The 53,805-nt window shown below is 62.0% G+C and carries 45 protein-coding genes; 23 read left to right on the top strand and 22 right to left on the bottom strand.

What is annotated here, in order from left to right; translation table 11 throughout:
• Window positions 1–288: isocitrate/isopropylmalate family dehydrogenase (locus ASD01_RS18920; protein WP_244495261.1), on the top strand; the 288-nt coding region annotated here is incomplete at its 5' end.
• Between the two features lie 231 nt (window positions 289–519).
• Window positions 520–1,209, top strand: a complete 690-nt coding sequence (locus ASD01_RS18915; RefSeq protein ID WP_034800174.1) for a phosphatase PAP2 family protein — start codon at window positions 520–522, stop codon at window positions 1,207–1,209.
• A 101-nt stretch (window positions 1,210–1,310) separates the two neighbouring features.
• On the opposite strand, the gene ASD01_RS18910 is transcribed toward ASD01_RS18915, so the two are convergent.
• Window positions 1,311–3,200 (bottom strand): MFS transporter, encoded by a 1,890-nt coding sequence (locus ASD01_RS18910; RefSeq protein WP_060644238.1) that lies wholly within the window; start codon window positions 3,198–3,200, stop codon window positions 1,311–1,313.
• Window positions 3,201–3,685: 485 nt separating this feature from the next.
• Between ASD01_RS18910 and ASD01_RS18900 the strand changes: the two genes are divergently transcribed.
• Together ASD01_RS18900 and ASD01_RS18895 are read left to right on the top strand one after the other, a co-directional pair.
• A complete protein-coding gene (locus ASD01_RS18900; protein ID WP_034800169.1) occupies window positions 3,686–4,720 on the top strand; it encodes an aspartate-semialdehyde dehydrogenase in 1,035 nt (344 codons plus the stop codon).
• Between the two features lie 193 nt (window positions 4,721–4,913).
• Entirely contained in the window at window positions 4,914–5,735 is an 822-nt protein-coding gene (locus tag ASD01_RS18895; protein WP_034800180.1) for a lytic murein transglycosylase, read from the top strand.
• A 79-nt stretch (window positions 5,736–5,814) separates the two neighbouring features.
• On the opposite strand, the gene ASD01_RS18890 is transcribed toward ASD01_RS18895, so the two are convergent.
• Both ASD01_RS18890 and pdxY read right to left on the bottom strand, forming a co-directional pair.
• A complete protein-coding gene (locus tag ASD01_RS18890; protein WP_034800167.1) occupies window positions 5,815–6,468 on the bottom strand; it encodes a carbonic anhydrase in 654 nt (217 codons plus the stop codon).
• Between the two features lie 129 nt (window positions 6,469–6,597).
• Entirely contained in the window at window positions 6,598–7,479 is an 882-nt protein-coding gene (gene pdxY / locus ASD01_RS18885; protein ID WP_034800179.1) for a pyridoxal kinase PdxY, read from the bottom strand.
• 285 nt (window positions 7,480–7,764) lie between these two features.
• Here pdxY and ASD01_RS18880 point away from each other — a divergent pair, with 285 nt between their 5' ends.
• The gene (locus ASD01_RS18880; RefSeq protein WP_034800165.1) at window positions 7,765–12,558 is read left to right on the top strand and encodes an NAD-glutamate dehydrogenase; all 4,794 of its coding nucleotides are present in this window, start codon (window positions 7,765–7,767) and stop codon (window positions 12,556–12,558) included.
• A 132-nt stretch (window positions 12,559–12,690) separates the two neighbouring features.
• Window positions 12,691–14,118, top strand: a complete 1,428-nt coding sequence (locus ASD01_RS18875; protein WP_034800163.1) for an MFS transporter — start codon at window positions 12,691–12,693, stop codon at window positions 14,116–14,118.
• Window positions 14,119–14,173: 55 nt separating this feature from the next.
• On the opposite strand, the gene purH is transcribed toward ASD01_RS18875, so the two are convergent.
• From purH to htpX, 4 genes are all read right to left on the bottom strand, one after another.
• Window positions 14,174–15,784, bottom strand: coding sequence for a bifunctional phosphoribosylaminoimidazolecarboxamide formyltransferase/IMP cyclohydrolase (gene purH, locus ASD01_RS18870; RefSeq protein ID WP_034800161.1), 1,611 nt, complete (start codon window positions 15,782–15,784; stop codon window positions 14,174–14,176).
• 223 nt (window positions 15,785–16,007) lie between these two features.
• Window positions 16,008–17,693, bottom strand: a complete 1,686-nt coding sequence (locus ASD01_RS18865) for a heparinase II/III family protein (RefSeq protein WP_034800159.1) — start codon at window positions 17,691–17,693, stop codon at window positions 16,008–16,010.
• A gap of 213 nt (window positions 17,694–17,906) precedes the next feature.
• Window positions 17,907–19,319, bottom strand: coding sequence for an RsmB/NOP family class I SAM-dependent RNA methyltransferase (locus ASD01_RS18860; RefSeq protein ID WP_034800158.1), 1,413 nt, complete (start codon window positions 19,317–19,319; stop codon window positions 17,907–17,909).
• Window positions 19,319–20,278, bottom strand: a complete 960-nt coding sequence (htpX, locus tag ASD01_RS18855; RefSeq protein WP_034800156.1) for a zinc metalloprotease HtpX — start codon at window positions 20,276–20,278, stop codon at window positions 19,319–19,321. The genes ASD01_RS18860 and htpX overlap by 1 nt, the downstream gene beginning before the upstream one ends.
• Before the next feature lie 125 nt (window positions 20,279–20,403).
• Here htpX and ASD01_RS18850 point away from each other — a divergent pair, with 125 nt between their 5' ends.
• Window positions 20,404–20,604 (top strand): DUF1674 domain-containing protein, encoded by a 201-nt coding sequence (locus ASD01_RS18850; protein ID WP_034800155.1) that lies wholly within the window; start codon window positions 20,404–20,406, stop codon window positions 20,602–20,604.
• 124 nt (window positions 20,605–20,728) lie between these two features.
• On the opposite strand, the gene acs is transcribed toward ASD01_RS18850, so the two are convergent.
• Window positions 20,729–22,678, bottom strand: a complete 1,950-nt coding sequence (gene acs, locus ASD01_RS18845; protein ID WP_034800154.1) for an acetate--CoA ligase — start codon at window positions 22,676–22,678, stop codon at window positions 20,729–20,731.
• 227 nt (window positions 22,679–22,905) lie between these two features.
• Between acs and ASD01_RS18840 the strand changes: the two genes are divergently transcribed.
• Window positions 22,906–23,607, top strand: coding sequence for a DUF1013 domain-containing protein (locus tag ASD01_RS18840; protein WP_034800153.1), 702 nt, complete (start codon window positions 22,906–22,908; stop codon window positions 23,605–23,607).
• Between the two features lie 75 nt (window positions 23,608–23,682).
• Here the strand turns inward: ASD01_RS18840 and ASD01_RS18835 are convergent, their stop codons facing one another.
• A complete protein-coding gene (locus ASD01_RS18835; protein WP_034800152.1) occupies window positions 23,683–24,069 on the bottom strand; it encodes an ectoine synthase in 387 nt (128 codons plus the stop codon).
• A gap of 140 nt (window positions 24,070–24,209) precedes the next feature.
• Here ASD01_RS18835 and ASD01_RS18830 point away from each other — a divergent pair, with 140 nt between their 5' ends.
• The gene (locus ASD01_RS18830) at window positions 24,210–25,079 is read left to right on the top strand and encodes a LysR substrate-binding domain-containing protein (RefSeq protein ID WP_418235957.1); all 870 of its coding nucleotides are present in this window, start codon (window positions 24,210–24,212) and stop codon (window positions 25,077–25,079) included.
• 43 nt (window positions 25,080–25,122) lie between these two features.
• Here ASD01_RS18830 and ASD01_RS18825 read toward each other — a convergent pair whose 3' ends face one another.
• On the bottom strand, window positions 25,123–27,030 hold the full coding sequence (locus tag ASD01_RS18825; protein WP_034800151.1) for a propionyl-CoA synthetase: 1,908 nt from the start codon (window positions 27,028–27,030) through the stop codon (window positions 25,123–25,125).
• Window positions 27,031–27,142: 112 nt separating this feature from the next.
• Window positions 27,143–27,802: a YggS family pyridoxal phosphate-dependent enzyme gene (locus ASD01_RS18820; RefSeq protein ID WP_034800150.1), complete on the bottom strand. Its 660-nt coding sequence runs from the start codon at window positions 27,800–27,802 to the stop codon at window positions 27,143–27,145.
• A 223-nt stretch (window positions 27,803–28,025) separates the two neighbouring features.
• Between ASD01_RS18820 and leuS the strand changes: the two genes are divergently transcribed.
• Genes leuS through holA form a run of 3 tightly spaced genes read left to right on the top strand, consistent with a single transcriptional unit; the run spans window position 28,026 to window position 32,210 of the window.
• Entirely contained in the window at window positions 28,026–30,653 is a 2,628-nt protein-coding gene (leuS, locus tag ASD01_RS18815; RefSeq protein ID WP_034800149.1) for a leucine--tRNA ligase, read from the top strand.
• The gene (gene lptE, locus ASD01_RS18810) at window positions 30,640–31,164 is read left to right on the top strand and encodes an LPS assembly lipoprotein LptE (protein WP_034800148.1); all 525 of its coding nucleotides are present in this window, start codon (window positions 30,640–30,642) and stop codon (window positions 31,162–31,164) included. Before leuS ends, lptE begins: the two co-directional genes overlap by 14 nt.
• An 11-nt stretch (window positions 31,165–31,175) precedes the next feature.
• A complete protein-coding gene (gene holA, locus ASD01_RS18805; protein WP_034800147.1) occupies window positions 31,176–32,210 on the top strand; it encodes a DNA polymerase III subunit delta in 1,035 nt (344 codons plus the stop codon).
• A 208-nt stretch (window positions 32,211–32,418) separates the two neighbouring features.
• Here holA and ASD01_RS18800 read toward each other — a convergent pair whose 3' ends face one another.
• The 8 genes from ASD01_RS18800 to hemE form a co-directional block, all read right to left on the bottom strand.
• On the bottom strand, window positions 32,419–33,309 hold the full coding sequence (locus ASD01_RS18800; protein WP_034800146.1) for a ParB/RepB/Spo0J family partition protein: 891 nt from the start codon (window positions 33,307–33,309) through the stop codon (window positions 32,419–32,421).
• 35 nt (window positions 33,310–33,344) lie between these two features.
• Window positions 33,345–34,139, bottom strand: coding sequence for a ParA family protein (locus ASD01_RS18795; RefSeq protein ID WP_060521519.1), 795 nt, complete (start codon window positions 34,137–34,139; stop codon window positions 33,345–33,347).
• A gap of 14 nt (window positions 34,140–34,153) precedes the next feature.
• Window positions 34,154–34,795, bottom strand: coding sequence for a 16S rRNA (guanine(527)-N(7))-methyltransferase RsmG (rsmG, locus tag ASD01_RS18790; protein ID WP_034800144.1), 642 nt, complete (start codon window positions 34,793–34,795; stop codon window positions 34,154–34,156).
• Window positions 34,792–36,675, bottom strand: coding sequence for a tRNA uridine-5-carboxymethylaminomethyl(34) synthesis enzyme MnmG (gene mnmG / locus ASD01_RS18785; protein ID WP_034800143.1), 1,884 nt, complete (start codon window positions 36,673–36,675; stop codon window positions 34,792–34,794). The genes rsmG and mnmG overlap by 4 nt, the downstream gene beginning before the upstream one ends.
• Before the next feature lie 90 nt (window positions 36,676–36,765).
• A complete protein-coding gene (mnmE, locus tag ASD01_RS18780; protein WP_034800142.1) occupies window positions 36,766–38,094 on the bottom strand; it encodes a tRNA uridine-5-carboxymethylaminomethyl(34) synthesis GTPase MnmE in 1,329 nt (442 codons plus the stop codon).
• A gap of 369 nt (window positions 38,095–38,463) precedes the next feature.
• Window positions 38,464–39,729 (bottom strand): transcription termination factor Rho, encoded by a 1,266-nt coding sequence (gene rho / locus ASD01_RS18775; protein WP_089044254.1) that lies wholly within the window; start codon window positions 39,727–39,729, stop codon window positions 38,464–38,466.
• Between the two features lie 194 nt (window positions 39,730–39,923).
• Complete coding sequence (gene hemJ, locus ASD01_RS18770) at window positions 39,924–40,466, bottom strand: protoporphyrinogen oxidase HemJ (RefSeq protein ID WP_090426326.1); 543 nt, start codon at window positions 40,464–40,466, stop codon at window positions 39,924–39,926.
• Window positions 40,463–41,494: a uroporphyrinogen decarboxylase gene (gene hemE, locus ASD01_RS18765; protein ID WP_034800139.1), complete on the bottom strand. Its 1,032-nt coding sequence runs from the start codon at window positions 41,492–41,494 to the stop codon at window positions 40,463–40,465. Before hemE ends, hemJ begins: the two co-directional genes overlap by 4 nt.
• A 407-nt stretch (window positions 41,495–41,901) precedes the next feature.
• Here hemE and ASD01_RS18760 point away from each other — a divergent pair, with 407 nt between their 5' ends.
• From ASD01_RS18760 to dnaQ, 5 genes are read left to right on the top strand one after another with little or no spacing between them, the layout of a single operon-like run.
• Entirely contained in the window at window positions 41,902–42,723 is an 822-nt protein-coding gene (locus ASD01_RS18760; RefSeq protein WP_034800138.1) for a pyruvate, water dikinase regulatory protein, read from the top strand.
• A gap of 31 nt (window positions 42,724–42,754) precedes the next feature.
• Complete coding sequence (locus ASD01_RS18755; RefSeq protein WP_034800176.1) at window positions 42,755–43,354, top strand: Maf-like protein; 600 nt, start codon at window positions 42,755–42,757, stop codon at window positions 43,352–43,354.
• The gene (locus tag ASD01_RS18750) at window positions 43,347–44,204 is read left to right on the top strand and encodes a shikimate dehydrogenase (protein ID WP_034800137.1); all 858 of its coding nucleotides are present in this window, start codon (window positions 43,347–43,349) and stop codon (window positions 44,202–44,204) included. The genes ASD01_RS18755 and ASD01_RS18750 overlap by 8 nt, the downstream gene beginning before the upstream one ends.
• Window positions 44,204–44,806 (top strand): dephospho-CoA kinase, encoded by a 603-nt coding sequence (gene coaE / locus ASD01_RS18745; RefSeq protein ID WP_034800136.1) that lies wholly within the window; start codon window positions 44,204–44,206, stop codon window positions 44,804–44,806. Before ASD01_RS18750 ends, coaE begins: the two co-directional genes overlap by 1 nt.
• Window positions 44,799–45,503 (top strand): DNA polymerase III subunit epsilon, encoded by a 705-nt coding sequence (gene dnaQ, locus ASD01_RS18740; RefSeq protein ID WP_034800135.1) that lies wholly within the window; start codon window positions 44,799–44,801, stop codon window positions 45,501–45,503. The genes coaE and dnaQ overlap by 8 nt, the downstream gene beginning before the upstream one ends.
• 62 nt (window positions 45,504–45,565) lie before the next feature.
• Here dnaQ and secB read toward each other — a convergent pair whose 3' ends face one another.
• The gene (secB, locus tag ASD01_RS18735) at window positions 45,566–46,063 is read right to left on the bottom strand and encodes a protein-export chaperone SecB (protein ID WP_060521526.1); all 498 of its coding nucleotides are present in this window, start codon (window positions 46,061–46,063) and stop codon (window positions 45,566–45,568) included.
• Window positions 46,064–46,244: 181 nt separating this feature from the next.
• Window positions 46,245–46,742: an FxsA family protein gene (locus tag ASD01_RS18730; protein ID WP_034800132.1), complete on the bottom strand. Its 498-nt coding sequence runs from the start codon at window positions 46,740–46,742 to the stop codon at window positions 46,245–46,247.
• Window positions 46,743–46,872: 130 nt separating this feature from the next.
• Here ASD01_RS18730 and ASD01_RS18725 point away from each other — a divergent pair, with 130 nt between their 5' ends.
• The 5 genes from ASD01_RS18725 to gyrB all read left to right on the top strand — a co-directional run bounded on the left by ASD01_RS18725 (window position 46,873) and on the right by gyrB (window position 52,203).
• Window positions 46,873–47,577, top strand: a complete 705-nt coding sequence (locus tag ASD01_RS18725) for a Tim44/TimA family putative adaptor protein (protein ID WP_034800130.1) — start codon at window positions 46,873–46,875, stop codon at window positions 47,575–47,577.
• A gap of 15 nt (window positions 47,578–47,592) precedes the next feature.
• Window positions 47,593–48,696 (top strand): murein transglycosylase A, encoded by a 1,104-nt coding sequence (gene mltA, locus ASD01_RS18720; protein WP_034800125.1) that lies wholly within the window; start codon window positions 47,593–47,595, stop codon window positions 48,694–48,696.
• Window positions 48,689–49,258 carry a Smr/MutS family protein gene (locus ASD01_RS18715; protein WP_034800123.1) on the top strand — a complete coding sequence of 190 codons (570 nt, stop codon included), beginning with the start codon at window positions 48,689–48,691 and terminating at the stop codon, window positions 49,256–49,258. The genes mltA and ASD01_RS18715 overlap by 8 nt, the downstream gene beginning before the upstream one ends.
• Window positions 49,255–49,632, top strand: a complete 378-nt coding sequence (locus ASD01_RS18710) for a helix-turn-helix domain-containing protein (RefSeq protein WP_034800122.1) — start codon at window positions 49,255–49,257, stop codon at window positions 49,630–49,632. The genes ASD01_RS18715 and ASD01_RS18710 overlap by 4 nt, the downstream gene beginning before the upstream one ends.
• Before the next feature lie 135 nt (window positions 49,633–49,767).
• Complete coding sequence (gene gyrB, locus ASD01_RS18705) at window positions 49,768–52,203, top strand: DNA topoisomerase (ATP-hydrolyzing) subunit B (RefSeq protein ID WP_034800121.1); 2,436 nt, start codon at window positions 49,768–49,770, stop codon at window positions 52,201–52,203.
• 64 nt (window positions 52,204–52,267) lie between these two features.
• Here gyrB and ASD01_RS18700 read toward each other — a convergent pair whose 3' ends face one another.
• Complete coding sequence (locus ASD01_RS18700; protein ID WP_034800120.1) at window positions 52,268–52,864, bottom strand: nitroreductase family protein; 597 nt, start codon at window positions 52,862–52,864, stop codon at window positions 52,268–52,270.
• A gap of 246 nt (window positions 52,865–53,110) precedes the next feature.
• Between ASD01_RS18700 and ASD01_RS18695 the strand changes: the two genes are divergently transcribed.
• On the top strand, window positions 53,111–53,805 hold a 695-nt coding region (locus ASD01_RS18695; protein WP_156623666.1), incomplete at its 3' end, for an aldehyde dehydrogenase family protein.

Raw genomic sequence — 53,805 nt, 5'->3', positions numbered from 1 at the left:
GGTGTCAGCGGCAAGCGCAAGGCGCTCTATGAGCCGGTGCATGGCTCGGCACCCGACATTGCCGGCCAGGGCATTGCCAACCCGATCGCGATGATCGCCTCCTTCGCCATGTGCCTGCGCTATTCCTTCAACCTGGTGACGGAAGCCGACAATCTGGAGAAGGCGATCGCCAACGTGCTCGACCAGGGCATCCGCACCGGCGACATCATGGCCGAAGGCGCACGGAAGGTCGGAACCGTCGAAATGGGCGAAGCCATCCTTGCCGAGTTCAAGGCGCTGTCGGCGTAAGCGACAACCGATCCCGGATCGGCGTCACGCCGACGCCAACAGGCCTACGAAAACCAACACCTCCGGAGCGCATCCGGAGGTGTTTTGCATTCCACGGCCTTGAATTTGCCAAAAGAACCGACACATCGGAAAAAGACGGACCGGGGCCGCCTGGCGCGGGAAGCGCCCTGCATCGTGCCCCGACAGGAACAGACAATTGCCGCGCGATCTGGGTGGCAGGATGGGAGAACCATGAACCGACCACTTGCGGCCACCGGATGGATCGTGCTGACAACAGCCATCCTCGTGTTCGCGCTCATCCCGCTCGATCCGTTCCTGTCACAGCGCGCGCAAGGCCTGCCGGACAACATCGTCACCTTCAATGAAAGGATCACCGATTTCGGTACCTTTGGCTGGATGATCTATCTTTCCGGTATCCTGCTTGCGGGGGCCTTCGTGCTGCGCCGGGCGGCAAGCCAGGGGCCGCTTCAAAACAAGGCGCGCACTGCCCGCGACCTCGCCGCCTATTTCCTTTTGACGATCGGCACCGCCAGCGCGTTGGTGCATACGCTGAAGCTCCTGATCGGCCGGGCACGACCGGAACTCTTTGCCGAGCTCGGCGCCTACAGCCTGACGCCGTTCGCCGCCAGTGATCTCTATGAGAGCTTTCCGTCCGGGCACTCGACTGCGGCCGGTGCGTTTTTCGGCGTCTTCGCCATGCTGCTGCCGAGACTGAGGCCACTCTTTCTGGTCCTGGCGCTGACGATCGGTGTTTCCCGCGTCATCGTTGGCGCACACTATCCGAGCGACGTCGCCGCCGGGCTGCTGCTCGGCCTTTGGACATCGGTGATGATGGCGTTTGTCTTTGCCAAATACGGTCGCCTGTTTCGCCTCGGCCCGGGCGGTTGGCCGCTTGCCGGACGCAGCGAGCCGACCCAATAAAAAAGCCGGCGCGGAAGACCGCGCCGGAGTCAGGAGAGCCATAATAGCTCGGGGAAGATTTGAGGTGCTCCCGGGATTTGTTCTCTCCGGGAGCGCCGGGCTTAATCCATCGCGTGGATGTCGCGATCCTTCGTTTCCGGCAGGAAGAGGAGGCCGATGACCAGCGTGATCCCTGCAAAGACGATCGGGTACCAGAGGCCGTAGTAGATATCGCCCTGGGCAGCACTCATCGCGAAGGCCGTTGCCGGAAGCAGACCGCCGAACCAGCCGTTGCCGATGTGGTAGGGCAGCGACATGCCGGTGTAGCGGATGCGGGTCGGGAAGAGTTCGACCAGCAGGGCTGCGATCGGGCCGTAGACCATCGTCACGTAGATGACGAGCACGGTGAGCACCGCGATGATCGTCGTCCAGTTGACGTTGGCAGGATCCGCGACCATCGCGTAGGTGCCGCCGCCGGCGATCGTGTAGACGGCCATTTCGGTGGCAGCGCCCACTTCATCCTTGGTCAGCAGCTTGTCGGCGATGAGCTTTTCGGCCGGAACCATGGTCTTTTCGCCGCCGCGGACAGCGGCTGCGTCAAGCGACAGTTCCGGGTTGGCGGTGATAAAACCGTCAAGCTTGGCGTCCGGAACCTTTGCCGCGCCACGAACCAGCGGGTAGCCGGCATTGTGGAGCGCCATGTTGGTCTGCTTTTCGAAGGCGGCGTTGGCGGCCTTGGCACCATCGCCAGCAGCGACTGCGTCGTAGCTGTTGATCGTGGTGTCGCCGACCTTGACCGTCGCCGCCGTGCCCGCTGCTGCCGTCGTGACGACGTCGTAGGGAACGGAGTTCTTGGTGAGGAACGCGGTTGCGATGTCGCACGAGGTGGTGAACTTCGCCGTGCCCGTCGGGTTGAACTGGAATTTGCAGTCGCCGGGAGCCGCGGTCACCGTTGCGCGAACGGTTGCCTGGGCTTCAGCGAGTGCAGGGTTACCGGCCCAGGTCAGCGCCTTGAACAGCGGGAAGTAGGTGAGCATCGCAAGCAGCAGACCGGCCATGATGATCGGCTTGCGGCCGATCTTGTCGGAGAGCCAGCCGAAGAGCACGAAGAAGCCGGTGCCAATCAAAAGCGAGGCGGCGACCATGATGTTGGCCGACTGACCGTCTACTTTCAGGACACCGGTCAGGAAGAACAGCGCGTAGAACTGACCGGAGTACCAGACCACGGCTTGTCCGACGACGGCACCGAACAGCGCCAGAAGCGCGATCTTGGCGTTCTTCCACTGGCCGAAGGCTTCCCGAAGCGGCGCCTTGGAGCCCTTGCCCTCTTCCTTCATCTTCTTGAAGGCCGGGGATTCGTTCATCTTCAGACGGATCCAGACGGAAATGCCGAGAAGCACGCAGGACAGCAGGAACGGAATGCGCCAGCCCCAGGCGGCGAAGGCTTCCTTGCCGAGCGCGAACTGCACGAGCAGGATCACCACCAGCGACAGGAACAGACCGAGCGTCGCCGTGGTCTGGATCCAGGACGTGAAGTAGCCGCGACGCCCATGCGGCGCGTGTTCGGCCACGTAGGTTGCCGCACCGCCATATTCGCCGCCGAGCGCCAGGCCCTGCAGCATGCGCAGCACGATGAGCAGGATCGGCGCGGCAATGCCGATCGAGGCAGCGCCGGGCAGGATGCCGACCAGGAAGGTCGACAGACCCATGATCAGGATCGTCACGAGGAAGGTGTATTTGCGGCCGACGAGGTCACCCAGGCGACCGAAGACGAGCGCGCCGAACGGGCGAACCAGGAAGCCCGCGGCAAAGGCCAGAAGCGCGAAGATGTTACGCGTCGTTTCCGGGTAGGAACTGAAGAAGGTCGCGCCGATGTAGACGGCGAGCGAACCGTAGAGATAGAAATCGTACCATTCGAAGACGGTACCGAGCGACGAGGCGAAGATGACCTTCTTCTCCTCGCCGGTCATCGGACGCGTTTTTGCGTCGTCCGCTGTCGCGACATTTGCCATTTTGATAATCCTCCACTCCAAAGGAGCGCCCATTGGCTGGTCCAGCATTCCTCCCTCGAACGTCCGGACGTGGTGCGCCTGAAATGAGGATGTCAGAAAAGTGTCATCACAGGCAGAGATGCTTTCGGCTTATGACTTTCGTCTAATGCGGCGATCGATCGCGGGCAGGGCGGGGGCGTGCCGGCGCGCGGCAATGTCTTGACTCTTCCCCAAAACCGCGTAAGAGCAGCGACGAACGAGGAAATCACCACCATGCGACCGATCGGTCCAGCCATCGCTGCTTTGATCCTGCCGGCTCTTGCCGCGGGGCAGGATGTCGATTTTTCGTTCGCTTGCAAAACAACGGCCAAAACGACGACGAAAACCGTCTGACGTCTCTGGCCCTCCGCTCTCTCCCCGGTTTGGCCGGGGACAGGAACCCTCGCGGCAGGTCGCGCGGTTTCCCCCTCACCCGACGAGGAGAGACAGAAAAGAGAGCTTAGATCATGGGTTTCAAGATTGCAGTCGCAGGCGCCACCGGCAATGTCGGCCGGGAGATGCTGAACATCCTTTCCGAACGCGGCTTTCCCGCGGATGAAGTGGTCGCCCTCGCTTCCGCCCGCTCCCAGGGCACCGAAGTTTCCTTCGGCGACAAGACCCTCAAGGTCAAGAACCTCGAAAACTACGACTTCTCCGACACCGATATCTGCCTGATGTCGGCTGGCGGCGCCGTATCGCTGAAGTATTCGCCGAAGATCGGCCAGCAGGGCTGCGTCGTCATCGACAACTCCTCGGCCTGGCGCTACGACGCCGAAGTGCCGCTGATCGTTCCGGAAGTGAACCCGGACGCGATCGCGCAGTTCACCAAGAAGAACATCATCGCCAATCCGAATTGCTCGACCGCCCAGCTCGTCGTCGCGCTGAAGCCGCTGCACGACCACGCCAAGATCAAGCGCGTCGTCGTCTCGACCTACCAGTCGGTTTCCGGCGCCGGCAAGGACGGCATGGACGAACTCTTCAACCAGACCCGCGCCGTCTTCGTTGCCGATCCGATCGAATCGAAGAAGTTCACCAAGCGCATCGCCTTCAACGTCATTCCGCACATCGACGTGTTCATGGAAGACGGCTACACGAAGGAAGAGTGGAAGGTTCTCGCCGAGACCAAGAAGATGCTCGACCCGAAGATCAAGGTGACCTGCACTGCCGTGCGCGTTCCCGTCTTCATCGGCCATTCGGAATCGGTGAACATCGAGTTCGAAAACGAGATCACCGCTGACGAAGCGCGCGACATCCTGCGCGAAGCGCCGGGTTGCCTCGTCGTCGACAAGCACGAGAACGGCGGCTACGTCACGCCTTATGAGTGCGCCGGCGAAGATGCGACCTACATCTCGCGCATCCGCGAAGACGCAACCGTCGAGAACGGCCTCAACCTGTGGGTCGTTTCCGACAACCTGCGCAAGGGTGCCGCTCTGAACGCGATCCAGATTGCCGAGCTGCTGGTCAATCGTGGCCTCATCAAGCCGCGCAAGCAGGCTGCCTGAAAACGGCATTAGAACCATTCACTCCCGCCAGGCTCTTTCGAGCCTGGCGGGTTTCCTGTTTCACGAGGGGCCGATCCTTCCCGGATTCACGTGAAACCACGATAAAGTTACCTGCCGCTTGCGGTAGGTGACACGGCCGGCGAAGGCTGGCATTTTTAAGAGCAACGAGATTCGGGCTATGACGGGGTATTTCATGCACAGGGCGAAGTGCGCAGCAGTGGGGCTTGCCGCCCTGATTTCGACTGCAGTTTTTCCGGCGGTGGCATCTGCCGCCCAATGCGGCAATGACGGAAGCGGCTTTGAAGCCTGGGTGCAGAACTTCAAGCAGCAGGCCTCCGGCAACGGCATCAGCCCGCAGGTGCTCGACCGTGCACTCTCCGGCGTCTCCTACAACAAGGCGACGATCCGCGCCGACCGCGGCCAGAAGAGCTTCAAGCTGTCGCTCGAGCAGTTCATGCAGAAGCGCGGCGGCCAGGTGATCATTTCCCGCGGCAAGAAGATGAAGCAGCAGAACGCCGCACTCTTTACCAGCATCGAGCGGCGCTACGGCGTGCCGGCTGGCCCGCTGATTGCCATCTGGGGCATGGAAACCGGCTTCGGCGGTTTCATGGGCAAGGAGCACACGCTCTCGGCCGTTTCGACGCTGGCCTATGACTGCCGTCGCTCGGACTACTTCACCAACCAGCTCTATGCGGCCCTGCAGCTCGTGCAGCGCGGCGATCTGAGCCCGGATGCGCGTGGCGCCGCCCACGGCGAGATCGGCCAGACCCAGTTCCTGCCCGCCAACGTCCTGAAATACGGCGTCGATGGCGATGGCAACGGCCATGTCGACATGGTTCGCTCCAAGGCCGACGCGCTGGCATCCACCGCCAATTTCCTGCGCGGCCATGGCTGGCAGCCGGGCGCCGGCTATCAGCAGGGTCAGGCGAACTTCGCTGCGATCCAGGGCTGGAACGCCGCAAGCGTCTACCAGCAGGCGATCGCCATCATCGGCGCCGAGATCGACGGTCTCTAGGATTTTCGTCCTTCGGAACGCATAACCAACCAGACAAAGGGCCCGGTTCGAAAGAGCCGGGCCTTTTTTTGCTGACCGATTACATTCCCGGGCGGGAGAAGTCGCCCGTCACCGGGTCCATCACCCAGAGTTCGCCGGTCGAGATGTCGAACCAGGCGCCGTGCAGGTGGAGCTTGCCCTTGGCCTCGAGGATCTGGACGCACGGGAAAGTGCGCAGATTGGCAAGCGAGTTGCGGATCGAAACCCGCTCGAGCGCACGCTGGCGCTCCGCCTGCGTCATCACGTCGTTGCTCTGGATCTGCTCAGCCGCGGGCCTCAGCAGATGCATCCAGCGACCGATGAAATCGCCCGGTGACAGAGGCTCCGCATCGGGATCGAGTGCCGCTTTGATACCACCGCAGCGGCCATGGCCCATGACGACGATGTCGCTGACGCGCAGTGACTGCACGGCGAACTCGAGGGCTGCCGAAGTGGAGTGGTAGTGACCATCCGGCTCGTAGGGCGGCATGAGATTGGCGACGTTGCGCACGACGAAGAGTTCGCCCGGGCCGCTGTCGAAGATCGTTTCCGGCGCAGCGCGCGAGTCGCAACAGGCAATCACCATCGTCTTCGGCTTTTGACCGGTTTCCGCCAGCGCCTTGTAGCGTTTCTGCTGCTCGCTGAAGCGACCGTTCATGAAGTTGTGGTAGCCGTTCAGAAGATAGTCCGGAAAACGCTGCTGCTGCTTGTCCATCGATTGCTCCGCTCGTGCTTCAAGGCGGCATGGCCGGCTTTCGCCCACCTGCGCCTCCGTCATGAAAATGATCGCGATCTAAAATTCAATCCACGATGCCATAGGGGTGGCGGTCCGTGAACAGCTTCTTCACTTGCGCCGCATCTGATTCGGATGAACCAGTCGGCGCATCTGCACCATCGCCATTGGCGTCGATAGGCTCGACGCGTCCTGCTCGATGGTCAGTTCATCCGCGCCGCGCTTGACGCTCCGCGCGATGATCTCAAATACGCTCGCAGTCGCCATCTGCAAGGCACGTTCCTCTGAAAGTCCTTCAAGGATCCGGGCGAGAAACACCGCCGCCAACAGGTCGCCCGTACCATTCGGCGGGTTTTCGACCAAACGATGTTCGGCAAGCAGGGCGTGGTTGCCCGAGAGAAAGAGATTACCGGTCCCGCCGCTCATCATCGGCACGGCAGACGTCACCAAGACGCGGGCCGGACCGAGGCCGAGCGCTGCGTCAAGGATCGCCGTGTTCGTCTCCAACGTCGCCCCGGCAAGCCAGGCAAGCTCGTAACGGTTCGGGGTCGCGAGATTTGCAAGCGGCAGCAACCGGTCGCGAATGGCAACCGCCGTGACTTCCGGCACATAGAGACCGCCAGCATCGCCGATCACGGGGTCGCAGGCGTAGATCAGTTTGGGATTGCGCTCCTTCAGCGCCGTCACCAGCCGGGCCACGCTTTCGGCCTGTCCGGCCGAGCCGAGGTAGCCCGAAAGCACGGCACGCACCTCTCCGGCCCAGGGTGCTGCCATGAGGTCATCGATCACCGACCCGAAATCCTGATCGGAAATGGTGACCCGCGTCGAGCGGCCGTGGCCCGGATGCCAGGGGAGGATGACGGTCGGGAGGGCCCAGACTGGATGCCCCAGAGTTTCAAGCGCGAAGACCACGGCCCTGTTGCCCACCTTGCCGCGCACGACATGGCTAGAGATGACGATGACGGCGCCGGGCAGGGAAGGCATTTCGGGCATCGACCAGTCCAATCCTACGATCTCGAAACTCTGTTCACCCGACTGTCACCCCCCTGTCAACAGCCGATGGCAGATAGGCTCCGGAGAAGCCTCTGGCGTTTTCGTGCTTTTTCTTCGATTTTCGAGCAATTTTCGCGAAATTACCTTCGATTTAAATGGATTTAAGCTGTTTTCACGTGAAATTCTCCGATTTTGGGCTCGATTTTGCCGAAATCAGCGTAAAAAGCGGTCGCCATTAGCCATGGTTCTGATAGGGTTTGGCCTATCATGAATGGGAGAGACTTCATGGGCGTGAAATACAATCCGAAGCGGGACAGACACATCGACGCAGCGAAGGCGGCCGCCATCAAACTGGGCGTCGAGGCGCTGGCGCCGGAGATCCTCTTCGGTGGGGCCAGCAACGATGACCTCGATCTCTATTCGGCGGACATGCTGGCGCTGACGGCCGCCCATGCCTATCAGGAACTCGCCCGCTGGGATGGCGGCAAGCCGCAGGTTTCCGTCGAATCCGTCGCCGGTGTAGCACCTGGCGGCACCGAGGTGTCGATCATCGCGGTCACCGAACGCAACATGCCGTTCCTCTATGATTCGGTCATGGGGGAAATCACCAGCACGCACCGTGACATTCACCTCGCGATCCACCCCATCCTGGTCAAGGAACCGGGCAAGCCGGCAAAGCTCTTCGATCCCGAAGAGGAAAGCGATCCGTCGCACCGCGTCAGCCATATCCAGATCCATCTGACGAAGCTCGCGCCGGTCGAGGCCGAACAGCTCAGCAACCGCATTCGCGACGTGCTGGAGCAGGTGCACCAGGCTGTGCACGACTGGCCAGCGATGACCGCGCTGCTCGATCATGCGATGCAGGAGCTGGAGGCCTATAACGCCTCGCGCAAGAAGAGCGACCGCGACGAGGCGCTCGCCTTCCTCCGCTGGCTGCGTGACAACAACTTCACCTTCCTCGGCATGCGCGAATACACCTATTCCGGCAAGGGCGGAAAGGCGATGGTCGAGCGCGGCAAGGGCAGGGGCCTCGGCATGCTCTCCAATCCCGATGTGCGCGTGCTGCGCCAGGGCAAGGACGCGGTGCTGACTACGCCTGAAATTCTCGCCTTCCTCGAAAGCCCGGATTTCCTGATCGTCACCAAGGCCAACGTCAAATCGGTCGTCCATCGCCGCGCCTATATGGATTATATCGGTGTCAAGCGCTTCGACGCCGACGGCAATGTCGCCGGAGAACTGCGCATCGTCGGCCTCTTCACCTCCTCGGCCTATACCCGCCAGGCGGCCGAGATCCCGCTGCTGCGCCACAAGATCGAAAAGATCGTCGATCACTTCGGCTACGATCCGCAGAGCCATTCCGGCAAGATGCTCGACAACACGCTCGAATCCTATCCGCGCGACGATCTCTTCCAGATCGATGTCGGCCTGCTCGCCGCTTTCTGCGAACAGATCAACGAACTCGGCGACCGGCCGCGCATCCGCGTGCTGCCACGCATCGACCATTTCGACCGCTTCGTCTCGGTGATCGTCTTCGTGCCGCGCGAACAGTACGATTCGGATGTGCGCGAAAAGATCGGCGACTACCTGAAGACGGTCTATGACGGTCGCGTCTCCGCCTACTACCCGGCCTTCCCGGAAGGGGGCCTTGCCCGCGTCCACTTCATCATCGGCCGCTCCGCCGGCAAGACGCCGCGCATTCCGCAGGCCAAGCTCGAAGAAGCCGTTCGCGGCATCGTCACCCGCTGGATCGACCGGTTCGACCTGCTTGCCCGCAAGGACGGCATCGAGCTCGATGTCGACAATGCCTACCAGTCGTTCTTCACGCCGGCTGAAGCCTATGCCGATCTGGCCGACATCGCCGCCTGCAAGGGCCCGGATCCGATCCGCATCGAGTTCTACCACTATCCCCGCGCCGTCTCGCGGCCGGACACGGCCGAGCTCAAGATCTTCCACGCCAGCGAACCAGTGTCGCTTTCGCGCCGCGTACCTTTGCTTGAAAACCTGGGCTTCCGGGTCATCAGCGAACAGACCTACGACATCGGCGTCAATGCCCATGGCGAAGAGAAGCGCAAGGTCGTGCTGCACGACATGGAGCTGATCCATCGCGATGGCCTTGCGCTGAATCTCGAAAAATCCGGCCCGGCGCTGGAAGAGGCGTTCCTGGCCGCCTGGAACGGCGCGATCGAGGACGACAACTTCAACCGGCTGATCCTGCTTGCGGGCCTCAACGCCCGCGAAGTGACGGTGCTGCGCGCCTATGCCCGCTATCTGCGACAGGCCGGCATCACCTACTCTCAGGGCTATATCGCCGACACGCTGAACAAGTATCCGGCGATTGCCGCCGATATCTTCAAGCTGTTCGTGACCCGCATGGATCCGAAGCTCGAGGAAAAGCCGCGCGCCAAGAAGTGCAACGCGCTGCTGTCGGCGATCGAGGACGCGCTCTCGGCCGTTCCGAGCCTCGACGAGGACCGGATTCTGCGACGCTACGTCAACGCGATCGAAGCGACGCTCCGGACCAACTACTTCCAGCATGACGCCGACGGAAAACCGCGCGCAGTCCTCGCCTTCAAGCTGGACCCGAAGCAGCTCGACGGTCTGCCGGAACCGCATCCGTTCCGCGAAATCTTCGTCTACGGCACCGAGGTCGAAGGCGTGCACCTGCGCTTCGGCAAGGTCGCCCGCGGCGGCCTTCGCTGGTCGGACCGCGCCCAGGACTACCGCACGGAAGTGCTCGGTCTGGTGAAGGCGCAGCAGGTCAAGAACGCCGTTATCGTGCCCGTCGGCGCCAAGGGCGGCTTCTATCCGAAGCTGCTTCCGGTGGGCGGCACCCGCGACGAAATCTTCAAGGCCGGCACCGAAGCTTACAAGACCTTCATCCGCACGCTGCTGTCGGTCACCGACAACATCGTCGGCCAGGATGTCGTACCGCCGGCCGACACGCAGCGCCATGACGGCGACGACCCTTACTTCGTCGTTGCTGCCGACAAGGGCACCGCGACCTTCTCCGACACGGCCAACGGCCTTGCACAGGAAGCGGGCTTCTGGCTCGACGACGCCTTCGCATCGGGCGGTTCCGCCGGCTACGACCACAAGAAGATGGGCATCACCGCCCGCGGCGCCTGGGAGACCGTCAAGCGGCACTTCCGTGAGATGGACACCGACATCCAGACGACGCCCTTCACCGTTGCTGGCGTTGGCGACATGTCGGGCGACGTCTTCGGCAACGGCATGCTTCTGTCCGAGAAGATCCGCCTCATCGCAGCCTTCGATCATCGCGATATCTTCATCGATCCGAATCCGGATATCGATGGGTCCTTTGCCGAGCGCAAGCGCATGTTCGACCTGCCGCGTTCGAGCTGGCAGGACTATGACCGCAAGACGCTTTCGAACGGCGCGATGATCATCTCGCGTGCCGAGAAGTCGGTGACGTTGACGCCTGAGGCGATGGCCGCCATCGGCCTCGACAAGCAGAAGGCAACGCCCTTCGAGATCATGAACGCGATCCTGAAGAGCCAGGTCGACCTGCTCTGGTTCGGCGGTATCGGCACCTATGTGCGCGGCAGCAACGAAACGGACGCCGAAGTTGGCGATCGCGCCAACGACGCCATTCGCGTGGCAGCCGAAGAGGTCCGCGCCCGCGTCATCGGCGAGGGCGCCAACCTCGGCGTCACCCAGAAGGGCCGCATCGGCTTCGGCCTCAATGGCGGCCGCTGCAACTCGGATGCCATCGACAATTCGGCGGGCGTCAACTCCTCCGACGTCGAGGTCAACATCAAGATCGCGCTGGCTTCCGCCATGCGCGATGGTCGCCTGACCCGTCCGAAGCGCAACACGCTGCTCGCCTCGATGACCGAGGAAGTGGGCCACCTAGTGCTGCGCAACAACTACGAGCAGTCGCTGGCGATCTCTCTGACCGCCATGCAAGGGCTCGGCAACCGCACGACGCTCGGCCGGCTCATGACCCGGCTGGAGGCCGACGGCCATCTCAACCGCAAGGTCGAGACGCTGCCGACCGACCAGGCCATGACCGAGCGTTACCAGGCGGGCAAGCCATTGACCCGCCCGGAGATCGGCGTGCTGCTCTCCTACTCCAAGCTCGTTCTCTTCGATGAGCTGATTGCGAGCGAGCTGCCCGACGATCCGTACTTCACGGCGACGCTCGAGCGTTACTTCCCGGGCAAGATGCGCAAGGCCTATGCCGGCGATATCCACGGTCACCGCCTGCGCCGCGAAATCATCGCGACGATCCTCGCCAACGAGGTCATCAACCGCGGTGGTCCGGCCTTTGTCTCGACCCTGACGGACGCCACCGGCTTCCTCTCGGCCGACGTCGTCAAGGCGGCGGTGCTGGCGCTCGACGGCTTCGACCTGCCGCGGATCTATGACGAGATCGACGCGCTCGACAACAAGATCAGCGGCGGCCTGCAGAACATCCTCTACCAGGAAGTCGGCCGCATCTTCACGCTCGTCACCGAGCGGGCGCTGCGCACCCATGCGGCGACCGGCTCGGTCTCCGAGGCCGTATCGCGCCTCGGCGACGGCCTGCAGAAGCTGCGTGCGACCATGCGCACTGCAGTGTCCGGCGAGAGCGCCGAAGAAGCCCGGTTGAAGACGGCAGCCTTCGTCGAGGGTGGCGTTCCCGCCAAGCTCGCCGAGGAAATCTCGGAACTGGCGCTGATGACGCTGGTGCCCGAGATCATGCAGATTGCCGCAGAAACCGGCGAGACGCTGAGCCGCACGGCGCAAGGTTATTTCGCCGTCACCGACACGCTTCGCATCAACCGTCTGCTGGCGGCATCCGATCGCGTTCCGGCAACCGAGCAGTTCGAGGCCATGGCTCTGTCACGCGCCGTATCCGATATCGCGGCGGCACGCCGGGATATCACCGCGGCAGCCCTGCGCGAGCAGAAGAAGGAGCGCAACCCGGTTGCGGCCTGGGAAGAAAGCGAGCGCGTCCGTGTCGCCCAGGCGACTGGCCAGCTGCGCCTTCTGACCGAGAAGGGTGAAACGACGCTTGCCAAGATCACCGTCGCTGCAGGTCTCCTCAACGACCTGGCACGCGGAAGGGCCAAGTAACGGTACCAAAGAGGATGCGGGCAGTTTTTTCGCCCGCGTCCGGTTCCAGACCTTTTGGAATCGGTTCAATTGAAGATAGGCTGCGCCGCGCGTTCGAGGGGACGCGTGGCGCAGTCGTTTCGGGAGGGGACTTTGCAGATTTCGGCCGGGGGGACTGAAGACCAGCCACGCACGTCCCGTGCGGGCATCGGCGGCTGGATGCTGTTCGACTGGGCCGCGCAGCCCTTCTTCACCGTCATCACGACCTTCATCTTCGGCCCCTATTTCGTATCGCGGCTGACGGAGGACCATGCGGTCGGCCAGGCGATGTGGGGCTACACGCTCACGGTTTCGGGCATCATCATCGCGGTTCTTTCGCCGGTGCTCGGCTCGATCGCCGACGCCACCGGGCCGCGCAAACCCTGGATCGCCTTCTTCGCCGTCATCAAGATCGCATCGCTGGCTATGCTCTGGTTCGCAGCCCCCGGCTCGCCGATCCTCTATCCGGCGATCTTCATGATCCTCGCGACGGTCGCGGCCGAGTTCTCGATCGTCTTCAACGATTCGATGATGCCCCGTCTGGCGCCGGAGAAGGACGTGGGGCGCATTTCCAACATCGCCTGGGGGCTCGGCTATCTCGGCGGCATGATCGTGCTGGTCGCCGTCGTGGCCTTGCTTGCCGGAAGTCCTGAGACCGGCAAGACGGCGCTTGGCATCGACCCTCTGTTTGGCCTGGATCCGGCAAAGGGGGAGGATGCACGCATCACCGGCCCGATCTCCGCCGTCTGGTACCTCGTCTTTATCCTGCCGATGTTCCTGTTCACGCCCGATGCCACCAAGGCGGCAATGTCGCTCGGCAAGGCAACCGTCACTGGCCTCAGGGAGCTCAAGGGCACGCTCGTCGAGCTTCGGGAAAGGCGTGGGATCCTGCGCTTCCTGATCGCGCGCATGGTCTTCCAGGACGGCGTCAATGGTCTGCTGGCACTCGGCGGCACCTTCGCGGCCGCGATGTTCGCCTGGCAGACCCTGGAGCTCGGCGTCTACGGCATCATTCTCAACGTCGTCGCGATCGGCGGCTGCCTCTGCGCCAGCTGGCTGGATGCGCACCTTGGCTCCAAGGTGATCGTCACCGCCAGCCTGATCTGCCTGACGATTGCCACGATCGGCATCGTCTCGACAGGCCCCGGCTTCACGCTGTTCGGGCTGCTGCCGCTGTCGATGGAAGATACCGGCGGCCTGTTCGGCACGGCCGCCGAAAAGGCCTACATTCTCTACGGCCTGCTCGTCGGTGTCGCCTTCGGCCCCGTTCAGGCCTCGTCGCGCTCCTACCTCGCCCGCAGCGTCAGCCTCGACGAGGCCGGTCGCTACTTCGGCCTCTATGCGCTGTCCGGCCGGGCCACCTCGTTCCTCGCCCCCGCATCCGTTGCCACGATCACGCTTGCCACCGGCTCGGCACGGATCGGCATGATGGCGCTGATTGCTTTTCTGGTGATCGGCCTGCTGATCCTTCTGCGCACGCCCTATCCGGCCGATGACGGTCGCAAAAAAGCCGCCGCATCCTGGGGAAGCGACGGCTTCTGACTGTTGGGCCTTAGCGGCCAATTCCGGACAGACGCCCAGCGCCCGCCCGACGATCTTAGTGGCGGAAGTGGCGCATGCCAGTGAAGACCATGGCGACGCCATGCTCGTTCGCAGCCGCAATCACCTCTTCGTCACGCATGGAGCCGCCCGGCTGGATGACGGCCGTAGCACCCGCGGCGATCGCCGAGAGCAGGCCGTCGGCAAACGGCAGGAAGGCTTCGGAGGCAACGGCCGAACCCTTGGTGAGCGGCGTTGCAAGGCCCAGCGCTTTTGCGGCTTCTTCGGCCTTGATCGCGGCGATGCGGGCGGAATCGACACGGCTCATCTGGCCGGCGCCGATGCCGGCCGTCTGGCCGTCCTTGGCATAAACGATCGCATTCGACTTCACGTGCTTGGCCACCTTGAAGGCGAACTTCATGTCTTCGAGTTCCTGGGGCGTCGGCGCGCGCTTGGTGACGACCTTGAGTTCGAGATCCTCCACCATGCCGTTGTCGCGCGTCTGCACGAGCAGGCCGCCCGAGACGGTCTTTGCGGCAAGACCCGGAATGCGCGGATCCGGCAGGCCACCGGTCGCAAGCAGACGCAGGTTCGGCTTGCGGGCAATCACGGCCTTGGCCGCATCGCTGACCGAAGGCGCGATGATCACTTCGGTGAAGAGCTTGACGATCTCTTCGGCCGTCTCCGCATCGAGCTCCTGGTTGAGCGCGATGATGCCGCCGAAAGCCGAGGTGGAATCGCAGGCAAGCGCCCGGCGATAGGCTTCGGCAAGCGTTGGCGCGGTCGCGACGCCGCAAGGGTTGGCATGCTTGATGATCGCGACCGCCGGTGCCTTCTCCGGCAGGAACTCGGCCACCAGCTCGAAGGCGGCATCCGTGTCGTTGATGTTGTTGTAGGAGAGCTGCTTGCCTTGCAGCAGCGTCGCCGTGGCGACACCCGGGCGGTTCTCGCCCGTCAGGTAGAAGCCTGCCTTCTGGTGCGGGTTCTCGCCGTAGCGCATCTCTTCCTTGAGTACGCCGCCGATCACCCGGTGACGCGGCATCGGGGTGTCGAGCGCTTCGGCAAACCAGTTGGAAATGGCCGCGTCATAGGCGGCAGTCCGGGCATAGGCCTTGGCGGCCATCTTCTGGCGGAAGGCATAGGTCGTCTTGCCGGAAGCAAGCTCTTCGAGCAGCACCGGATAGTCGGCCGGATCGGTGACGATCGTCACATAGGCATGGTTCTTGGCCGAGGCGCGGATCATGGCCGGGCCGCCGATATCGATGTTTTCGACCGTCGTCGGGTAGTCGCCGCCCTTGGCCCTGACCTCTTCGAAGGGATAGAGGTTGATGATCGCGAGGTCGATGGCGGTGATGCCGTGCGTCGACATGGCCGCAACGTGATCGGCATCGTCACGAATCGCCAAGAGGCCACCGTGAACGCCCGGATGCAGCGTCTTCACGCGGCCGTCCATGACCTCGGGAAAGCCGGTTAGCTCGGAAACGTCGCTCACCGGCAGGCCAGCCTCGGAGAGTGCCTTGTGGGTCCCGCCCGTCGAAACGAGCCGAATGCCCTTTTCGTTAAGGGCGCGCGCGAGTTCGACGACGCCCGTCTTGTCGGAGACGGAGAGGAGGGCGGTGCGGACCGTAACCTCGTTCGGGGCGGGGATTTTCTTGGAGGCGACAGCCACAACCATGCTCCTTTGGCGGCGCCGGACGCCCCGGGAGGAAGCTCCGGCGGTTGAGATGGCTGCCCGTTAGCATAGCTTGCCGGGCGAAGGAACCTCGCCGGGCCTGAAGATCGCGATGAATCTGGATCGGATCGATCCAAATTCATCAATGCGATCGCTCCTGAAACGCGAACGGAAAACTTGAGGCGCTTTCTTGGGCGTGCCTGTCGTCAAGACAGAAGGCTCAGTTCGCGCGTGAAAACGTCCACTGGATCTCCGGCTGCTGCGCAATTGCAAAGGTCACCGTCAGCTGCTGCGAGGCCCGGATACCCGAAGGATCGGCAAAGAAGATATCCTCCTCGACGGCAAGGTCACCATCCTGGCAGGCAAACAGCCAGATCTCGCCATCGGGCGCCGTCAGGAAGATCTCGCGGGCGCTGTTCTGGCGAATGGCGACCGCCGGGTGAATGTGGAACCGCGCCACGGCAATCGCGGTATCGCTTGCCTCCGGGTCGCTGCCGTCGGCGTGCGACAGCCGGTCGCGACCGCGGACCATGCGACCGCCGTTCAAAACACCAATGCCACGCTCGTGGACCAGGCCGAAGGCGGCAAGATAGCCATCGTGGCTTGCGGTCACCGATTCGAGCCCGCCCGCTTCGTCCTTGCGGGCCGCCGTCACGTGCTTGACGCCCGACGTCATGATCGGTCCGAGAAAGCGCGATTGCGAGAAGCGCGACGACGACGTGTCGTTGACCGTCACGGTCGAATGGGCAGCCGTCATCCGCGCCATCTGGCGGAATCGCTCCCCGGCAAACTTCGGGGCGCCGGAATTGACGACGAAGCGCGTCTTGCCCGAGGACATTTCGAAGGACAGGCAGCCGGCATGGGCACTGCGCGACAGGTCTACGGAAAGCGGCCGGCCGGTGTCCATGATGACAACGGTGTTTTCCATGGCCATACGTTCGTAGTGGGCGTGCGGCAGCGAGCGGAAGGGTTCGCCGGCCGTCTCGTCATAGCGCAGCACCGACGCCAGTTCATGCGCCAGAACCGAGGTAGCACCATTAAACAGCGCGAGTTCGCCGCCCTGGTGCCGGAAGAAGCGCAGGGCAGGGTACATCCGGTCGATGCAGGGAATGAGGCGCGACGGCACGTCATGCCCGAGATTAACGTAGGTCTGGCGGAGTGGCAGCAGATCCAGCAACAGCTCTAGGCCCGCGCGCGGACTACGCGAGAAGTGGCTGCCGTCGGGCAGGATCTGGCGGTCGAGTTCGAGATCGAGATGGCGCGATGCCTTGCGGATGGCGCTCGGCGATGCCGGCATGGAAACCGACGCCATGGCAAGCGCAAGCCGCACCCGAAGCCTCTGCTCGCCGTCGCGCACGGTATCGGCGATATGCCTGAGATAGCGTACCTGCAGCGCCAGGCTCTTCAGGAAACGGCGGTAGAAGCCATGCTCGGCATTGCGCAGCACCACCGGCGAATGGGACAGCCAGGCGATGATGCGCTGCGCCATGATATCCGCATCCCAGGCGATGCCGCCGAGATCGCGTCCATGGGTGCCGATCCAGTCGTCGACGATCTGCCGCAGCCGGACGAAACCCGCATCCTCGCGGATCGCCCGCAGGTGCCGCAGCCAGCCGAAGGAATGCAGCCGGGCCGCAAATTCGCGCGACGGCAGATCGATCTCGAACGGCGACTCGCCCTCCGTGTCGAGCACGCGGCCGGCAAGAGGGAAGCGCCCGGCAAGAATTTCTTCCGCGACAAAGGGATCGACGGCCCTCAGATCCGTCGGCGCAACGATCAGGCGATTGGGGGTGGAGCCGGTAAAGCGCAGAGTGGAGACGCGCCCGATCGACAGGCGACGCGACACGCGGCGCCAGCCTTCACGCACATACAGGTAAGAAAGCCTTCGCCTGCCGGAAAACAACATCAACGCCGCCGGTTACCTCATTTCTGGCACGATCACTCACATCATCGGAGCGCGCCAGGACCTCGCGCCAGCGTCCGCATGGTGCCGCGAAGACCATTAAACTTTTATCAATCCTGCCATCTTTGATAGGCTTCCCGGTCGAAAGCGTCAAATGATGCGGTGAAACAGGGCCTTGAGGCCCGGTTCGAGCTGCTGAAAGCTCAGTTTGCGCTGTTATTTGCGCCGAATCACTGCCGCGTAGAAACCATCGAGGCCACTCGAAAACGGTGCATCGAGCGGCAGCATGGCCGGCGTCGTCCGCATTTCGCCGACCGGCGTGATCGCGTCCTCGAGCCCCGGCCAATCCGCTGCGGAAATAGGAACGCGCTCACAGTTATCGCCCGAACCGATAACCCGGGCAACGACCTCTTCGCCTTCACGCGGGTCGAGGGAGCAATTCGAGAAGACGACGGTGCCACCGGGGTTGACCACCGTCAGCGCATGACGAAGCAGCCGCTCCTGCAGGTCGGCAAGCTTTTCGATGTCTTCCGGTCCCTTGGTCCACAACACATCAGGGTGACGTCGTGTCGTGCCGGTCGAGGAGCAGGGAGCGTCGAGAAGCGCCGCATCGAACAGGGCTTCCGGCTGGAAGTCCGCCATGTTGACTTCCTTGGTCTCGGCCTCGAGCCCCAGCCGCTTGAGATTGCCCTTCAGCCGGCGCAAGCGGCTGCCGGACTGGTCCAGCGCCGTCACTTCGGCGCCGGCAAGAATGAGTTGGGCCGTCTTGCCGCCCGGTGCGGCGCAGAGATCGACGGTCCGCTTGCCCTTGAGGTCGCCAAACAGTCGAGCAGGGATCGATGCAGCCGCGTCCTGGACCCACCAGCCGCCATCATCGAATCCGGCTAAGGAAGGGATGGAGCCGGAGAATGCGCCGAGCCGCACAGAGCCGGTCGGCAGGACGGTGCCACCAAGCCGCTCGGCCCAAGCCGCAGGCTCGGATTTGACGGAAAGATCGATTGCCGCCGGCGTCAACTGCGCCTCGGCGATCTTCTCGGCCGCCGCTGCGCCGTAGTGGGCAATGAGGCGCTCGAAGAACCATTCCGGCATCGCCGGAATATGGCGCGTGCTTTCGAGAACGGCTTCCTTTTCGCGCGACAGGCGCCGCAGCACGGCGTTCACGAGATTGGCGAAGCGGCGGTTGCGCGGATCGTTCTGCGCCTGTTCGACGGCGAGATCGACGGCGGAATGATCGGGCACGTCGAGATAGAGGATCTGTGCCGCTGCCACGGCAAGCACATGCTCCAGCGCCCGCGCTCCCTCCGGCAGAGGCGTCTGCAGCAGCGAATTGATCGCAGCCTGCACGCGCGGGAGATGGCGAAGGGCGGAATTGAGTATTGCCCGGACCAGAGCGCGGTCGGCTTCGTTAAGCTCGCGATAGGCCGGGTTGCCGTGCTCGCTGTCGAGCATGCCGTCGAGCGACGTCTTGCGATCGATGACTGCTGCCAAGATCTTCGCGGCGGCCTGACGAGCCCTCAACCCCGGCTTCTCCGGACCACGCGGCGCCGGAGCGGGCTTCTTCGACTTCGCTGCGCCGCCGTTGCGGTGCGATCGTTTCGGACGTGAATCGTTGTTGTTTTCTGCAGACATCAGGACCAGGGACCTTTGGGCGGTTCGGAACCACCGCGACCCCATCCGGTAGAGGGCACAGAGCGCGATTTGCGCACGGGATTATCAGCACGAACCGGCGGCGTCGAGACCGAAGACATCTCCTGCGCCATCTGCTGCAGGGCCGCGATGCGGTTTTCGGTGTTCGGATGGGTCGAGAACAGGTTGTCCATGCGCTCGCCGGAGAGCGGATTGATGATGAACATATGCGCCGTTGCCGGGTTGCGCTCGGCATCGTCATTGTGGATCTGATGGGCGGCGCCTGCGATCTTCTGCAGCGCCGAAGCGAGCGCCAGGGGCTTGCCGCAAATCTCGGCGCCGCGACGGTCGGCCGAGTATTCGCGCGTTCGGCTGATCGCCATCTGCACCAGCATTGCCGCCATCGGCGCCACGATCATCGCGACAAGCGTGCCGATGAAGCCGAGCGGATTGTTGTTTTCACGGTTGCCGCTGAAGAAGAAGGCAAAGTTGCCGAGCATCGAGATCGCGCCGGCAAGGGTTGCCGTCAGCGTCATCGTCAGCGTATCGCGGTTCTGCACGTGCGCGAGTTCATGCGCCATCACGCCGGCGACCTCGTCATAGTCGAGAGCGTGAAGCAGCCCGGTCGACGCGGCGACCGCGGCATTCTCCGGATTGCGACCGGTGGCAAACGCGTTCGGCTGCGGGCTATCGATCACATAGACGCGCGGCATCGGCAGGCCGGCATTGCGAGCGAGGTCACGCACGATGCCGTAATATTCCGGGGCACTGCGCTCATCGACCTCCTGCGCGCGGTACATGCGCAGCACCATCTTGTCCGAGTTCCAGTAGGAGAAGAAGTTCATGCCTGCGGCCATGACGAAGGCGATCATCATGCCGCCCCGTCCGCCAATGGCGAAGCCTACCGCCATGAACAGGGCGGTCATGACTGCAAGCAGCATGGCGGTGCGGACAAGGTTCATCAGGAGGCTCCGGGTCGTCTACGTTTCACGTGAATCAGGGTTCCCGTCCGGGGAACGGCATCCTATATGATGGGTGCAAACACCCAATTCTTCAATATTGATGCTCGAATCCGGATACCGTTCAGATGCAGAACGACAATGACAACGCCGCCGACCGCCCGAAGAAGCCGCTGCCGCCCGCCGCTGTGCGGGCGCTGAAGGAAGCGGAAGAACGGCGTCAGGCGGAGATCAAGAAGGAACTGCCGCAGGAGATCGGCGGGCGCGGAGGTGAAGATCCAGCCCGTTACGGCGACTGGGAGATCAAGGGTCGGGCGATCGACTTCTAAGTTCGGGTCGGGCGCCCGCGCCTGCAACCGCGATCTGAATCCGGCTCACGAAATGGTTCGACGGCCACCTGGCGACGAGAGGAGAACCGCCGCACGTCCAAGAGACGCGCGGCGGTTTTCAACGTCAGGCCTTGTTCTGGCGGTTCGCGATCAGATCATCGACAACGGCCGGATCGGCGAGCGTCGAGGTATCGCCGAGCGCACCGAAGTCATCCTCCGCGATCTTGCGCAGGATGCGGCGCATGATCTTGCCCGAGCGGGTCTTCGGCAGGCCCGGAGCGAACTGGATCTTGTCCGGCGTCGCGATCGGCCCGATTTCCGAACGGACATGCTTCACCAAGGCGGCGCGCAGTTCGTCGTTGCCGATTTCACCAGCCATCAGTGAAACATAGCAATAGATGCCCTGGCCCTTGATCGGGTGCGGATAGCCGACGACGGCCGCTTCCGAGACGAGATGATGCGACACGAGCGCCGATTCCACTTCGGCCGTACCGAGGCGGTGGCCGGAGACGTTCAAGACATCGTCGACGCGGCCGGTGATCCAGTAGTAGCCGTCTTCATCGCGGCGGCAGCCGTCACCGGTGAAATACTTGCCCTTGTAGGTGGCGAAGTAAGTCTGACCGAAACGCGCATGGTCGCCGTAGATCGTGCGCATCTGGCCCGGCCAGCTGTCGATGATGCAGAGGTTGCCGTCGGCAGCACCTTCCAGAACATTGCCTTCGTTGTCGACGAGCTGCGGCTGAACTCCGAAGAACGGCCGCGTGGCCGAACCGGGCTTGAGATCGGTCGCACCCGGCAGCGGCGTGATCAGGATTCCGCCGGTCTCGGTCTGCCACCAGGTATCGACGATCGGCGACTTCTGCTCGCCGACGACGTTGTAGTACCACTCCCAGGCTTCCGGGTTGATCGGCTCGCCGACCGAACCGAGCAGGCGAAGCGACGAGCGCGAGGCGCGCTTGACGAAGTCGTCGCCGGCGCCCATCAGCGAGCGGATCGCCGTCGGCGCGGTGTAGAAGACGTTGACCTTGTGCTTGTCGACCACTTCCCAGAAACGCCCGGCGTCCGGGAAATTCGGCACACCTTCGAACATCACGGTCGTCGCCGCATTCGCGAGCGGACCATAGACGATATAGGAGTGACCAGTGACCCAGCCGACGTCGGCGGTGCACCAGTAGACCTCGCCATCGCGGTAGTCGAAGACATATTCGTGCGTCATCGACGCATAGACGAGGTAGCCGCCGGTCGTATGCAGCACGCCCTTCGGCTTGCCGGTCGAGCCCGAGGTGTAGAGGATGAACAGCGGATCTTCCGCCTTCATCTTCGCCGGCTCGCAATGCGGCTTCACGGTCGCGATTTCCTGGTGGTACCAGAGGTCACGGCCCGGTGCCCAGGCGGTCTTGCCGCCGGTGCGGCGCACGACCAGAACCTTGTTGACGATGACATGCTGCTTGGCCGCGATGTCGATCGCCGTATCGGTGTTTTCCTTGAGCGGGACCGGCTTGCCGCCGCGCACGCCCTCGTCGCAGGTGATGACGAAGGTGGACTCACAGTCGACGATACGGCCAGCAAGTGCGTCCGGCGAGAAGCCGCCGAAGACGACCGAATGGATGGCGCCGATGCGGGCGCAGGCGAGCATCGCATAGGATGCTTCCGGGATCATCGGCATATAGATGGTGACGCGGTCGCCCTTCTTGACGCCATGCTTCTTCAAGACGTTGGCAAGGCGGCAGACCTGCTCGTAGAGCTGGTTGTAGGTGATCTTCTTGTCGATATAGGGATTGTCGCCTTCCCAGATGATGGCAGTCTTTTCGCCATGCGTCTTCAGGTGGCGGTCGATACAGTTGTAGGAGACGTTGGTAAGGCCGTCTTCATACCACTTGATCGAGACCTTGCCTTTGAAGGACGTGTTCTTGACCTTGGTATAGGGCTTGAACCAATCGATCCGTTTGCCGTGCTTGCCCCAGAACTTTGCCGGATCGGAAACGCTCTCCTCGTACCACTTCAGGTAAGTGGCGTTATCAAGCAACGTCCGGCTCTTGGCAGACTTCAACACCGGATAGATTTTGGCGGACATATTTTCCTCCCTACGCATTCCTAGTGCGGTTCGCCCCTCCTAGGGCTCCCCCGTTTCGCGCACATTCATAGCAGGTCAAATGCCCGCCGCAATTAGACAAAAGGACATTTGGAACTGAAGAATTGCAATTTCGCGACAACGACGGTATAGAGGCCCACATTTCCCGGAAATCAGTGGTAGACTCCACGGCCCGCGACACCGGCGCGGCGGACAAAAGGACTATATCCATGGCTCAGCAACTGCTTATGCCCAAGGCGACCGCCGTCTGGCTGGTTGACAATACCGCGCTGTCCTTCGACCAGATCGCGCAGTTCTGCAAGCTGCACCCGCTCGAAGTGAAGGCGATCGCCGACGGTGAATCCGCGCAGGGCATCAAGGGCCTCGACCCGATTGCGACCGGTCAGCTTTCGCGCGACGAGATCGCCCGCGCCGAAGGCAACCCCAACCACAAGCTGAAGCTGTCCGAGCCGAAGGTTCGCGTACCTGATAGCAAGCGCAAGGGCCCGCGCTACACCCCGGTTTCCAAGCGCCAGGATCGCCCGAACGCCATTCTGTGGCTGGTTCGCAACCATCCGGAACTCAAGGACGCGCAGATCTCGCGCCTCGTCGGTACGACCAAGTCGACGATCGAGCAGATCCGTGAGCGCACCCACTGGAACTCCGCCAACCTGACGCCGATGGATCCGGTAACCCTCGGCCTCTGCTCGCAGATCGACCTCGACCTCGAAGTCGAACGCGCTTCCAAGGGCCGTCCGCTGCCGACGGCTGCCGAACTCGGCCAGACACTGGAATCGGCCCAGGAAACCGAAAAGCTGGGCTTCAGCTACGAGCGCGAGGAAGAGAAGGAAATCGACGCCGATGCCGTCTTCGCCAAGCTCAAGTCGCTGAAGTCGGACCGCAAGGACGAGGACGAAGACGATCAGTACTGATCGCCGTCCAGCCCAATGAAAAAAGCCCGGATCGACGATCCGGGCTTTTTTGTTGATCAGTGCTCAGCAACGTGCTCAGTAGGCCGAACCGGACGGGTCATCGAGGTTGTGGCGCTCGGTCCCCTTGAGCGGCGGATTGAAGACGCTGACGAGGACCAGATCTTCGTCCTTGCCGCCGCGCAAGAAATGCTTGTCGTGCTGGTCCAGCACGTAGATATCACCCTTGTTGATCGGGAAGACCTTGCCCTGCATGTCCTCGACCTCGCCGTGCCCGGCGATGCAATAGCAGGCCTCGAGATGGTTGCGGTACTCGAGCAGCGATACCGTTCCGGCGCGCACCACCGTGTGGCAGACGGTGAAACCCATACCGTCCCTCTCGGTGAGCAGGCGGTGGCTAGTACCGCTGCCCCACTCGACGAAATGATCAGTTGCTTCGATTTGCTGCAGGCTGCGGACGAACATGGGCCCCTCCATCTGTAAATATTCCTAATATCCGCCAACTGAAAAGCTCTCTCCCGCCTCGGTTGGAAGCCCAGTATCCGTTGACATCGACAGCCGATCAAACGACGATTCCTCAAGGATTTGATGAGGAAAACTTACAGATGATATTGCCCCCACTCGGCATGCTGCGTGCCTTCGAAGCCGCAGCGCGTCTGGCGAGCTTCTCCCGCGCCGGTGACGAACTGCATGTGACGCACGCCGCCATCAGTCACCAGATCCGGCTGCTGGAGGCGTGGTTCGGCCGGCCGCTCTTCATGCGCGAGAAGCGTGGGGTCAGTCTGGCGCCCGAGGCGGAGAACCTATCCGCCGTGTTGACATCGTCATTCGAGCGCATCGCCGCGGAAACGGAGTTGCTGCGGCTGAACGCCAAGGCGCAGTTGAGCGTTGCCTGCATACCCTCGATCGCCACGCGCTGGCTGATCCCGGCACTCGGCGAATTCCTGCAGCGTCACCCCGAGGTGGACGTCAAGGTCGTCTACGCGATGGCCGAGCAGCAATTGCGGGAAACCGGCTGCGACGTCCTCATCACGCTCGGCGCCGACAAGAGCGAGGGGACCCGCTCCGATCGGCTGTTCTCCCGCATCAATCGACCGGTTGCGAGCCCCCGTTATCTCGAGCGGAAAGGCGCGTTGAGGACACCAGAGGCAATCGCGTCTGCCGATCTGCTGCACGACGAAACGACGTCACGCTGGCGCGATTGGCTGGCAAGAGCAGGGCAGGAGACCACGCAGACGTTGCGTGGCCCGGTTTTCCAGGATTTCAATCTTCTGGCGACGGCGGTCATTGCCGGCCATGGCGTGGCGCTTTGCCCGGTCGAAGTCTTCCGCCGCGAAATCGAAAACGGTGACCTGGTGATCCTGTCCGATGTCGCCACCCTGGAGGACGAGAGCTACTTCCTGATCACCAAAGTCACACGCTCGAAGGCGGCAGCCAGTTTCGCCGATTGGTTCGCGGCCGTTGTGCACGCCTAATACGGAATGCACCTCGCAGATTCATGAGCCGGCTTAGCAATCGTTATACACCGATGCCGCGCCCTTGCAGCGCAACGGTGATTTCGTCGAGGATGACTGGATCGTCGATCGTCGCGGGCATCTTCCAGGGCTGGCGGTCAGCGATCTTCTGGATCGTGGCGCGCAGGATCTTGCCCGACCGCGTCTTCGGCAGCCGCTTGACGCAGATCGCCAGGCGGAAGGCGGCAACAGGTCCGATGCGTTCGCGCACGAGGCTGATGACCTCGCGCTCGATCTCCGACGTTTCACGGGAAACATTGGAGTTTATGACGAGGAAGCCGGCCGGGACCTGGCCTTTCAGGTCGTCGGCAATGCCGATCACGGCGCATTCGGCCACATCGGGGTGGCTGGCGCAGACCTCCTCCATCGCTCCGGTGGAGAGGCGATGGCCAGCCACGTTGATGATGTCGTCCGTCCGCGCCATGATGAAGATGTAACCATCCTCATCGAGGTAGCCGGCATCGGCAGTCTTGTAGTAGCCGGGAAACTCGTCGAGATAGGCCGCACGGAACCGATGGTCAGCATTCCAAAGCGTCGGCAGGCAGCCTGGCGGCAGCGGCAGCTTTACCACCACATTGCCGAGCGTACCGGCGCCAACCGGATGTCCGGCATCGTCGAGAATCTGGACGTCGTATCCCGGCAGCGGAACCGCCGGAGAACCGTACTTTACCGGCAGGAGCCCGAGCCCCATCGGATTTCCCGCCACGGGCCATCCCGTTTCCGTCTGCCACCAATGGTCGATGACGGGCACGCCGAGCGCGTTTTCTGCCCATTGGATCGTGTCGGGATCCGCCCGTTCTCCGGCAAGAAACAACGCGCGGAATTTCGACAGGTCGTACCGGCGAACGTGGGAAGCCTCCGGATCTTCCTTGCGGATCGCTCTCAGCGCCGTCGGCGCGGTGAACATCACCACGACGCCGTGTTCGGCAATGATGCGCCAATAGGTGCCTGGATCCGGCGTGCCGACCGGCTTGCCTTCGAACAGGATCGAGGTGCTGCCGTTGAGGAGCGGACCGTACACGATATAGGAGTGGCCAACGACCCAGCCGATATCGGACGCAGCCCAGAACACTTCGCCCGGCTGCACGCCGAAGAAATTCTCCATCGACCATTTGAGCGCGACCATGTGGCCGCCATTGTCGCGCACCACGCCCTTGGGCTGGCCGGTCGTGCCCGACGTGTAGAGCACATAGAGCGGATCGGTCGAGGCGACCGGAGTACAGCCGACCTCTTCTCCCGCCTGCTTGGCCGCCGCCAAAGCCGCAGCGAAATCGAGGTCGCGTCCCTCGGTCATGGCGGCTTCCGCCATCTCGCGTTGGAAGACGAGGCAATGGGCCGGCTTGTGGGTCGCGATGTCGAGCGCCGCATCCAGCAGCGGCTTGTAGGCCACGGTGCGCCCAGGTTCGATGCCGCAGCTTGCGGACACAATGAGCTTGGCCTGGCAATCGTCGATGCGTACGGCGAGCTCGTTGGCGGCAAAACCGCCGAAAACCACGGAATGCACGGCGCCGATGCGCGCAGCCGCCAGCATAGCAACCGCCGCCTGCGGGATCATCGGCATATAGATAATGATCCGGTCGCCCTTGCCAACGCCGAGTTTCCGGTAGACGGCGGCAAGCGCTGCTACATCGCCGAGCAGAGACGCATAGGAGATGCGCTCGACCCGCCCGGTGACGGGACTGTCATAGATGAAGGCGATTTGCTCGCCACGGCCCGCGGCCACATGGCGATCCAGGCAATTGTAGCAGGTATTGGTGATGCCTTCGGCGAACCAGTGCCCATAGATGCCAGCGTCCGCATCAAATGCACGTGCCGGTCTTTCAAACCAGTCGATCGCATTGGCGGCATTTGACCAGAAACTCTGCGGGTCCGATTTCCAGCCCGCGTACACGTCGGCATAGCGACTCGCCATGTCCGTTCCTCCCTGCGCATATTGCCGGACATGTCCGGCCTCCTCGTGCACAAGGATAGGCTAATGAGAGACGAGGGGAACCCCGACGAAAGCGGTATGTGACGAACGGACCTCAGCGCGCGCCGAAAATGGCCGAACCGACGCGAACGCCGGTGGCGCCGAACTGGACGGCCGTCTCGAAGTCGCCTGACATGCCCATCGACAGCTTCTCGAGCTTGCAGGCAGCAGCCAGCTTCGCGAGCAGGGCAAAATGCGGGCCGGGATTTTCTTCCACCGGCGGAATGCACATCAGTCCCTCGATCGAAAGACCCAGCTCGTTGCGGCAGAGATCCACGAAGGCAACGGTCTCCTCCGGCGCGATGCCGGCCTTCTGCGGCTCCAGCCCGGTGTTGACCTGGACGTAGAGCCTAAGCGCCCGGCCCTGCCTCTGCATTTCGGCCGCAAGCGCGCGGGCGATCTTCTCGCGATCGACCGTCTCGATGACATCGAACAGCGCGACGGCTTCCGCCGCCTTGTTCGACTGCAGCGGGCCGATCAGGTGCAGTTCGAGACCGGATGTCTCGGCCTTCAGCTCCGGCCACTTGCCCTGCGCTTCCTGCACGCGGTTCTCGCCGAAGACCCGCTGCCCGGCGGCAATCACCGGGCGGATGGCGTCGGCGTCGAAGGTCTTGGAAACAGCGACCAGCGTGACGGCACCCTTGGCGCGACCGGCAGACTTCTCCGCTGCCTGAACCCGGCTCACGACATCCTGCAACCGCTCTTGAACTTCCATGGACCTGCTCTCCGACACGGGATTTCCAAACCACTGACCGAGCGGCTTAGGCAAAGTTGAGCCGATTGCCAAGGCCGCTCCGCCATGGACAGGCTCAAATCCGCCAAAGTGTCGCGGCAAACCCTTCAAAAACTTGACCGTCAGGCGGTTTCGTGGTGAAGGTCACCCCAATTATCATGAGGCGCCACTATGCGCCGCAGAACTTCCGGAACATCGAAAAGACATGTCTAGCGAACGATACAATCCGCGTGATGCCGAGCCCCGTTGGCAGCAGGAATGGGATAAGAACGAGGTCTTCCAGACCGAGAACGACGATCCGCGCGAAAAGTACTATGTGCTCGAGATGTTCCCCTATCCCTCGGGCCGCATCCACATGGGCCACGTGCGCAACTACACCATGGGTGACGTGGTAGCGCGCTACAAACGCGCCCGCGGCTTCAACGTGCTGCATCCGATGGGTTGGGACGCCTTCGGGATGCCGGCCGAAAACGCCGCAATGGAGCGTGGCGTGCACCCGGCCAGCTGGACCTACCAGAACATCGCCTCGATGAAGGCGCAACTGAAGGTTATGGGCCTGTCGCTCGACTGGAACCGCGAGTTCGCCACCTGCGACCCCGCCTATTACCAGCGCCAGCAGTACCTGTTCCTGGACTTCCTGGAAAAGGGCCTCGTCTACCGCAAGCAGTCCAAGGTCAACTGGGACCCGGTCGACAACACCGTGCTCGCCAACGAGCAGGTGATCGACGGCCGTGGCTGGCGCTCCGGCGCGCTGGTCGAACAGCGCGAACTGACGCAATGGTTCTTCCGCATCACCGACTTCAGCCAGGAACTGCTCGACGCGCTCGATACACTGGATCAGTGGCCCGAGAAGGTGCGCCTGATGCAGAAGAACTGGATCGGCCGCTCCGAGGGCCTGTCGCTGCGTTGGGAAATCGTCGAAGGCACCGCCGGCGACGCAACCGAGCTCACCGTCTACACCACCCGTCCGGACACGCTCTTCGGCGCCTCCTTCCTGGCGATCGCCGCCGATCACCCGCTGGCAAGGCAGGTGGCGGCCAGCAACCCTGAGGTCGATGCATTCTGCGAGGAATGCCGCCGCGCCGGTACCTCCCTTGCCGCGCTGGAAACGGCAGAGAAGAAGGGTATCGACACCGGTATCCGTGCCAAGCATCCGCTCGATCCGAGCTGGGAGCTGCCAGTTTATGTCGCCAATTTCGTGCTGATGGACTATGGCACGGGCGCCATCTTCGGCTGCCCCTCCGGCGACCAGCGCGACCTCGACTTCGCGCGCAAATATGACCTGCCGGTCGTTCCCGTCGTCATGCCGAGGGACGGCGATGCCGCGACCTTCGCCATTGGTGACGAGGCCTATATCGGCGACGGCGTGATGATCAACTCGCGCTTCCTCGACGGCCTGTCGACGGAAGACGCTTTCGAGACCGTTGCTTCGAAGCTCGAGAAGGAAATGCTCGACGGTGCGCCGCGTGCCGAGCGCAAGGTCAATTTCCGCCTGCGCGACTGGGGCATCTCGCGCCAGCGCTACTGGGGCTGCCCGATCCCGGTCATCCATTGCGAGGACTGCGGCGTGGTACCAGTTCCGAAAGCCGACCTGCCGGTCGTGCTGCCGCCGGACGTTACCTTCGACAAGCCGGGCAATCCGCTCGACCGTCACGCCACGTGGCGCCACGTCGCCTGCCCGCACTGCGGCAAGGACGCCCGTCGCGAGACCGACACGATGGACACCTTCGTCGATTCGTCCTGGTATTTCACGCGCTTCACCGCACCCTGGGAAGACAATCCGACCGACCCCAAGGTCGCCAACCACTGGCTGCCGGTCGATCAGTACATCGGCGGTATCGAGCACGCCATCCTGCATCTGCTCTATTCGCGCTTCTTCACCCGCGCGATGAAGGCCACCGGCCATGTTGCCGTCGACGAGCCGTTCAAAGGCCTGTTCACGCAGGGCATGGTCGTGCATGAAACCTATAGCCGCGGCGAAGGCGCCCAGCGCGAATGGGTGACGCCGGCCGAGATCCGCATCGAGGAGATCGATGGACGCCGTAGCGCGACGCTGATCGAAACCGGTGAGGAAATCACCATCGGCTCGATCGAGAAGATGTCGAAGTCGAAGAAGAACGTCGTCGATCCCGACGACATCATCGCTTCCTATGGCGCTGATACCGCCCGCTTCTTCGTTCTCTCCGATTCGCCGCCGGATCGTGACGTGATCTGGTCGGAAGCCGGTGTCGAAGGATCGCATCGCTTCGTGCAGCGCGTGTGGCGTCTGATCAGCGAAGCGGCCGAGAAGCTGCGGGCAATCGAGGCCGCCCCGGCGCTCGAAGGCGAGGCTCTCGCTGTTTCGCAAGCCGCGCACAAGACGCTGCGCGCGGTCGAGGCCGACTACGACAAGCTCGCCTTCAACAAGGCCGTGGCGCGCATCTACGAGCTCGTGAACACGCTTGCCGCACCGCTGACCCAGGTAGCAGCCGGCAAGGCCGACGCGGCCCTGGCGGGGGCTGTGAAGGATGCGACGACGATCCTGATCAACCTCATCGCACCGATGATGCCGCACCTCGCCGAGGAATGCTGGCGCGAGGTCGGGGGCGAGGGCCTGATTGCGGAACGCGGCTGGCCGGCTTTCAACCCCGCTTTGGTCGTCGAGAACGAAATCACCATGCCGGTGCAGATCAATGGCAAGAAGCGCGCCGATTTGACAATCGCTCGCGATGCGGATCAGAGTGCGATCGAAAGCGCCGTCCTGGCGCTCGATGCCGTCAAGTCCGCGCTCAACGGCAGCAGCCCCAAGAAAATCATCGTCGTGCCCCAGAGGATCGTCAATGTCGTTGTCTGATAGAGCTGGTTTCCGTATCCGGTCGATTCCGGTTCTGGCTGGCGCGCTCATGTTGACCGCGCTCGCCGGCTGCCAGGTCCGGCCGCTCTATTCCGACCCGGTCGGCACCTCGACGGCACTGGCGGCGATCGAGATTTCCGAAGCCACCGACCGTGTCGAGCAGGAAGTGCGTAACGCGCTGATCTTCCTGGCCGCAGGTGGTCAGGGCGAGCCCGTGAATCCGCAGTATCACCTGGCGCTCACCGTCACCCACCGGTCGATGGGCGTGCTCTACGATCAGGCCAAGGACCGCGCCGGCGCCGGCCGTATCGTCGTCAAGGCGGACTACAATCTGACGAAGATCGGTACGGGCGAGACCATCAAGTCCGGCAACCGCACCGCCGTTGCTCTCGTTGACTTCCCGGTCCAGGAATTTGCCAAGGTGCGCGCCGTTCGTGACGGTGAAAACCGCGCAGCCAAGGAACTCGCCGAGCTGATCCGGGCCGACATCGCCGCGGCTCTCAGCCGCTAACGGGTGTCGGCATGAGCGAGGTCAAGTCGCACGAGTTCGACTCCTTTCTCCAGAAGTCAGCCGGAATCTACCGGCTTTTCATCCTCTACGGGCCCGACCGCGGGCTCGTCTCCGAGCGTGCCACTGCAATCGCCGCCCGTTGCGGCGTGCCGCTCGACGATCCGTTTTCCCTGTTGAAGCTCGATGTCAGCGAACTGACGCAATCGCCCGGGCGGCTGCTCGATGAAGTAAACTCGATCGGCCTCTTCGGTGGAGAAAAGCTCGTCTGGGTCCGTGGCGCAGCCAATGAAAAGCCGCTGGTCGATGCGTTGCAGATCCTTTCGTCCGAGCCACCGACCGGAAGCTATGTGATCGTCGAAGCCGGCGACCTCAAGAAGGGCTCCGCACTTCGAAAGATCGGCGAGAGCGCGCGTTCGGTCGCCTGTATCGCCTGCTACAGTGACGACGCGCGCAGCCTGCAGGCGCTGATCGACAAGGAACTCGGCGACGAGAAGCTGGGCATCAGCACCGCAGCACGGCAACGGTTGCTGGAGGCGCTCGGTGGCGACCGCCTGGCCTCACGAAACGAGCTGCGCAAGCTTGCGCTCTACTGCCGTGGCAAGTCCACGGTGGACGAAGAAGACGTGCTCGATATCGTTGGGGATGCCAGCGCCATCTCCGTCGACGATGCCGTCGATGCCGTGCTGAAGGGCGACCTCGATGGATTGCTGCATGCGATGCAGAAGATCACCACATCCAAGACGCCGGCCTTTCTGGTGCTGCAGGCGTGCCTGCGCCAGTTTCAGCAGCTCGATGTGATGCGCGCCGAGATGGATGCAAGCCGCCAGCAGGCGGGGCAAGTGATCGCGACGCTGGGGCGTGGGCTGCACTTTCGCCGCAAGCCGATCGTCGAGGCAGCCTTGAAGCATTGGTCGAGCCCGGCCATCCGCCGCGAGCTCAATCGCCTGCAGACGACCATCTTTCAGAGCCGCAGCCGTGCGAGCCTGGAGGAAAGCCTGGTGCTGCAGAACCTGATGGCGATCGCGGTGCAATCGGCGCGACGCTGACCTGCCTCTGTCGACCCAGTCCCGTTACCGCAGCCTAGTGCTCGAATTTCGCCAACAGGTCTTCAGGCTGCATGAGGGAGATGGGTGGACCTCGCCGTCCGAAATTCAACTGGACGCCAAAAGATCTCATCATATCAAATAATTAGGCGCGCCGCTCGTTGGAGAGACGCGCCATCAATACGCCTAAGCAAAAATACGCACGAGTGGCTTATCGCCGCTCGAGCAGCCGGCAGATTTCTTCCAGTTGATCCAGCGTCTTGTAGGCGATGCGCAAATGACCACCGGATGCCTTGTGGTTCACGGTAACCTCAAGCCCGAGGCTATCCGACAACGTGCGCTCGAGCGCTAGCGTATCGGCATCCTTCTCGTCGCGACGGACGGTCTTGCCGTAATTCGGATCGTTCTGCGCGCGAATATCGTTCTGCGCGATGCGCTCGGCGTCACGCACCGAGAGCCCCTTGGCAATGATCGTCCGGGCGAGGGTAGCCGGATCCGAGGTCGGAATGAGTGCACGGGCATGTCCAGCCGAAAGCGCGCCTTCCGACAACATGTCCCGAACAGGTTCCGGCAGTTTCAAAAGACGCAGGCTATTGGCGACATGGCTTCGGCTCTTGCCGATGATCTCGCCGAGATCGTTCTGCGTATAGCCGTGCTCTGCGATCAACTGCTCGTAGCCAAGCGCTTCGTCGAGCGGATTGAGATCCGAGCGCTGGACGTTTTCGACGATAGCGATTTCAAGCGCCGTGCGATCGTCGACGTCGCGAATGATAACCGGGATTTCGGTGAACCCGGCCAGTTGTGCGGCACGCCAGCGGCGCTCGCCGGCGATGATCTCGTAGCGATCGACGCCGATGGTGCGAGCAACGACAGGCTGGACAATACCATGCTGACGGATCGAATTGGCGAGATCCTGGAGTTCGGCTTCGTCGAACTGACGACGCGGGTTGCGCGGGTTGCGCGATACGAACTCGATCGGCACGCGCCGATCCGGATTGACCGGGGCAGGGGCAGCTGCCCCTGTTTGCAACGGCTGATCCATCTCGCCGATCAACGCGGCCAGTCCGCGACCAAGCCGCCTCTTCGAGCTATCGTCGTTCATATCGTCACCCGAGTTAAATTACGCTACCGAAATGATTATGCCGCTTTGCGCTGGCGCTCGCGTTGAATGACTTCGGAGGCCAGTTGCAGATAGGCCTGACTGCCAGCGCACTTCAGATCATAAAGAATGGCCGGCTTGCCATAGGAAGGCGCTTCCGAGACGCGAACATTGCGCGGGATCAGGGTGTGGTAGACCTTGTCGCCGAGATGCGTCCGCACATCGCTAACAACCTGCTGTGCCAGGTTGTTGCGCGAATCGAACATGGTCAGGACGATGCCCTGGATATCCAGGCTCGGATTCACGGTTCGGCGAATCTGATCCACTGTCTCCAGCAGCTGGCTCAGACCCTCGAGCGCGAAGAACTCGCACTGCAGAGGGACAAGCACCGAATGGGCGGCCGCCATCGCGTTCATCGTCAGCAAGTTGAACGATGGTGGGCAATCGACGAGCACGTAGGAATATTCCATCGCGGCGGGGCTAACCAAGGCCTTGCGTAAACGGAAGACACGATCCGGTTCCTGCGAAATTTCCATCTCGACGCCGAGAAGGTCCATGGTCGATGGAATGATCGAGAGGTTCGGAACGGCTGTCTGTTGAGCGATCTCGCCGATCCCGTGCGATCCCATCATCAGCTCATAGGATGACAGGTTCCGATCGCGGCGTTGAATGCCGAGCCCGGTGCTGGCGTTGCCCTGCGGGTCCAGATCAACGATCAGAACGTGTTCGCCGATAGCCGCCAATGCGGTCGCCAAATTGATGGCGGTCGTGGTTTTGCCGACGCCGCCTTTCTGATTTGCGATTGTGATGATCCGGTTTTTGCCACCAAACATGTTTCCGCTCGCGATCACTGGGCCCTGCGCGCCAGATTTGCGATCTCGAGCACGACAGAATCCGGCTCGACCACGCTTGGATGTTTTACCAGATCAAACTGATAGCGGCCAACGGCTTTGTCGATTTCGCGCTGGTAATCCCGCCCTTTGTGGAAGTAGGCGACCGCTTTCTGCTCCTTCGCCGTCATCCATGGCGCAGAATAGTCGAGCAGCAAGGTCAAATCCGCGAGCGCGCGCGCCGAAACCGCGTCCGCGCGGGGAATCAATGCGCCTGCTTCTTCGATTCGAACCGGGTGAACCGAGCCGCGCGCACCCGTCTCGGCCAGAGCTACACGCAGAAAGGCAGCCTTCTTGTTGTTGCTTTCAACGAGATGGACCCAACCGTCGCCAAGTTCGGCGAGATAGATCGCCGTGATGACACCTGGAAAGCCGCCACCGCTGCCGAGATCGACCCAGGTCTTCGGACCGGGCGACAACTGCGCGAGCTGCAAGCTATCGACAATGTGCCGACGCCAAAGATCCTCGATAGTGGACGGCGCAACAAGATTGATCGACTTCGCCCACTTCTGAAAGAGCTTGGCAAAATGCTCCAGCCGTTCATTCGTTTCACGTGAAACACGCAGTCCGTTCAACACATCGATTGGACTCGCCTTCATTGTACGCCGGCCTTTTCTTCACGTTCTACGGTTCGGTTCTGACGCTTCACCCACGCCAGGATCAGCGATGCTGCTGCCGGCGTCATACCGTCGACCTTCATCACGTGAGCCAGATTGCGGGGCGCCTGCTGCTTCAGCTTCTGCTTCAGCTCGTTGGAGAGGCCCGAGAGCATATCGAAGTCGAAGCCATCGGGTATGGCAAGATTTTCCTCGCGCTGAATGCCGGCGATATCCGCTGCCTGCCGATCCATATAGACCGCATAGACCGCATCGATCTCAAGCGCCTCAACGACGCGCGGACCAATCGACAACAGCTCGGGCCAGATGGGCTGCAAGCCGGCAATCGACTGATCGGGATAGGACAGGATCTCGAAAGCAGTGCGCCGTTGGCCATCCTGGTTGAGCTTAAGGCCATGACGGTTACCTTCAGCCGGGGTTACCGAGAGGCCTTTCAACAGGGCACGTCCTTCGTCGAAACGCGCGCGCCAATCGACAAAGCGTTCGCGCCGCGCAGCCGAGATGCAGCCGACCTCCATTGCAAGCGGTGTCAGGCGCGCATCGGCATTGTCGGCCCGCAGCGACAATCGATACTCCGCGCGGGAGGTGAACATGCGATAGGGCTCGGTGATCCCGCGCGACGTCAGGTCGTCGATCATGACACCAATATAGGACTGCGTTCGGCTGAACACGATTTCGTGACGGTTGGTCGCGGCCAAGGCGGCGTTCAAGCCGGCAACAAGACCTTGCGCGCCGGCTTCCTCATAGCCGGTCGTACCGTTGATTTGACCGGCGAGGAAAAGCCCTGGCATCTTGCGGACGGCAAGGGTCGCGTTCAGTTCACGCGGGTCGACGTGATCGTACTCGATGGCATAACCAGGCTGCAGTATCGCGACATTCTCCAATCCCGGGATCGTCTTGATAAAGGCTTCCTGGATGTCAGCCGGCAGCGACGTCGAAATGCCGTTCGGGTAGATCGTATCGTCGTCGAGACCCTCCGGTTCCAGGAAGATCTGGTGGCCATCACGCTCGCCGAATCGTACGATCTTGTCCTCGATGGACGGACAATAGCGCGGTCCGACACCCTCGATCTGTCCCGAGTACATCGCCGACTTGCCGATATTGTCGGTAATAATCTTGTGCGTCTCTTCCGTCGTCCGCGTCACACCGCAATCGATCTGGCGATTCACGATCCCGTCGGTCATGAACGAGAAGGGCACGGGATCTTCGTCTGGACCTTGCCGGCCAACACGCGCCCAGTCAATGGTGCGTCCATCCAGGCGGGCGGGCGTTCCGGTCTTCAGGCGGCCGAGCCGCAACCCAAAACGCAGCAAGGTTCCCGAGAGCCCGACGGACGGTTCCTCACCGACGCGACCGGCCGGTATCTTCTGATCGCCAATATGGATGAGGCCCTTCAAGAACGTGCCCGTCGTCAGAACAACGGAGTTCGCTTGAAAGCTGCGGCCGTCCTTCATGACGACACCGTGGATGCGGCCTTGCTCTTCCAGAAGGTCGAAGGCATCGCCCTCGATAACGGTCAGATTCTCGATGGCAGCGATCTCCCGCTGCATGGCTTCGCGATAGAGGCGGCGATCGGCTTGCGTACGCGGTCCGCGCACTGCCGGACCCTTACGGCGGTTGAGCAAACGAAACTGAATACCGCCGGCATCAGCGACGCGCCCCATCAAGCCGTCCATCGCGTCGATCTCGCGGACCAGATGTCCTTTTCCCAAGCCGCCGATCGCCGGGTTGCAGGACATAACGCCGATCGTGGATGCCTTGTGCGTGATCAACGCTGTGTTGGAGCCCAGACGCGCAGCCGCAGCCGCGGCTTCGCAGCCGGCATGGCCACCGCCAATGACGATTACGTCAAATTGCATCATTGCCTCTTCTCCGGGGTTGACCCGGCACGAATCGTTTCACGTGAAACACAACGAAGGACTCGCACACGTTGTATTGCACTGGCCTACTGGTTATTTCCCGATACAGAATTCAGAAAATATCACATCGAGAAGGTTCTCAACATCCACGCGGCCGGTTATCCGTCCAATTGCGTCGCCAGCAAGGCGCAACAGTTCCGCGCGTATATCCAGCCCCAAGTCCTGACTTGCCAAGCTGTCGTCGATCGACCGCTGCGCCTGCCGGAGACTATCGACATGGCGCCGCCGCGAAGGCAGCGACAGCGAGGTCCGCCCACTGAGATCCGGCAGGTGCGCCGCGATCGCGTCCAGCAGTCGCTCCATGCCTTCGCCGGTTCTCGTCGAGACCAACACATCCACGGCCCCCTCGCGCCAGCCATCACTGCCGCGATCAAGTTTGGTTCCAACCCGTAGCACGGGCGTCGTGTCGGATGGGAAGTCGGACATGACATCAAAACCGTCCGGCGCATCGGCCAACAGCAAGATCAGATCTGCTCTCTCGATAATTTCTCGTGCGCGACGAATACCTTCTTGCTCTACTCTCTCGTCGGTTTCCCGCAGCCCCGCCGTATCGTAGAGCTTAACGGAGAATCCGGCTAAGGAAACGTCCACGGAAAGAACGTCGCGGGTCGTACCAGCAATCTCGGTGACGATTGCAATGTCACGCTGGGCCAGTGCATTGAGCAAGCTCGACTTGCCGGCGTTCGGCGCACCGGCGATGACGATCTTCAGGCCGTCGCGGATGATCTCCGCGATCGGCGCATCGGCAATATGTGCTGCTATCTCTTGCGACAGCATGGACATATCCTGCCAGATGCGCTCGCTGACCGAGCCCGGCACATCGTCTTCATCGGCAAAATCGAGCTCGGCCTCGATCATCGCCCGCGCATGGGTCAAGCGCTTCGCCCAGCCGGCATAGATCTTTGATTGTCCACCGCCGGAGTGTTCGATCGCGAGCCGGCGCTGCATCTCGGTTTCCGCAGCAATCAGGTCGGCGAGACCCTCCACCTCGACCAGGTCAAGCTTGCCGTTCTGGAAGGCGCGGCGCGAAAACTCACCGGCTTCCGCATGGCGCAAACCCTCGAGCTTCGAGAGTTCCTCAAGCAAGGCGTTTACTGCCGCCCGACCACCATGGATCTGAAGCTCGGCGCAGTCTTCTCCTGTAAAGGAGGCAGGTCCGCGAAAATAGAGAACAAGGCCGCTGTCGATGACATCGCCGTTACGGGACCGAATCGATCTAAATGTCGCCGACCGAGGTGTTGGCACACCACCACACAACGCCTGCAACACCGCTTCGGTGCGCCCGCCGCTGATACGCACGACTGCGACGCCGGCGGGCAGAGATCCGCTGGAAAGCGCATAAATCGTGTGCGTCGCTGTCATGGGCTCACCTGAAAAGACCGCGGACACGCAGGGCGCGTCGATGGTCGATGCAATGGGGATCGTCGAAGTTCCGGACCGGATCGTTCCGCTTCGCGGAGCGCGCTCACGCGGGGCAAACGCTATCTCAATGGGTCGGCGTGCTTATGCCGAAAGAATGCCGAAATTTCAAGGCCTCGCCGTATCCTCGTATTTCACGGTGCGCACGTGTTTCACGTGAATCAGCAGAAACGGTGTCTGTCTGATTGCGGGCCTAGTCGGAGATTGTTGCGAAACCGAATCGAATGACCGGAGAATCCGGCTAAGGTTTCGAAACGAGAAAACCGGCCGACGCGTGGTCGACCGGTCCCAAAGTCGGATGATGAACGCGTCTTAGGTGTTCATCGAGTCGAAGAAATCGCCGTTGTTCTTCGTCTGCTTGAGCTTGTCGATGAGGAACTCGATCGCGTCGGTCGTGCCCATCGGCGCCAGAATACGGCGCAGCACGAAGATCTTTTGCAGATCCTGGCGCGGAACGAGCAGGTCTTCCTTACGCGTACCGGACTTGAGAATGTCCATCGCCGGGAAGATGCGCTTGTCGGCGACCTTGCGGTCGAGCACGATTTCCGAGTTGCCGGTGCCCTTGAACTCTTCGAAGATGACTTCGTCCATGCGGCTGCCGGTGTCGATCAGCGCCGTCGCGATGATCGTCAACGAGCCGCCTTCTTCGATGTTACGGGCGGCACCGAAGAAGCGCTTCGGGCGCTGCAGAGCATTGGCGTCGACACCACCGGTCAAGACCTTGCCCGATGACGGAACAACGGTGTTGTAGGCGCGGCCGAGGCGGGTGATCGAGTCAAGCAGGATAACGACGTCACGGCCGTGTTCCACGAGGCGCTTGGCCTTCTCGATCACCATTTCGGCGACCTGTACGTGGCGGGTCGCCGGCTCGTCGAAGGTCGAGGACACGACTTCGCCCTTCACCGAGCGCTGCATGTCCGTCACTTCTTCGGGACGTTCGTCGATCAGGAGAACGATCAGGTAGCATTCCGGATGGTTCGCGGTGATCGAATGGGCGATGTTCTGCAGGAGAACAGTCTTACCGGTGCGCGGCGGAGCGACGATGAGGCCGCGCTGGCCTTTGCCGAGCGGCGCAACCAGGTCGATGACCCGGGCCGACAGATCCTTCGAGGTCGGAACGTCGAGTTCCATCTTGAAGCGCTCGTTCGGGTAAAGCGGCGTCAGGTTGTCGAAGTGAACCTTGTGACGGATCTTTTCCGGATCGTCGAAGTTGATGGTGTTGACCTTGAGGAGGGCGAAGTAGCGCTCGCCTTCCTTCGGTCCGCGGATCGGACCCTCGACCGTGTCGCCCGTCTTCAGCGAGAAGCGGCGGATCTGGGAGGGCGAGATGTAGATATCGTCCGGACCGGGGAGGTAGTTTGCATTCGCCGAGCGCAGAAAGCCGAAGCCGTCCTGGAGCACTTCAACGACGCCTTCACCGATGATCTCGATATCCTGGGCCGCGAGCATCTTGAGGATTGCGAACATCAGCTCCTGCTTGCGCATCGTGCTGGCGTTCTCCACCTCGAGCTCCTCGGCGAAAGCGAGCAGATCGGTCGGCGTCTTGTTCTTGAGTTCTTGTAGCTTCATTTCAGCCATGAAGGATCCATGTTTGGTATGGGTAGTGGGGAGATGGCGAGTATTCGTTAGGGAGCTGCAGCAGGAAGGGGCAGGCTCTTGTCTTTGTCACAAGCCATGAAGAGGAGATGGCAGAAAATAGCGATTCACGTGAAACCCTGCAAGGGGCTGTCGCAAATTAGAAACGCCTATGACAGGCCGCAAATCGATTAAATTCAGAATGGCTTCACGACGACCATGATGACGATGAGGATCATCAAGACGGTAGGCGCCTCGTTCATCAACCGCCAATAGCGCGCATCGTGCCTGTTCTCGTCGCGCTGAAAGGCGCGCACAGCACGGCTGAAACGCATGTGGACACCGGTCAGCAGCACCACGAACAGAAGCTTGGCATGCAGCCACCCACCCTGGAAGCCATAAATGCTCCAGGCCAGATAAAGCCCGAGCACCCAGGAAATCATCATGGCCGGGTTCATGATGACTTTCAGGAGCCGCAACTCCATCATCTTGAAGGTTTCCGACTGGGCGGAGCCGGGCTCCGCATCCGTGTGGTAGATGAACAGCCTGGGCATGTAGAGCAACGCCGCCATCCAGGACATCACGGCGATAACATGCAGCGCCTTGATCCAGAGATAGAGATCATCCGGGCGCCAGACGAACAGACCGACGAGAAGCGCCACGAACGCACCAAGCGCGATCGCTGCCCTGAGCCGCGCCCTGTTGCCCGGCGCCCGGTCGGTCTGCTTCTCCGCCATCACCGCGCTCCACGAACCCGGGCAACCAGCGCCGAGACATGATCGGGATCGGCCTGCGGCGTTATGCCATGGCCGAGATTGAAGATCAGCGGACCGTGACCGAGTGCGTCGAGAATGCGGTCAATGCCTTCCTCAAGCGCCACGCCGCCGGCAACGACCCGCATCGGATCGAGATTGCCCTGTATCGGCCCTTCCTTCTGCAGATCCTTCGCAAAGGAAAGCGGAACGGTCCAGTCGAGACCGATCGCGTCAGCACCGGTCGCCTGCCGATATCCGTTCAACAGCTGCCCCGCGCCCTTCGCAAAGGCGATGATCCTTGCCTGCGGCCGCTGCGCCCGAACGGAGGCGATGATCCGCTGCACCGGCTTGACGGCGTAGCGGGCGAATTCCTCCTCACCGAGAACACCTGCCCAGGAATCGAAGATCTGCACGGCATCGGCGCCGGCATCGATCTGTCGCACGAGATATTCAGCCGATACATCCGCCAGAAAGCCGAGCAGATGATCGAAGGCTTCGGGATTGCGATACGCGAAGAGACGGGCAGGGGCCTGGTCCGGCGTCCCCTGGCCGGCGATCATATAGGTCGCAACCGTCCAGGGAGCGCCACAGAAGCCGAGCAGGGTCGTTTCCGAGGGAAGCTCTGCGCGCAACCGCGAAACCGTCTCAAAGACCGGCTGGAGGTGTTCAGAGATGCCCTCAGGCTTCAGGAGACGGATACCATCAGCATCGATCGGGTCCATTCGTGGCCCATGGCCTTCCTCGAAGCGCACGTTGCGTTTCAGCGCATCGGGAATGACCAGGATGTCGGAGAAGAGAATGGCGGCATCGAAAGCGTAGCGACGGATCGGCTGCAATGTGACCTCGACTGCGAGATCGGGCGTGTAGCAAAGATCGAGGAAGCTTCCGGCTACGGCGCGCGTTGCCCTGTACTCGGGCAGGTAGCGTCCCGCCTGGCGCATGAGCCAGATCGGAGGAGGTGACACCGTCTTCCCTACCAAAACCTCCAGAACCTTTCTGCGTGTTTCGGTCACGGATCGTCTCTCCCAATTAAAAATCAAAGATATTTAGAAGGTTTCTATTTCTTAGAGTCGGTGGGTATCAAGGATTAAAACAACGCACTGACTTGTCCACGACCGGCGATCACGACGCTCAGCGAAGGGACAATGAGTTCGATCTCTGGAAAAACAGCGTGGTCAATCTCAGAAAGGCATTTTGAATCAGTTCTTTAAGTCGCGTTCGATTTTTGACGCGCCTGTGGAAAAGCAGTTGATATCCGTGACACTTTGTCCGCGCCGTGAGTCTTGTCCACATCCGCCACGAAACAATGTCCGCCGCAGCCCCAATTGTGAATAACTCGGCTGTTTTCCACTTGCCTGGATCCAGGCCCCGTCGTTAGCTGTGTTTCATCCCGGCTTATCAACAGCACCAGGAGAATTGCGTGGAGAACAAGAAAAACTACTTCCACCTTCACCTGATTTCGGACTCAACGGGCGAGACTCTGATTGCCGCCGGGCGCGCCGCCGCGGCCCAATTTCAAAGCTCGCATGCGCTCGAGCACGTCTATCCGCTGATCCGGAACCGCAAACAGCTGCTGCAGGTTCTCGACGCGATCGACGGCGCACCGGGCATCGTTCTCTATACAATCGTCGACCGCGAACTCGCCGATATCATCGATCGCCGTTGCCGCGAGATGGGCGTCCCTTGCGTCTCCGTGCTGGATCCCATCATCGACCTCTTTCAGTCCTATCTGGGATCCCCGTCGCGGCGGAGATCCGGTGCTCAGCATGTGATGGATGCGGAATATTTCGCGCGCATCGACGCGCTCAATTTCACCATGGACCATGACGACGGTCAGCTGCCGGCGGATTTCGACGACGCGGATGTCGTCCTCATCGGCATCAGCCGGACGTCGAAGACGCCGACCAGCATCTATCTCGCCAACCGTGGCATCAAGACAGCGAACATCCCGATTGTCCCCGGCGTACCGTTGCCTGAAAGATTGATGGAAGCGACGAAGCCGCTCGTCGTCGGGTTGATCGCGACGGCCGACCGTATCTCGCAAGTGCGCCAGCACCGGGTGCTCGGAACGACGCAAGGCTTTCACGGCGATGAGTACACCGACAAGGCCTCGATCACCGAGGAACTGAAATATGCCCGGTCGCTCTGTGCGCGCAACAATTGGCCCGTCATCGATGTCACCCGCCGTTCGATAGAGGAAACGGCAGCGGCAATCGTTGCCCTGCGTCCACGTCTGCGTTAGAGCGGATTCGAACAATTCGGGAACTTGAATGATGACATCTTCGCTCGTCCTGGCTTCGGCCAGCCCGTTTCGCCGGGCGCTCCTGGAGAATGCCGGCCTGGTCTTTGAAGCGAAGGCAGCCGAGATCGATGAGCGCGCGCTGGAAAAGCCGCTTGAGGATAAGGGCGCTGCGCCCGAAACCGTTGCTCTGGAACTGGCGGAAGCAAAGGCGCGCGATGTCGCCAGGTATTTCGCAGACGCGCTGGTGATCGGTTCCGATCAGACAATGTCATTGGGGCCGCGGGTCTACCACAAGCCGAAGACCATGGCGGAAGCCGCCGCACATCTGCTTTCGCTCTCCGGCCAGACGCACCGCCTGAACAGTGCCGTCGTCCTTTTGTGTGGCCAAGACGTCATCTGGCGCCATGTGTCTTCCGCCCACATGACCGTGCGCCCGCTGACGGCAGATTTCGTCGAGCGTCATCTAGAGCGTGTCGGCGAAAAGGCGCTTTCGAGCGTCGGCGCCTACCAGCTGGAAGGCGAGGGCATCCAGCTCTTCGAAAAGATCGAGGGTGACTACTTCACCATCCTCGGTCTCCCGATGTTGCCGCTGCTTGCCAAACTCCGTGAACTGGGAACGATCGATGCGTGATTCACGTGAAACATTTGTTAACCACGCCTTCGTCACCGGCTATCCGATCAAGCATTCCCGGTCGCCGCTGATCCATGGCTATTGGCTGAAACAGCTCGGTCTGCCCGGCAGCTATCGAGCGCACGAGGTCAAGCCGGAAGAATTCGCCGCCTTCATTGCCAGCCTCAAGGACGGGACATCCGGTTTCTGCGGTGGCAATGTGACCATCCCCCACAAGGAAGTGGCCTGTCGGCTGGTGGATCAGCCGGATGAGCTCAGCCAGGAACTCGGCGCCGCCAACACGCTGTGGGTTCAGGACGGAAAGGTGCATGCCACCAATACCGACGGCCGCGGCTTCGTTGCCAATCTCGACGAGCGGGCGGCCGGCTGGGACCGGACGTCGACGGCAGTCATACTCGGCGCCGGCGGCGCAAGCCGGGCGATCATCCAGGCTGTTCGTGATCGCGGCATCAAGACGATCCATGTCGTCAATCGCACCGTCGAACGGGCGCAGGAACTTGCCGACCGGTTCGGTCCGGCGGTGGAAGCCCATCCGATGGGCGCACTCAAGGACGTGATGACCGGCGCAGGCCTGTTCATCAATACCACCTCGCTCGGCATGGACGGCAGCGAAGCACCGGCGATCGACTTCGGCGTTATGGCTTCGAGCGCAGTCGTCACGGATATTGTCTATGTTCCGTTGAAGACGCCGATCCTGGCGCAGGCAGAGGTGCAGGGCTTTGCGATCGTCGACGGTTTGGGCATGCTTCTGCACCAGGCGGTGCCCGGCTTCGAACTCTGGTTCGGCTGTCGGCCGACGGTGGACGCCGACCTTCGACAATTGATTATCGACGACATGGACAGGCACTGATGATTATCCTTGGGCTCACCGGATCGATTGCCATGGGCAAGTCGACGACCGCCCAGATGTTTCGCGACTTCGGCGTGCCGGTGAACGATGCCGACGAGGTCGTGCATCAACTTTATAGCGCCGAGGCGGTGGCGCCGGTGGAAGCGGCGTTTCCCGGAAGCACGAAAGATGGAAAAGTCGATCGCGCCGAACTCTCGCGCCAGCTCATGCAGGCGCCGGAACGGCTGCGCGAGCTTGAGGCGATCGTCCATCCGCTGGTGCGCCGCAAGGAGCAGGAGTTCCTCGCGGAAAACCAGGCCGCCAGCGCGCCCTTCGTCGTCCTCGACATTCCTCTCCTTTTTGAAACGGGTGCGGACAAGCGGGTCGATCGCGTCGTCGTCGTGACCTGTTCGGCCGAGCTGCAGCGCCAAAGGGCGCTGAAGCGCCCAGGAATGACCGAGGAAAAACTTGCGATGATCCTTGCGCGTCAGGTGCCGGACAGCGAAAAGCGTAAACGCGCCGACTACATCATCGATACCAGCGACAGTTTCGACGTCACCCGGGCCCAGGTGAAGGCCGTCGTCGACCAACTCGCAGCCAGAAACGGAGACGCGGATGCGTGAGATCATCTTCGATACGGAAACGACAGGCCTCGACAATCGCGAGGACCGGGTGATCGAAATCGGCGGTGTCGAGCTCGAGAACCAATTTCCGACCGGCCGCACGCTGCACATCTTCATCAATCCCGGCAACCGCAAGGTTCACCCGGATGCGCTCGCCATCCACGGGATCACCGACGAGTCCCTGAAGGACAAGCCGCCATTTGCCGATGTGGTCGACCAGATCCTCGAGTTTTTCGGCGACGCCCGTTGGGTCGCTCACAACGCCACCTTCGACATGGGCTTTATCAACGCCGAGTTTGCGCGTCTGGGCATGCCGCCGATCGCCATCGAGCGCGTGACCGACACGCTGGCGCTTGCCCGCCGCAAACACCCGATGGGGCCGAACTCGCTGGACGCGCTTTGCCGTCGCTACGGTATCGACAACTCGCACCGCGCCAAGCACGGCGCGCTTCTCGACTCCGAACTGCTGGCGGAAGTCTACATCGAGATGATCGGCGGCCGTCAGGCAGCACTCGGCCTTGTGTCCAGCAGATCGACCGATCAGGCAATCGAACTCGACGACGCGCCGATCCTTATCGGCCAGCGGCCGCGTCCCTTGCCGAACCGGCTCTCGGAGGCGGACCTGGCCGCCCACGCGGCGTTGATCGCGAAGATCGGCGCCAAGGCGATCTGGGCAAAATACGACCCCCAGGACTAAGGCAGATACGAAAAAGCCCGGCACATTGGCCGGGCCTTTCGTTTCAGCAATCTGAAATTCGATCAGTTTGCGGTTTCGTTCGAAACCTGGGCGCGGACCTTTTCTTCGGCCATGCGCTGAGCGAACATCTGCGCGAAATCGATCGGATCGATCATCAGCGGCGGGAAGCCGCCGTTGCGGGTTGCGTCGGCAACGATCTGACGGGCGAACGGGAACAGCAGGCGCGGGCACTCGATGAAGAGCAGCGGCAGCATGTGCTCCTGCGGGAAGCCGGCAACGCGGAAGACGCCGCCATAGGCGAGCTCGACGTTGAACAGGACGCGGTCGCCGTCCTTGGCTTCTGCGTTCAGCGAGAGCACGACGTCGAAATCGTTCTCTGCGAGCGGGTTGGCATTGACGTTGACGTTGATATTGATCGACGGCGCCTTGTCACGGGCCTGCAGCGAACGCGGCGCGCCCGGGTTTTCGAAGGAAAGGTCCTTGATATACTGGGCGAGGATGTTCAGCGTCGGGCTCTGCTGCGCGCTGCCGTTGCCGTTGGATGCGGTATCAGTCGTCATAAGGGTTCCTCGACAAAAATAGGTGAGGCCATCTAGCATTTCGGCCTAGGGCTTACAACCCTGCGGGCCCGGCGCTTTCCAGCGGGCGCTGGGTTTCTGCTCCAAGCGGAAAGCGGAAAGCATGCTCCGGAATATGGGCGATAGAGTGCCGTTCGCGCATTCTGTCACCGTGGCCTCTTGGCTAGGGCTGGCGGCGATCGCCGACCTGCGGCGGATCCTCGTCGTCCGTTCGCGAGAATTCGCCCTCATCGAGATCGATGACGCGCGGCGAGGGGCGCGGTTCGTGCGGCCGTGTCCAGCCGGCACCGGATGCCGCGGTCACGATCGTCATTCGCTTGCGCAGGAAACCGGCAACCGCATTTCGAACGAAAGGCAGAAACAGCAGGAGGCCGATCACGTCGCTGACGAAGCCCGGCACCACCAGCAGGATCGCCGCGACGAACAGCAATGCGCCGCCAAGCACCTCCCGGCCCGGGTCGCTACCGTTGCGCGTGGCGTCCTGCATTCGCCGAATGACGGTAAATCCCTGGACTCTCAGCAGGATAACGCCGACAAATGCACTGGCAAGAACCAGCAGCAACGTCATCAGGAGGCCGATCTCTCGGCCAACGACAACGAAACCGGCGATCTCGGCCAGCGGAAGCCCGAGGATGGCAAGGGGGATAAGAAATGAACGCATCGATGCTGCCCGAAAATGAAACCTGGTGTCACATCCCCGTCTAAGGGTGCGACATCGCCATTTGAATGATCTATCCTTGCGGACTATATGGAATAGCCACGAGAAATTCTAACAGCGGTTCCGGGTGGAAATGGGCTCTTTTGACTTCATCACGTTTTTTTTCCTGATCGCCGCGGTGGTCATTTTCCTGCAACTGCGCAGCGTCTTGGGCCGCCGGACCGGGAGCGAGCGGCCGCCGTTTGATCCGTATTCGCCACGCGACATGAGCCAGGGGCCGGAAAACGGCGACAAGGGCAAGGTCGTGCAGCTGCCGCGCCGCGAAAATGCGGACGAAGAAGCAAACCGCTACGAAATGATCGACGCTTTCGCCAAGACCGGAACGACGCTCAACACCCAGCTGCGGGCGCTGAGCGACGCGGATCAGGGTTTCGATCCCAAGGAATTCGTCAACGGCGCCAAGATGGCCTACGAGATGATCGTCATGGCTTTCGCGGACGGCGACCGAAAGACGCTGAAGAATCTGCTGTCCCGCGAGGTCTATGAAGGCTTCGACGCCGCGATCACCGATCGCGAGCGAAAGGGCGAAGTCGTCAAGTCCACCTTCGTCGGCATCGACAAGGCAGATATCATTCACGCCGAAGTGAAGGACAGCGAAGAGAACATCACCGTTCGCATCGTCAGCCAGCTGATTTCGGCGACCTATGACAAGCAGGGCGGTTTGATCGACGGCGACGCCGAGTCGGTTGCGGAGGTCAACGATCTCTGGACCTTCGCGCGCGACATTCGTTCGCGGGATCCGAACTGGAAGCTGATCGCCACCGAATCCGAAAACTGAGCGGACGCGGTACCGATGTCCTATCGATTTGAGCCAGCCCGTTTCGCCGAGCTTCCGGGCTGGCAGCATGATGATCCGACCGCGGTGATCGAGGCGATGCGTCGCTGTCACCAGCATGTCTCGACGGCCAAACCCTATCGCACGGGTTCTCTCGGGATTTCAGTCGACGATCTTTTGCCGGCCTTCTCCGCCTCGCGGCAGCAGGTTGGTAGCGGAGAGAACGCACGGGCGTTTTTCGAAGCGCATTTCGTCCCCTTCCGGATCGTGCCCGAAACGGGTTCCGGTTTTGTCACGGCCTTTTACGAGCCCGAGATCGATGTCCGCGCCGAAGCGGACGAGACCTATCGTTATCCGCTCTACCGCCGACCGGACGATCTGGTCGATGTTCACGATGGCAACCGGCCGGAGGGGATGGATCCCTACTTCGCCTTCGGTCTCTCCGAGGGTGGCCGGATCAGCGAGTATCCGGACAGGCAAGCGATCGAGCAGGGCCATCTGGCCGGCCGCGGCCTGGAGATCGCCTATGCGAAGTCCAAGGTCGAGGTCTTCTTCGTTCATGTGCAGGGTGCCGCACGGCTCCGGTTTCCGGATGGTTCGCGCCGCCGCGTCACTTATTCGGCCAAGACCGGGCACTATTTCTCAGCCGTTGGCAAATTGCTGATCGAGCGCGGCAAGATCGATGCCGCCACGGTTTCGATGATGAGTATTCGCGACTGGCTGGAAGCGCATCCCGAAGAGGTCGATGAGGTTCTCTGGCACAACCGGTCATTCATCTTCTTCCGCGAGGCAGACGTCGAGGACGAGCGGCTGGGGCCGATTGCCGCCGCCAAGGTCTCGCTCGAACCGAACCGCTCATTGGCAGTTGATCGGCTGATCCACACCTTTGGCGTTCCTTTCTTTATCGCGAGCGAGAGCCTGACGCGGCTCGATGACGGAAAACCTTTCCAGCGTCTGATGCTGGCGCTCGATACCGGCTCGGCGATCGTTGGCCCGGCTCGCGGCGATATCTTTACCGGATCCGGTTTCGAGGCCGGTGAGCGGGCCGGAGCGGTTCGCAACGCAGCCGACTTTTACGTCTTCGTTCCCAAGGCGGCCGCGGCCCGTTACGGCCATGGCTAAGGACAAGAAACTTTCGGCCGAGGATCGCATTCTCTGGGGCAAGGTTGCTCGTTCGGCGAGACCGATGGCCGGCCGGCTCGCCGACCTGATGGAGATTCTGGCCGAGGACGAACAGGCAAAACCTCCGGAAGAGGCGAAGGGCAAGCAGCGGCCGCAACAGCCGGCAACAGCTCTCGAGCAGCCGGGCATAGCGCTGACGAAGAAGCTCGGCGAAAAAGTGCATCATCCACTGGAGCGGCCGGTCAAGCGCAAGCTGGCAAAGGGGCACCTGGTGCTTGAGGGCCGGATCGACCTGCACGGCATGATCCAGAGCGAAGCGCACGGACTTCTTCTGCAGTTTCTGCTGCGGGCGCACGAGCGGGGGCTGCGACATGTGCTTGTCATTACCGGCAAGGGCACCTCGTTCGGCAGCGACGGCGCCTTGAAGCGGGCGGTGCCACTCTGGTTCTCGCTTCCCGAATTCCGGCCGCTGATTTCGTCCTATGAGCCGGCCGCCCGTAATCATGGCGGCGACGGCGCGCTCTACGTCCGCCTGGCGCGGGTGAGAGGCAGCGCGCTATGACGCCCTTCGGCCAGGCTCTGCGCGACCTCAGGCGCCGCAAGGGCGTGTCGCAGAAGGAGATGGCAAAGGCGATCGGCGTCTCGGCCGCTTATCTCTCGGCGCTCGAGCATGGAAAGCGCGGTGCGCCGAGCTTCGACTTCCTCCAGCGCGTCACCGGTTACTTCAACGTGATCTGGGACGAGGCGGAGGATCTGTTCCGCATTGCCAACGTCTCCTCGCCAAAAACGGTGCTCGACACGTCGGGTCTGACGCCGGAGCACACGGCCTTTGCCAACCGATTGAGCGAACAAATTCGCGCTTTGTCTCCGGAGACGATCCGCAAGCTGCAAGATGTTTTGGAAAAAGCCACATTTCCTGATAATGACAGGGGATGAATGCTTGTTTCCGGCCGCCGCGCGGCGGTCCGGGATTTGGAACCCTGGACAAATTTTCTATAGTCCAAGAGGCGTCCGAGACGTGATTCGCAACGAATCACCATGTCCGAAGAACCTGGAAAGACCCGTAGCTGAATGACCGACAATCCTGAGACCGAAACCGGCGCCAGCGCCGAATATGGTGCCGATTCCATCAAGGTGCTGAAGGGCCTGGATGCCGTACGCAAGCGGCCGGGCATGTATATCGGCGACACCGACGACGGCTCCGGTCTGCACCACATGGTGTACGAGGTGGTGGACAACGCGATCGACGAAGCGCTTGCCGGCCATGCCGACATCGTGACGGTGTCGCTCAATCCGGACGGCTCGGTGACGGTAACCGACAACGGTCGCGGCATCCCGACTGACATCCATAAGGAAGAGGGCGTCTCGGCGGCCGAGGTCATCATGACCCAGCTGCACGCCGGCGGTAAGTTCGACCAGAACTCCTACAAGGTTTCGGGCGGCCTGCACGGCGTCGGCGTGTCGGTGGTCAATGCGCTTTCGGTTTCGCTCAAGCTGAAGATCCGGCGCGCAGGCAAGATTCACGAGATGAGCTTCACCCACGGTGTCGCTGACGGCTCTCTCGCCGTTACCGGCGACGCCGGCGATGAGACCGGGACCGAGGTGACGTTCCTGCCGAGCAGCGAGACCTTCACCAAGACCGAGTTCGACTACAACACGCTCGAGCACCGCTTGCGCGAACTCGCGTTCCTGAATTCAGGCGTTCATATCATCCTCACCGACAAGCGCCATTCGGACATCCGCCAGGACGAGATGATGTACGAGGGCGGTCTTGAGGCCTACGTCGCCTATCTCGACCGCGCGAAGAAGCCGCTGGTACACAAGCCGGTATCGATCCGCGGCGAGAAGGACGGCATCACCGTCGAAGTGGCGATGTGGTGGAACGACAGCTATCACGAAAACGTGCTCTGCTTCACCAACAACATCCCGCAGCGCGACGGCGGCACGCATATGGCGGGCTTCCGTGGCGCGTTGACCCGGCAGGTCACGTCCTATGCCGATACGTCCGGCATTACAAAGAGAGAAAAGGTCACGCTCCAGGGCGAGGACTGCCGCGAAGGCCTGACGGCCGTGCTTTCGGTCAAGGTTCCCGATCCGAAGTTCTCGTCGCAGACCAAGGACAAGCTGGTGTCGTCGGAAGTGCGACCGGTGGTCGAAAGCCTCGTCAACGAGGCGCTCAGCACCTGGTTCGAAGAACATCCGACCGAAGCCAAGATCCTCGTCGGCAAGGTGGTCGAAGCCGCTGCCGCCCGCGAAGCTGCCCGCAAGGCGCGCGAACTGACGCGCCGCAAGGGCGCGCTCGACATCTCGTCGCTGCCGGGCAAGCTGGCGGACTGCTCCGAGCGTGACCCGGCAAAGTCCGAAGTCTTCCTGGTGGAAGGGGACTCGGCGGGTGGTTCGGCCAAGCAGGGCCGGTCGCGCGAAAACCAGGCGATCCTGCCGCTGCGCGGCAAGATCCTCAACGTCGAGCGCGCGCGCTTCGACAAGATGCTGTCGAGCCAGGAAATCGGTACGCTGATCACCGCGCTCGGCACGTCGATCGGCAAGGACGAGTTCAACGCCGACAAGCTGCGTTACCACAAGATCATCATCATGACGGACGCCGACGTCGACGGCGCCCACATCCGCACCCTGCTGCTCACCTTCTTCTTCCGACAGATGCCGGAACTGATCGAGCGCGGCCACATCTACATCGCCCAGCCGCCGCTCTATAAGGTGACGCGCGGCAAGTCGGCGCAGTATCTGAAGAACGAGCAGGCGCTCGAAGACTACCTGATTTCGATGGGTCTCGAGGAAGCGACGCTGCAGCTTGAATCGGGCGAAGTCCGCGCCGGGCAGGACCTGCGCGAGGTGATCACCGATGCCTTGCGCTTGCGTAACCTCATGAACGGGCTTCACTCGCGCTATAATCGGGCGATCGTCGAGCAGGCGGCCATCGCCGGCGCGCTGAACGTCGAGCTCAACGGCCAGCGCGACGAGTACGAAAAGACCGCCGCCGAGATCGCACGTCGTCTCGACGTGATCGCCGAGGAAACCGAGCGCGGCTGGACCGGCACAGTTACCAGCGAAGGCGGGTTGCGGTTCGAACGCATGGTTCGCGGCGTCAAGGAATTCGCCGTACTCGACATGGCGCTGATCGGTTCGTCCGATGCCCGCTATATCGACCAACTGGCGTCAAAGTTGAAAGAGATCTACTCGGCACCGCCGGTATTGCGTCGCCGTGACGGCGCGCAGGAGGTCAGCGGCCCGCGTGCGCTTCTCGACGCGATCTTTGCCGCTGGCCGCAAGGGCCTGTCGATGCAGCGCTACAAGGGTCTGGGTGAGATGAACGCCGAGCAGCTCTGGGAAACGACGCTCGATCCGAACGTCCGCTCGCTGCTGCAGGTCCGGGTTACCGACGCCACCGACGCCGACGGCCTGTTCTCGCGTCTGATGGGAGACGAGGTTGAGCCGCGTCGCGAGTTCATTCAGGAGAATGCGCTGAGCGTCGCAAACCTCGACATCTGATCGAGGCCTATGCAGAGACATAAAGAAAATCCCGGCCTCAGAGCCGGGATTTTTCGTTGGCGCTTCATTCGCCCTTGAACTGGCCCTCGAAGGCGAATTCGCCGACTGGGTTGCGTTGGCTCGGGATTTCGCGTGCGCGCAGATCGTCCGGCAACGTCGAGGAATCGGCAAGCCGGCCGATCGCAACGGCGGCTTCGACCCGGTAGTGCTCGGGAACGTTCAGGGCGTGCATCGCCTTGTCGCGATCGATACCGGCCATGCCATGGGTGTGCCAGCCCGCGAGCGAGGCCTGCAAAGCGAGGCTGTACCAGGCCGCCCCAGTGTCGAAGGCGTGGGTATAGGCGTGCCGCATCTCGCCGTTCTGTGCTGCATTATGCGTTCTTGAAATCACGATCAGAAGTGCTGCCGCGTTCTTCGCCCAGCGCTGGTTTCCCTCATCGAGCGTGTCGAGCAGCACCGGGAAGCGATCTGTGCCGCGGCGCGCATAGACGAAGCGCCAGGGTTGCCGGTTGCTGGCAGACGGCGCCCAACGCGCCGCTTCGAAGAAGGAAAGCAGGGTTTTTTCGTCGATTTCCTCATTGGTGAAGGCGCGGGGCGACCAGCGCTCGATGAACATGGCATCGATCGGATGGTCAGCTTTTCTGTTGTCGGTCGCCGTCATGGACAAGCCTCTTCTCGGTGTCGCGTGAACCTGGGAACGCCGCTGGACCGACTGGCGGCCCATGGTTTGATTCGTTTCGAACGCTACATGAGGACGGATGGCGAAGAAACGGGTTGGATGCATGGAAACGTGAGCGCCCGCGCGCCTTGTGCGCCTCAGGAAATTGCATAAACGGCGACTCGAGGTCATTGCCGTTTCCAAGAAAAAAGTTGTATAAGTTCTGTAGGATTTGAGAGAGGACGGATCATGTCGTTTAAAGACCCATCATTGTTTCGCCAGGCAGCCCTCGTTGGCGGCGCGTGGATCGAGGCGGACGCGGCAAACGCGATCGAGGTGAACAACCCGGCGACGGGCGAGATCATCGGCCGGGTGCCGAAGCTCGGCGCCAAGGAAACCAGGGCTGCGATCGAGGCCGCGCGYGTCGCCCRGAAGACCTGGGCAGCGCGCACGGCCAAGGACCGCGCCGGCGTGCTGCGCAAGTGGTTCGAGCTGATGATCGAGAACAAGGACGATCTCGGCCGCATCCTGACGCTGGAGCAGGGCAAGCCGCTCACTGAGGCGACCGGCGAGATTGTCTACGGTGCAAGCTTCGTCGAGTGGTTTGCCGAAGAGGCGCGCCGCATCTATGGCGACCTGATCCCCGGCCATCAGCCCGACAAGCGCATCCTGGTCATGAAGCAGCCGATCGGCGTCGTCGCGGCGATCACGCCCTGGAACTTCCCCAATGCGATGATCACCCGCAAGGCCGGCCCGGCCTTTGCCGCCGGCTGCGCCATGGTGTTGAAGCCGGCTGCCCAGACGCCGTTCTCGGCGATCGCCATTGCGATCCTTGCCGAGCGTGCAGGCCTGCCGAAGGGCCTCTTCAGCGTCATCACCGGTTCTGCCCGCGAGATCGGCGCCGAGATGACCTCGAACCCGGTCGTGCGCAAGCTCACCTTCAC

The sequence above is a fragment of the Ensifer sp. Root423 genome, from assembly GCF_001426275.1.
Lineage (GTDB): Bacteria > Pseudomonadota > Alphaproteobacteria > Rhizobiales > Rhizobiaceae > Ensifer > Ensifer adhaerens.
The sequence above is the reverse complement of the archived record's forward strand: the minus strand, read 5'-3'. Positions and strand labels throughout refer to the sequence as shown.

Bases quoted from the DNA above. Each gene is read 5' to 3' on its own strand.
- ASD01_RS18820 (WP_034800150.1), bottom strand. From the start codon at position 27,802: ATGGAAGTTCAAGAGCGGTTGCAGGATGTCGTGAGCCGGGTTCAGGCA.
- dnaQ (WP_034800135.1), top strand. From the start codon at position 44,799: ATGCGTGAGATCATCTTCGATACGGAAACGACAGGCCTCGACAATCGC.
- coaE (WP_034800136.1), top strand. From the start codon at position 44,204: ATGATTATCCTTGGGCTCACCGGATCGATTGCCATGGGCAAGTCGACG.
- ASD01_RS18895 (WP_034800180.1), top strand. From the start codon at position 4,914: ATGCACAGGGCGAAGTGCGCAGCAGTGGGGCTTGCCGCCCTGATTTCG.
- ASD01_RS18915 (WP_034800174.1), top strand. From the start codon at position 520: ATGAACCGACCACTTGCGGCCACCGGATGGATCGTGCTGACAACAGCC.
- gyrB (WP_034800121.1), top strand. From the start codon at position 49,768: ATGACCGACAATCCTGAGACCGAAACCGGCGCCAGCGCCGAATATGGT.
- holA (WP_034800147.1), top strand. From the start codon at position 31,176: ATGAGCGAGGTCAAGTCGCACGAGTTCGACTCCTTTCTCCAGAAGTCA.
- ASD01_RS18750 (WP_034800137.1), top strand. From the start codon at position 43,347: ATGCGTGATTCACGTGAAACATTTGTTAACCACGCCTTCGTCACCGGC.
- ASD01_RS18850 (WP_034800155.1), top strand. From the start codon at position 20,404: ATGCAGAACGACAATGACAACGCCGCCGACCGCCCGAAGAAGCCGCTG.
- ASD01_RS18725 (WP_034800130.1), top strand. From the start codon at position 46,873: ATGGGCTCTTTTGACTTCATCACGTTTTTTTTCCTGATCGCCGCGGTG.
- ASD01_RS18825 (WP_034800151.1), bottom strand. From the start codon at position 27,030: ATGGCGAGTCGCTATGCCGACGTGTACGCGGGCTGGAAATCGGACCCG.
- pdxY (WP_034800179.1), bottom strand. From the start codon at position 7,479: ATGCCCGAAATGCCTTCCCTGCCCGGCGCCGTCATCGTCATCTCTAGC.
- ASD01_RS18860 (WP_034800158.1), bottom strand. From the start codon at position 19,319: ATGTCTGCAGAAAACAACAACGATTCACGTCCGAAACGATCGCACCGC.
- acs (WP_034800154.1), bottom strand. From the start codon at position 22,678: ATGTCCGCCAAAATCTATCCGGTGTTGAAGTCTGCCAAGAGCCGGACG.
- mltA (WP_034800125.1), top strand. From the start codon at position 47,593: ATGTCCTATCGATTTGAGCCAGCCCGTTTCGCCGAGCTTCCGGGCTGG.
- ASD01_RS18800 (WP_034800146.1), bottom strand. From the start codon at position 33,309: ATGAACGACGATAGCTCGAAGAGGCGGCTTGGTCGCGGACTGGCCGCG.
- ASD01_RS18710 (WP_034800122.1), top strand. From the start codon at position 49,255: ATGACGCCCTTCGGCCAGGCTCTGCGCGACCTCAGGCGCCGCAAGGGC.
- ASD01_RS18910 (WP_060644238.1), bottom strand. From the start codon at position 3,200: ATGGCAAATGTCGCGACAGCGGACGACGCAAAAACGCGTCCGATGACC.
- ASD01_RS18795 (WP_060521519.1), bottom strand. From the start codon at position 34,139: ATGTTTGGTGGCAAAAACCGGATCATCACAATCGCAAATCAGAAAGGC.
- mnmE (WP_034800142.1), bottom strand. From the start codon at position 38,094: ATGACAGCGACGCACACGATTTATGCGCTTTCCAGCGGATCTCTGCCC.
- ASD01_RS18865 (WP_034800159.1), bottom strand. From the start codon at position 17,693: ATGTTGTTTTCCGGCAGGCGAAGGCTTTCTTACCTGTATGTGCGTGAA.
- ASD01_RS18700 (WP_034800120.1), bottom strand. From the start codon at position 52,864: ATGACGGCGACCGACAACAGAAAAGCTGACCATCCGATCGATGCCATG.
- ASD01_RS18715 (WP_034800123.1), top strand. From the start codon at position 48,689: ATGGCTAAGGACAAGAAACTTTCGGCCGAGGATCGCATTCTCTGGGGC.
- rho (WP_089044254.1), bottom strand. From the start codon at position 39,729: ATGGCTGAAATGAAGCTACAAGAACTCAAGAACAAGACGCCGACCGAT.
- lptE (WP_034800148.1), top strand. From the start codon at position 30,640: ATGTCGTTGTCTGATAGAGCTGGTTTCCGTATCCGGTCGATTCCGGTT.
- ASD01_RS18835 (WP_034800152.1), bottom strand. From the start codon at position 24,069: ATGTTCGTCCGCAGCCTGCAGCAAATCGAAGCAACTGATCATTTCGTC.
- ASD01_RS18890 (WP_034800167.1), bottom strand. From the start codon at position 6,468: ATGGACAAGCAGCAGCAGCGTTTTCCGGACTATCTTCTGAACGGCTAC.
- ASD01_RS18755 (WP_034800176.1), top strand. From the start codon at position 42,755: ATGACATCTTCGCTCGTCCTGGCTTCGGCCAGCCCGTTTCGCCGGGCG.
- rsmG (WP_034800144.1), bottom strand. From the start codon at position 34,795: ATGAAGGCGAGTCCAATCGATGTGTTGAACGGACTGCGTGTTTCACGT.
- ASD01_RS18830 (WP_418235957.1), top strand. From the start codon at position 24,210: ATGATATTGCCCCCACTCGGCATGCTGCGTGCCTTCGAAGCCGCAGCG.
- mnmG (WP_034800143.1), bottom strand. From the start codon at position 36,675: ATGATGCAATTTGACGTAATCGTCATTGGCGGTGGCCATGCCGGCTGC.
- secB (WP_060521526.1), bottom strand. From the start codon at position 46,063: ATGACGACTGATACCGCATCCAACGGCAACGGCAGCGCGCAGCAGAGC.
- ASD01_RS18880 (WP_034800165.1), top strand. From the start codon at position 7,765: ATGGGCGTGAAATACAATCCGAAGCGGGACAGACACATCGACGCAGCG.
- ASD01_RS18730 (WP_034800132.1), bottom strand. From the start codon at position 46,742: ATGCGTTCATTTCTTATCCCCCTTGCCATCCTCGGGCTTCCGCTGGCC.
- htpX (WP_034800156.1), bottom strand. From the start codon at position 20,278: ATGAACCTTGTCCGCACCGCCATGCTGCTTGCAGTCATGACCGCCCTG.
- leuS (WP_034800149.1), top strand. From the start codon at position 28,026: ATGTCTAGCGAACGATACAATCCGCGTGATGCCGAGCCCCGTTGGCAG.
- ASD01_RS18900 (WP_034800169.1), top strand. From the start codon at position 3,686: ATGGGTTTCAAGATTGCAGTCGCAGGCGCCACCGGCAATGTCGGCCGG.
- ASD01_RS18840 (WP_034800153.1), top strand. From the start codon at position 22,906: ATGGCTCAGCAACTGCTTATGCCCAAGGCGACCGCCGTCTGGCTGGTT.